Raw genomic sequence first — 57,671 nt, 5'->3', positions numbered from 1 at the left:
CGCTCCCTCGCGCTATTATTTTGGGGGCTCAGGAGCCTGCCTGAAGGGTGGATCAATATTGATGCACGTTGGCAATGGCTTGCATTTGTACCCGGACTCCTGCTCATCGCATATCGGCTGAACGCGTGGCGAACTATACCGGTAGTTTGCGTCACTGTGCTCCTTTTACTGAGCGCCCCGTTCTGGCGAACGCTACGTACTGATGTCTGGCAAGTGCATATGCTGGACGTCGGGCAGGGACTGGCGATGGTCATTTCGCGCAATGGGAAAGCGATTCTTTACGATACCGGTCTGGCATGGCCTGAAGGCGATAGCGCGCAACAGCTGATTATTCCCTGGCTACGTTGGCACAACCTGGAGCCAGAAGGCGTTATTTTAAGCCATGAGCATATGGATCACCGGGGCGGGTTGCGTTCGCTGCAGCAAGCCTGGCCGTCGCTATGGATAAGAAGCCCATTAGGTTGGGAAGGGCATCTCCCGTGTTTACGCGGGGAGCGCTGGCAATGGCAAGGGTTAACCTTTAGTGCGCATTGGCCCGTGCGTGGAAATAAAGATCTGGGGAATAACCACTCCTGCGTGGTTAAGGTCGATGACGGGCATCAGAGTATTCTGCTGACCGGAGATATTGAGTCTCCCGCTGAACAAAAAATGCTCAGTCACTACTGGCAGCATCTGCAGTCTACGGTGATACAGGTTCCACATCATGGTAGCAATACCTCATCATCGCAGGCGCTGATTCAGCGGGTCGGCGGGCAGGCCGCGTTAGCCTCCGCATCCCGTTACAATGCCTGGCGTCTCCCGTCCAGGAAAGTGAAGCAACGTTATCGGCAACAAAATTATCAATGGTTGGATACACCCCACCAGGGGCAGATTACGCTGGCTTTTTATCAAAAAAACTGGCGAATAAACAGCTTGCGGGATCAGATTTTACCTCGTTGGTATCATCAGTGGTTTGGCGTGTCGGAGGATAACGGGTAGAATATGCGGCTATTCTAACAAATGCTGGTTTTTTGAATGCATAACGATAAAGATCTCTCTACGTGGCAGACGTTTCGCCGACTATGGCCAACCATAGCGCCTTTTAAATCGGGTCTGATCGTGGCGGGTATAGCGTTAATCCTGAACGCGGCCAGCGATACCTTCATGCTATCGCTCCTTAAGCCATTACTGGATGATGGTTTTGGTAAAACGGATCGCTCGGTGCTGCAGTGGATGCCGCTGGTGGTCATTGGACTAATGGTTCTTCGCGGATTCACCAGCTATGTCTCCAGCTACTGCATCTCATGGGTATCAGGCAAAGTGGTCATGACCATGCGTCGCCGCCTGTTTGGCCATATGATGGGCATGCCGGTCTCCTATTTTGATAAGCAGTCTACAGGTACGCTGTTGTCACGTATTACCTATGATTCAGAGCAGGTCGCGTCATCGTCCTCCGGCGCGCTGATCACCGTGGTACGTGAAGGGGCTTCAATTATTGGCCTGTTTATCATGATGTTCTATTACAGCTGGCAGCTGTCATTGATCCTGATTGTACTGGCGCCAATTGTGTCAGTGGCGATTCGTATAGTTTCCAAGCGCTTTCGTAGCATCAGTAAAAATATGCAAAACACCATGGGTCAGGTTACGACCAGTGCCGAGCAGATGCTGAAAGGCCACAAAGAAGTTCTGATTTTTGGTGGTCAGGAAGTCGAAACTAAGCGCTTTGATAAAGTCAGCAATAAGATGCGTTTGCAGGGCATGAAGATGGTTTCCGCCTCTTCTATCTCCGATCCTATCATCCAACTGATTGCGTCTCTGGCTCTGGCCTTCGTGTTGTATGCAGCTAGCTTCCCAAGCGTAATGGAAAACCTGACTGCAGGGACAATTACGGTTGTCTTCTCGTCAATGATCGCGCTGATGCGTCCGTTGAAATCGCTGACCAACGTCAACGCACAGTTCCAGCGCGGTATGGCGGCCTGCCAGACCTTATTTACGATTCTGGATAGCGAGCAGGAAAAAGATGAAGGTACGCGCGAAATCGAACGTGCTACCGGCAATCTCGAGTTCCGCAACGTGACATTCACCTATCCAGGACGTGAAGTACCTGCGCTGCGCAACATCAACATGAATATTCCAGCGGGGAAAACCGTTGCCCTGGTTGGCCGTTCAGGTTCAGGGAAATCCACCATCGCCAGCTTGATCACGCGCTTCTATGATATTGATGAAGGGCAGATTCTGATGGACGGACACGATCTACGTGAATATACCCTGGCATCCCTGCGCGATCAGGTCGCGTTGGTTTCGCAGAATGTGCACCTGTTTAACGATACGGTTGCTAACAACATCGCCTACGCGCGTACCGATTTGTACAGCCGTGAGCAGATCGAAAAAGCGGCGAAAATGGCTTACGCCATGGATTTCATCAATAAGATGGACAATGGCCTGGATACGGTGATTGGCGAAAACGGCGTCCTGCTATCTGGTGGTCAGCGCCAGCGTATCGCTATTGCCCGCGCCTTGTTGCGTGACAGTCCGATTCTGATCCTTGATGAAGCAACGTCGGCACTCGATACCGAGTCTGAACGCGCAATTCAGGCTGCTCTGGATGAGCTTCAGAAAAACCGTACCTCCCTGGTGATTGCTCACCGCCTTTCTACCATTGAACAGGCGGATGAAATCATCGTGGTGGAAGACGGTATTATTGTTGAGCGTGGAACCCATAGCGAGCTGATTGAGCAGCGTGGGGTGTATGCACAATTACATAAAATGCAATTCGGTCAATGATCGCTCGAATCTGGTCTGGTGAGTCGCCGCTGTGGCGACTGTTACTCCCGCTCTCCTGGCTGTATGGCCTGGTGAGTGGGGGGATCCGCTTATGTTACAAGCTTGGGATTAAACGCGCGTGGCGTGCACCAGTCCCGGTTGTGGTGGTCGGAAACCTGACCGCGGGCGGCAATGGCAAAACACCAGTGGTGATTTGGCTGGTTGAACAACTGCGTCAACGTGGGATTCGCGTGGGCGTGGTGTCGCGTGGTTATGGCGGGAAAGCGGCTGCTTACCCGCTGTTACTGACCGCAGATACCACTACGGCAGAAGCGGGTGATGAACCTGTACTGATCGCCCAACGTACCGGTGTGCCCGTAGCGGTATCCCCGGTAAGATCGGATGCGGTCAAAGCCATTTTAGCCCAACACGATGTGCAGATGATTGTGACGGACGATGGGCTACAGCACTACCGTCTGGCGCGAGATGTTGAAATCGTGGTTATTGACGGAGAACGTCGGTTTGGCAATGGCTGGTGGCTTCCCGCGGGTCCCATGCGGGAACGCGCAGGCCGGCTTAAATCGGTGGATGCGACTATCGTTAACGGTGGCGTTGCGCAGCCAGGGGAAATCCCTATGCGACTTGAACCGGGGCTGGCCGTTAATTTACGTACGGGTGAACGCCGCGATGTGTCGCAGCTGTCCAATATTGTCGCCATGGCGGGCATTGGCCATCCACCGCGTTTTTTTGCCACGCTGGAAGCATGCGGTGCCAGCGTGCAAAAAAGTATTGCGCTGGCAGACCATCAGTCTCTGACCTACAGTGACGTCAGTGCGTTTGCAGACGCCGGGCAAACGCTGGTGATGACGGAAAAAGATGCGGTTAAGTGCCGTGCATTTGCCGATGAAAACTGGTGGTATTTACCTGTTGACGCTCATTTGTCAGGCGATCGGCCTGATATGTTGCTGGATAGCTTAATCTCGCTGACTCGCTAACTGATTCACGCTGCGGCAGCGAATCATTTATGAGGCCATAAATGTCGTTGCCGCGTCTTTCTTTGACGGATGCCCGTCATCTTCACCTTGCCGCTCAAGGGCTGCTGAAAAAAACACGCCGTCGGGCAACCCCAGCAGATATTCTTGCTACCATTTCGCGCATGTCGTTATTGCAAATCGATACCATCAATATTGTGTCGCGCAGCCCTTACCTGGTGCTGTTTAGTCGGTTGGGTGATTATTCGCCCCAGTGGCTGGATGACGCATTGCAGCGGGGCGAACTGATGGAATACTGGGCGCACGAGGCCTGCTTTTTGCCGCGTAGCGACTTTATGCTGATACGTCACCGCATGCTGGCCCCGGAGAAAATGGGCTGGAAATATAAAGCGGAGTGGATGAAAGAACATGCGCATGAGATTGAGCAACTGCTCCAGCACATCCAGCATAACGGACCAGTCCGCTCTGCCGATTTTGAGCATCTGCGCAAGGGGGCCAGCGGCTGGTGGGCATGGAAACCGCATAAGCGTCATCTTGAAGGCCTGTTCACCGCCGGGAAAGTGATGGTGGTGGAACGGCGTAATTTCCAGCGAGTGTATGATTTAACCCATCGCGTCATGCCGCACTGGGATGATGAACGCGACCGGCTTTCACAGGAAGAAGCTGAAAACCTCATGCTGGATAACAGTGCCCGCAGTTTGGGGATTTTTCGCGAACAATGGCTGGCAGACTACTATCGCCTGAAGCGTCCGGCGCTAAAAAACTGGTGCAACGTACGTGCACAGCAGCAACAGATTATTCCTGTCGATGTCGAAGGGTTAGGAACCCTGTGGCTGCATAGCCACCTTCAGCCGCTGCTGGAGCAGGCATTGACGGGTAAATTAACGGCGACGCATAGCGCAGTATTATCACCCTTTGATCCGGTGGTCTGGGATCGTAAACGGGCAGAGCAGCTATTCGATTTTAGCTATCGGCTCGAATGTTACACGCCAGCACCGAAACGTCAGTATGGTTATTTCGTCCTGCCGCTGCTGCATCGCGGACAGTTAGTTGGGCGGATGGATGCCAAAATGCACCGCAAAACGGGCGTACTGGAAGTGATTTCGCTGTGGTTACAGGATGGCGTCAAACCTGGGGTTACTCTGCAAAAAGGATTGTTTCAGGCGATTGATGATTTTGCCCGCTGGCAGCAGGCAACACGTGTGACGCTTGGACGATATCCTGAAGGTTTATTTGCTGATGCGCGCCATGGTTGGGAAATAGACCCAGCACGGTAAGCGATTATGTTAATATTTACGGATTCACAATCCGGTCCATCTGGAGGAACTATGGATCATCGTCTGCTTGAAATCATTGCCTGCCCGGTATGCAATGGCAAACTCTGGTTTAACCAGGAAAAACAGGAACTGATTTGTAAACTGGATAACCTTGCTTTCCCACTGCGTGATGGCATTCCCGTGTTACTGGAAACCGAAGCTCGCGTTCTGACTGCTGATGAGAGTAAATCATGAGTTTTGTGGTCATTATTCCTGCGCGTTATGCGTCCACACGTTTGCCGGGCAAGCCGCTGCTGGATATCAATGGCAAGCCGATGATCGTGCATGTGCTGGAGCGTGCGCGTGAATCTGGCGCTGAACGTATTATTGTTGCGACCGATCACGAAGATGTCGCTCGCGCGGTAGAAGCGGTAGGGGGTGAAGTATGCATGACCCGAGCCGATCACCAGTCCGGTACGGAGCGTCTGGCGGAAGTCGTCGAGAAATGTGGCTTTAGCGATGATACCGTTATTGTGAACGTACAGGGTGATGAGCCGATGATCCCGGCGGTCATTATTCGCCAGGTCGCTGAGAATCTGGCACAGCGCCAGGTCGGTATGGCGACCCTTGCTGCCCCGATTCACAGTGCGGAAGAGGCATTTAATCCGAATGCGGTGAAAGTCGTTCTGGACGCCGAAGGTTATGCACTCTATTTTTCACGCGCGACCATTCCGTGGGATCGCGACCGTTTCGCTAAAAGCCTGGAAACGGTGGGTGACACCTTCTTGCGACATCTGGGTATTTACGGCTATCGCGCCGGTTTTATCCGCCGTTATGTTAACTGGCAGCCCAGCCCGCTTGAGCATATTGAAATGCTGGAGCAACTACGTGTGCTGTGGTACGGCGAAAAAATTCATGTTGCCGTCGCAAAAGAAGTACCCGGTACCGGCGTAGACACTGCCGAAGATCTTGAGCGCGTTCGCGCCGAAATGCGTTAGTTTTTCTCACGACACTCCCCCTGATGACGCGAATTTTTGGGAGGAGTGTCGTATCGTTACGCTTTCCCGCCATTTTTCTTTTCATCAATTGATCTCATCCGGGTGACATCTGTCTGCACGACGCTCATTATGAAAGCAGTAGCATTTATGAGGGCAATCCGAAATGGAACAGTTGCGTGCCGAACTCAGTCATCTGTTGGGTGAAAAACTCAGTCGTATAGAATGCGTGAATGAAAAAGTGGATACGGCCCTGTGGTCACTGTACGACAGCCAGGGAAATCCGATGCCACTGATGGCGAGAAGTTTCACCACGCCGGGTATGGCGCAGCAGTTGGCATGGAAAACCTCCATGCTGGCGCGCAGTGGTACGGTGCGTATGCCCGTCATTTATGGGGTCTTAACCCACGAGGAACATCCCGGTCCTGATGTGCTACTGCTTGAGCGTTTACGTGGGGTGCCGGTGGAAGCGCCTGCCCGAACGCCCGAACGCTGGGAACATTTAAAAGATCAGATCGTAGAAGGTCTGCTGTCATGGCATCGGCAGGATAGTGCTGGTTGCGTGGGAATGGTGGATAACACGCAAGAGAATATCTGGCCATCCTGGTATCGTCAGCGGGTTGAGGTGCTGTGGACCACGTTAAATCAGTTCAACAATACCGGGCTAACGATGCAGGACAAGCGGATCCTGTTTCGCACGCGTGAGTGTTTGCCTGCCTTATTTGAAGGATTCAATGATAACTGCGTGCTGATCCACGGTAATTTCAGTTTACGTAGCATGCTCAAAGACGCCCGTAGCGATCAGCTTCTGGCTATGGTGGGACCGGGGTTGATGCTGTGGGCGCCAAGGGAATATGAACTGTTCCGCTTGATGGATAATGCGCTGGCGGAAAGCCTGCTTTGGCAATACCTACAGCGCGCGCCAGTGGCGGAGTCATTCATCTGGCGGCGCTGGTTGTACGTGTTATGGGATGAAGTGGCGCAACTGGTCAACACCGGACGCTTTAATCGTTCCAACTTTGACCTGGCAACGAAATCATTGCTGCCGTGGCTCGCATGATAAACATGTGAACACCTTATCAGGCAACATTCCTGTCAATGTTCCGATCCCTTCAGCCACTGCCAGATGCGTCCCAGGGTTTCGTAACCAACGCGATCGCTGTGCATCAACCAGACGGGTGAAGGTATAGCGCGCTCCCACGGATTAAGCGGTGAATCAATTGCTAACTGATTGGCTGGCGCTGGCAGCGGATGCAAGCCGGCCTGCTGGAAGAAGATCATCGCCCGCGGTAAGTGGGAGGCAGAGGTTACCAGCAGGAACGGCGCATTGCCGATGGCCTTCTTTACCGCTGCGGCTTCTTCTTCGGTATCTTTGGGGTGATCCAGGGTGATGATTTCATTGGCTGGCACCCCCAGCGACTGCGCTACTCGGGCGCCAGCTTCTGCGGTACTGACGTTATTCGTCTTTGCGGCAGCGCCGGTAAAGATGAGCTTCGATCCCGGGTTTGCGCGCCATAGGCGAATACCTTCATTCAGACGTGGAAGGCTGTTGCTGATCAGATTTGAACTCGGAGCCCACTGCGGATTCCAGGTATACCCTCCGCCCAGCACCACAATATATTCCACTTTTTGCGAACCTTGCCACGTTGGATAACTGTCCTCAATCGGTTTCAACAGGCTGTCGGCGACGGGCTGTAAACTAAGGAGTAACAGTGCCAGCCAACTCAGACTAATACACACTTTCCCTGTTTTTTGAAAGCGACTGAACCAGACCAGCGCCAGGCCAATACCCATCATAATTAGCATCAGTGGCAGCGGCAGCATCATACCGCCAATCACTTTCTTCAGCGTAAAAAGCATCCTTTTTGGTTCCTTTTTTAACCATACAGCAGGGGATCTGAAGGGATATTACACCAGGAAGGTTCATTCTCGGCGTGGGTGTGACAAAATAGCGGTTTTACTTAGTCACCCTAAAGCCAGTATGTGGAGAGCCCGATGCGGGACCGCAATTTTGATGACATTGCAGAGAAGTTTTCCCGTAACATTTACGGCACCACCAAAGGTCAATTAAGACAGGCTATCCTTTGGCAGGATCTGGATCGATTACTGGAAACATTCGATGAGCAAAAACTGCACATTCTGGATGCCGGTGGTGGTGAAGGGCAAACGGCCATCAAAATGGCGGAACGAGGACATTTCGTCACATTATGCGATCTGTCTGGCGAGATGATCGCCCGAGCGCAACAGGCGGCAGAGGCAAAAGGTGTGAGCGGGAACATGCATTTTATACAATGCGCCGCTCAGGATGTTGCTTCGCATTTGGAAAGCCCGGTTGATCTGATATTGTTTCATGCTGTGCTGGAGTGGGTGACAGATCCGGTCAGCGTGTTGCAGACTCTGTGGTCAGTATTGCGTTCAGGCGGCGCGCTGTCGTTAATGTTCTACAATGCTAACGGTCTGTTGATGCATAACATGGTCGCAGGGAACTTTGACTATGTGCAGGTGGGGATGCCGAAACGTAAAAAGCGCACGCTTTCACCGGACTACCCGCGCGATCCGGGGCAGGTCTACCAGTGGCTGGACGAGATCGGTTGGCAGATAACCGGTAAAACGGGCGTCCGCGTGTTTCATGATTATCTGCGAGATAAACATAAACAACATGACGACTTTGAAATGTTACTTGAGTTAGAAACGCGCTATTGCCGCCAGGAACCGTATATCAGCCTTGGGCGCTATATTCATGTCACCGCGATTAAAAGTTCGGCCCGAGCCGCAGATGCAAGGATAATTTATGAGTGAATTTTCCCAGACAGTCCCCGAACTGGTTGCCTGGGCCAGAAAAAATGACTTCTCCATCTCTCTGCCGGTAGACAGACTTTCGTTCCTGCTGGCGGTCGCGACCCTGAACGGTGAGCGACTTGACGGCGAGATGAGTGAAGGTGAGCTGGTGGATGCGTTCCGCCATGTGAGTGATGCGTTTGAGCAAACCAGCGAAACCATCGGCGTACGCGCCAACAACGCGATCAACGATATGGTGCGTCAACGTCTGCTGAACCGCTTTACCAGCGAGCAGGCGGAAGGCAACGCTATATATCGTTTAACGCCATTGGGAATTGGCATCACGGATTACTACATTCGTCAGCGCGAATTCTCTACGCTGCGTCTTTCAATGCAGCTGTCGATTGTTGCAGGTGAACTAAAGCGCGCGGCGGATGCGGCAGCGGAAGGTGGCGATGAGTTCCACTGGCATCGTAACGTCTACGCGCCATTGAAATACTCGGTGGCGGAGATTTTCGACAGTATCGATCTGACTCAGCGCATCATGGATGAGCAGCAACAGCAGGTAAAAGACGACATCGCACAGTTGCTTAATAAAGACTGGCGGGCGGCGATCTCCAGCTGTGAACTGCTGCTCTCTGAAACGTCTGGTACGCTGCGTGAACTGCAGGATACGCTGGAAGCGGCGGGGGATAAGCTACAGGCTCACCTGTTACACATCCAGGACGCCACGATGACGCATGACGATTTGCATTTCGTCGATCGGCTGGTGTTTGACTTACAAAGTAAGCTCGACCGCATTATCAGTTGGGGTCAGCAGTCCATTGATTTATGGATCGGCTACGATCGTCACGTGCATAAGTTTATCCGTACCGCGATCGATATGGATAAAAACCGCGTCTTTGCCCAGCGTTTGCGCCAGTCCGTGCAGACATACTTTGACGATCCGTGGGCGCTAACCTATGCCAACGCCGATCGTCTGCTGGATATGCGTGACGAAGAGATGGTGCTGCGTGACGAAGAGGTCACCGGCGAGCTTCCGGAAGATCTGGAATATGAAGAATTTAACGAGATCCGTGAACAGTTGGCGGCGATCATCGAAGAACAGCTAGCTATCTACAAATCCAGACAAACACCACTGGATCTCGGTTTGGTCGTGCGCGAGTATCTGGCGCAATACCCACGTGCGCGTCATTTCGACGTCGCGCGCATAGTTATCGATCAGGCGGTACGCCTTGGCGTAGCGCAAGCAGACTTCACCGGACTGCCAGCCAAATGGCAGCCGATTAATGATTACGGAGCCAAGGTACAGGCGCATGTCATTGACAAATATTGAACAAGTGATGCCGGTAAAGCTGGCGCAGGCGCTGGCGAATCCGTTATTTCCGGCGCTGGACAGCGCCTTACGTTCGGGCCGCCATATCGGTCTGGATGAACTGGATAATCATGCCTTTCTGATGGATTTTCAGGAATATTTTGAAGAGTTTTACAGCCGCTATAACGTGGAATTGATCCGTGCGCCGGAAGGGTTCTTCTACCTTCGCCCGCGTTCAACGACGCTCATTCCCCGTTCGGTCCTGTCTGAACTGGACATGATGGTCGGTAAAATTCTTTGCTATCTCTATCTCAGCCCGGAACGCCTGGCGAACGAAGGGATTTTTACCCAGCAAGAGTTGTACGACGAGCTGCTAACGCTGGCTGATGAAGCGAAGCTGCTGAAACTGGTGAACAACCGTTCAACCGGTTCGGATGTTGATCGCCAGAAGCTACAGGAAAAAGTTCGTTCTTCGCTAAACCGTCTGCGCCGTTTAGGCATGGTGTGGTTTATGGGTCACGACAGCAGCAAATTCCGTATTACGGAATCAGTCTTCCGCTTTGGCGCGGATGTGCGCAGCGGTGACGATCCGCGCGAAGCGCAGCGTCGCTTAATTCGTGATGGCGAAGCGATGCCGGTCGAGAACCGCCTGCAGCTCAACGATGAGCCCGAAGAGAATCAGCCGGACAGTGGAGAAGAAGAATAATGATTGAACGCGGTAAATTTCGCTCACTTACGCTGATTAACTGGAATGGTTTTTTTGCCCGTACATTCGACCTTGATGAACTGGTTACCACGCTGTCCGGCGGTAACGGTGCGGGTAAGTCCACCACCATGGCGGCATTTGTTACAGCGCTCATCCCGGACTTAACCCTGCTGCATTTCCGTAACACCACCGAAGCCGGTGCAACCAGTGGTTCACGTGATAAGGGCCTGCACGGTAAGTTGAAAGCGGGCGTCTGTTACTCAATGCTCGACGTCCTCAACTCGCGCCATCAGCGCGTGGTCGTGGGGGTGCGTCTGCAACAGGTTGCCGGTCGCGATCGTAAAGTGGATATCAAACCGTTTGCCATTCAGGGACTGCCGATGTCGGTGCAGCCAACCCAACTGGTGACGGAAACGCTGAATGAACGCCAGGCGCGCGTGCTGTCCCTCTCTGAGCTGAAAGAGAAGCTTGATGAGATGGAAGGCGTGCAGTTTAAACAGTTCAACTCAATCACCGATTATCACTCACTGATGTTCGATCTGGGCATTATCGCCCGTCGTCTGCGTTCCGCGTCTGACCGTAGTAAATTCTATCGTCTGATTGAAGCCTCGCTGTACGGCGGGATCTCCAGTGCCATTACGCGTTCACTGCGTGACTACCTGCTGCCGGAAAACAGCGGCGTACGTAAAGCCTTCCAGGATATGGAAGCTGCGCTGCGTGAAAACCGCATGACGCTGGAAGCGATTCGCGTAACTCAGTCTGACCGCGATCTGTTTAAGCATTTGATCAGCGAAGCGACCAACTATGTGGCCGCGGATTATATGCGTCACGCCAACGAACGTCGTATCCATCTTGATAAAGCGCTGGAATATCGTCGTGAGCTGCATACTTCACGTAAGCAGCTGGCCGCGGAGCAGTATAAGCACGTGGATATGGCGCGCGAACTGGGCGAGCATAACGGCGCGGAAGGCGATCTGGAAGCTGATTACCAGGCCGCGAGCGATCACCTGAATCTGGTGCAAACCGCGCTGCGTCAGCAGGAAAAAATTGAACGCTACGAAGCGGATCTCGAAGAACTGCAGGTCCGTCTCGAAGAACAAAATGAGGTGGTCGCGGAAGCCGTTGACCGCCAGGATGAAAACGAAGCCCGCGCAGAAGCCGCGGAACTGGAAGTGGATGAGCTGAAAAGCCAGCTTGCCGATTATCAGCAAGCGCTGGACGTCCAGCAAACGCGAGCCATCCAGTATACCCAGGCGATCCAGGCGCTGAATCGGGCGAAAGAGCTCTGCCACTTACCGGATCTGACCGCCGACAGCGCTGCTGAATGGCTGGAAACCTTCCAGGCTAAAGAGCAGGAAGCCACTGAAAAACTGCTGACGCTGGAACAAAAAATGAGCGTGGCGCAAACCGCGCACAGCCAGTTCGAACAGGCTTATCAACTGGTGGCGGCTATCAATGGCCCGCTGGCGCGTGGTGAAGCCTGGAGCGTGGCGCGTGAACTGCTGCGGGAAGGCGTTGAACAGCGCCACCTGGCGGAACAGGTTCAGCCGTTGCGTATGCGACTCAGCGAACTGGAGCAGCGTCTGCGCGAACAGCAAGATGCCGAGCGTCTGCTGGCTGAATTCTGCAAGCGTCAGGGTAAACAGTTCGATATCGATGAGCTGGAAGCGCTGCACCAGGAACTGGAAGCACGCATCGCCGCCTTGTCGGACAGCGTCTCTTCTGCCAGCGAACAGCGTATGACGTTGCGTCAGGAGCAGGAACAGCTGCAGTCTCGTATCCAGCATCTGATGAAACGTGCGCCTGTCTGGCTGGCCGCGCAGAATAGCCTGAATCAGCTTAGCGAGCAGTGTGGCGAAGAGTTTACCTCAAGCCAGGACGTGACCGAGTATCTGCAACAACTGCTGGAGCGCGAGCGTGAAGCCATTGTTGAGCGTGATGAAGTCGGCGCGCGCAAAAATGCAGTTGATGAAGAAATTGAACGTTTAAGTCAGCCGGGCGGGGCGGAAGATCAGCGTCTGAACGCGCTGGCGGAGCGCTTCGGTGGCGTTCTACTGTCAGAAATCTATGACGACGTTAGCCTTGAAGATGCGCCGTACTTCTCTGCGCTGTACGGTCCTTCGCGTCATGCCATCGTGGTGCCGGATCTGTCGCTGATTACCGAGCAGCTTGAAGGGCTGACGGATTGTCCGGAAGATCTCTATTTCATCGAAGGGGATCCGCAGTCGTTTGATGACAGCGTTTTCAGCGTTGATGAGCTGGAAAAAGCAGTAGTGGTGAAAACCGCCGAGCGTCAGTGGCGTTATTCCCGCTTCCCGACGGTGCCGATTTTTGGCCGTGCAGCGCGCGAAAGCCGTATCGAAACCCTGCATGCTGAGCGTGAAGGGCTGTCTGAACGTTTCGCAACGCTCTCCTTTGACGTCCAGAAAACCCAGCGTCTGCATCAGGCGTTCAGTCGTTTCATTGGCAGTCATTTGTCGGTGGCGTTTGAAGCCGATCCGGAAGCGGAAATCCGCCAACTGAATGGCCGTCGCGTTGAACTGGAACGTGCGCTGACCAATCATGAAAATGATAATCAGCAAAGCCGTATGCAGTTTGAGCAGGCGAAAGAGGGGGGCTCTGCTCTTAACCGCCTTCTCCCGCGTTTGAATCTGCTGGCGGATGACACGCTGGCCGATCGCGTGGACGAAATTCGTGAGCGCCTGGATGAAGCCCAGGAAGCGGCGCGTTTTGTACAGCAACATGGCAACCAGTTAGCCAAACTGGAACCGATTGTTTCGGTCCTGCAAAATGACCCTGAGCAGTTTGAACAACTAAAGGAAGACTACGCGTATTCCCAACAGATGCAGCGCGATGCACGTCAGCAAGCTTTTGCTCTGACCGAAGTGGTGCAGCGCCGGGCGCACTTTAGCTATTCCGACTCTGCTGAAATGCTTAGCGGCAACAGCGATCTGAACGAGAAACTGCGTGAGCGCCTGGAACAGGCGGAAGCTGAACGTACCCGCGCCCGTGAAGCGTTACGCAGTCACGCCGCACAGTTAAGCCAGTACAACCAGGTCATGGCGTCGCTGAAAAGCTCCTATGACACCAAAAAAGAGCTGCTTAACGATTTACAACGTGAACTGCAGGATATTGGCGTTCGTGCGGACAGCGGTGCCGAAGAGCGCGCGCGTATTCGTCGTGATGAACTGCATGCGCAGCTCAGCAACAACCGTGCGCGCCGTAACCAACTGGAAAAAGCGTTGACCTTCTGCGAAGCGGAGATGGAAAACCTGACCCGCAGGCTGCGCAAGCTGGAACGTGATTATTTTGAAATGCGCGAGCAGGTGGTTACCGCGAAAGCCGGATGGTGTGCGGTGATGCGGATGGTGAAAGATAACGGCGTTGAACGCCGCCTGCACCGTCGTGAGCTGGCGTATCTTTCCGGTGATGAACTGCGCTCGATGTCGGATAAGGCGCTTGGTGCACTGCGCCTGGCGGTTGCGGATAACGAACACCTGCGTGATGTACTGCGCATGTCTGAAGATCCAAAACGTCCAGAGCGTAAAATTCAGTTCTTTGTCGCGGTTTATCAGCATCTGCGTGAACGTATTCGTCAGGATATCATCCGTACCGACGATCCGGTTGAAGCGATCGAACAGATGGAGATTGAGCTGAGCCGTCTGACGGAAGAATTAACGTCCCGCGAACAGAAACTGGCGATCAGCTCTCGCAGCGTGGCGAATATCATTCGTAAGACCATTCAGCGCGAACAGAACCGTATTCGCATGCTGAACCAGGGGCTGCAAAGCGTGTCGTTTGGCCAGGTAAACAGCGTTCGTCTGAACGTCAACGTACGCGAGACGCATGCTACCTTGCTGGACGTACTTTCCGAACAGCATGAGCAGCACCAGGATCTGTTTAACAGCAATCGTCTGACCTTCTCTGAAGCGCTGGCGAAGTTGTATCAGCGTCTGAATCCGCAGATTGATATGGGGCAACGTACGCCGCAAACCATTGGTGAAGAGCTGCTGGATTACCGTAACTATCTGGAAATGGAAGTTGAGGTTAACCGTGGCTCTGACGGCTGGCTGCGTGCTGAATCTGGTGCGCTGTCAACCGGTGAAGCGATCGGGACCGGGATGTCTATTCTGGTGATGGTTGTGCAAAGCTGGGAAGACGAAGGGCGTAGACTGCGCGGGAAAGATATTTCTCCTTGCCGTCTGCTGTTCCTGGATGAAGCTGCGCGACTTGATGCACGCTCTATCGCGACTCTGTTTGAACTGTGCGAGCGTCTGCAAATGCAACTGATTATCGCAGCCCCAGAAAACATTAGCCCGGAGAAAGGCACCACCTACAAACTGGTGCGTAAAGTATTCCAGAACACCGAACACGTTCACGTGGTAGGTCTGCGCGGGTTTGCGCCTCAGTTACCTGAGCCGCTGCCTGGCACCGAAGATGCCTCCTCGCAGGCAAGCTAAATAAAAGGCGGCTAAATGGCCGCCTTCTTTTTTTTCCGGAAACTCTCAATAACTGGTGTAATTTCTTTAAACTTCTTTACATTAGGTTAGGCAAAAATTTTTTCATGTTTATATACTAAAGGTAAGCCTAACGCGTCACAGGCTTGCTCGTCATACTTCAGCTTGTATTGGCGTTTTAAAGGTTCGGCCCCGCCAAAATAAGGGGAAGACATACGGCCTGGCTACTCAAAGTATGATAAAAAAACAGGGGGCAAGGGATGTTGCTTAATAAAATGTGTGGTCGTCGGCTGTCGGCAATTAGTTTGTGCCTGGCCGTAACATTCGCTCCACTGTTCAATGCGCAGGCCGATGAGCCTGAAATGATCCCTGGCGATAGCTCAGCGACCGTCAGTGAACAGCCAACAGCGTTATCACAGCCGCAGGCTCAATCTTCCGCGACGGCTATCATGGCAGGTATCCAACCGCTGCCCGAGGGCGTGTCAGTTGATAAAGCCCGCGCCGAATTACAATCTCAACTTCCAGCGGGCTTCACACCGGTTTATATGAGCCAACTGGAACTGCTGTATGCCGCACGCGAAATGAAACCGATGTGGGAAAATCGTGATGCGGTAAAAGCCTTTCAGCAACAGTTAGCTGAATTGGCGATTGCCGGCTTTCAGCCGCAGTTCACCACCTGGGTCGCTTTACTGACTGACCCGGCAGTAACCGGTCAGGCGCGAGATATCGTGCTCTCAGATGCGATGATGGGGTATCTGCACTTTATTGCCAACATCCCCGTCAAAGGTAATCGCTGGCTCTATAGCGATAAGCCCTATGCGCTGACGACGCCGCCGATTTCCGTGATCAACCAATGGCAAGTCGCGCTGGATAACGGTCAACTGACTTCGTTTGTCGCCAGCCTGGCACCGCAACATCCGCAGTACGCAGCCATGCATGAATCGCTGCTCAAGCTGGTGGGCGATACGCGGCCCTGGCCGCAACTGACCAGTACCGCGACGCTGCGTCCGGGGGAGTGGAGTAAGGATATTCCTGCGCTGCGTGAAATTTTGCGCCGCACCGGGATGCTGGAGTCTGTTGTCAGTACGGCTGCCAAAGAAGGCCGTAGCGCTTACGATCGTGAACTCGTTGACGCGGTTAAGCGTTTTCAGACGTGGCAGGGGCTTGGGGCCGATGGCGCGATTGGCCCTGCCACGCGTGACTGGCTGAACGTGACGCCCGCTCAACGTGCGGGCGTGCTGGCGTTAAATATTCAGCGCTTGCGCCTGCTGCCGGGTACGCTGTCTACCGGTATCATGGTGAATATTCCTGCCTACTCGCTGGTGTATTATCAAAACGGCAATCAGGTACTGGCCTCGCGCGTTATCGTCGGACGTCCCGATCGTAAAACGCCTATGATGAGCAGTGCGCTGAATAACGTGGTCGTTAACCCGCCGTGGAACGTGCCGCCGACGCTGGCCCGGAAGGATATTCTGCCTAAGGTTTGGAATGACCCAGGGTATCTTGAGCGTCACGGCTATACCGTAATGCGCGGCTGGAACAGCAAAGAGACGATAGATCCGTGGCAGGTTGACTGGGCCACCATCACCGCCTCCAATCTGCCGTTCCGCTTCCAGCAGGCTCCGGGAGCGCGTAACTCGCTCGGACGCTATAAATTCAATATGCCGAGTTCGGATGCTATTTATCTGCACGATACGCCGAACCACACTCTGTTTCAGAAGGATTCGCGGGCGTTAAGCTCCGGCTGCGTGCGCGTGAACAAGGCATCTGAGCTGGCGAATATGCTGCTACAGGATGCGGGGTGGAATGATACGCGCATCTCGGATGCCCTGAAGCAAGGGGATACAAGGTACGTGAATATTCGCCAGAATATCCCCGTCAACCTCTACTATCTGACCGCATTTGTTGGCCCGGATGGTCGCACGCAGTATCGTACAGATATTTACAATTACGATCAGACAGCGCGATCCAGTGCACAAATTGTGTCAAAAGCTGAACAATTAATCAGATAAATGAAGCAGTTCGAGGAAAATAATTGTCGTAAGTTATGCTGGAAACGGGGCGAAATGGCTGCAAGCCCCGTATTTCCTGGGGTTGGGAGCCTTGACGTGGACTACTTAGCCAGATAAGGTTTCCCGCGTGCGCTAGAGCATACATACGATAACATTGACCTTGTAGACCTTAAAACCATGGACAAATTTGACGCTAATCGCCGCAAACTGCTGGCGCTTGGTGGCATTGCCCTCGGCGCTGCCATCCTGCCTACGCCTGCGTTTGCTACACTCTCCACCCCACGTCCGCGCATTTTGACTCTGAATAACCTGCATACCGGTGAGTCAATAAAAGCAGAGTTTTTTGATGGCAGGGGCTATATTCAGGACGAATTAGCTAAACTTAATCACTTTTTCCGTGATTTTCGTGCGAATAAAGTGAAATCCATCGATCCGGGATTGTTCGATCAACTCTTCCGTCTGCAGGGCCTGCTGGGCACGCGTAAACCCGTACAGCTTATTTCTGGTTACCGCTCTATTGATACCAATAATGAATTACGTGCGCACAGCCGCGGTGTGGCAAAGAAAAGCTACCACACGAAAGGGCAGGCCATGGATTTCCATATTGAAGGCATCGCATTAAGTAATATTCGCAAAGCTGCGTTATCTATGCGCGCAGGTGGTGTAGGATACTACCCACGCAGTAACTTTGTGCATATTGACACCGGACCGGCGCGTCATTGGTGATCCATAAGCTTAATGAAACAGGAGCCGTATGAACTATCGTATTATTCCGGTCACTGCATTCGCCCAGAACTGCTCGTTAATCTGGTGTGAGCAAACCCGTCTGGCTGCGCTGGTCGATCCCGGCGGCGATGCTGAGAAAATCAAACAGGAAGTCGATGCCAGTGGCCTGACGCTAATGCAGATCCTGCTTACCCATGGTCATCTTGATCACGTAGGTGCGGCGGCTGAACTGGCACAGCATTATGGTGTACCGGTTATTGGTCCGGAAAAAGAAGATGAGTTCTGGTTACAAGGACTTCCTGCTCAGAGTCGCATGTTTGGCCTGGGCGATTGTGAGCCGCTGACGCCCGATCGCTGGTTGAATGAAGGCGACCGGGTAAGCGTGGGTAACGTGACGTTGCAGGTACTGCATTGCCCGGGTCACACGCCGGGACATGTGGTCTTCTTTGATGAACAATCAAAGCTACTGATTTCTGGTGACGTGATTTTCAAAGGCGGCGTAGGGCGCAGCGATTTTCCTCGCGGAGATCATAGTCAATTGATTGATTCGATTAAACGTAAACTGTTGCCGTTGGGCGATGACGTGACGTTTATTCCGGGTCACGGCCCACTTTCGACGTTGGGCAACGAACGGCTACATAATCCGTTCCTGCAGGATGAAATGCCAGTCTGGTAACACCGCAGATAAATGAAAAAGGCCGCTATTGCGGCCTTTTTAGTACGCGATAGATTACAGTACTGCGACAATCGCTTCGCACAGCGGCGCCATGTTATCTGGCGTCATTCCTGCTACGTTCACACGTCCGGAAGCGACGGCATAGACACCAAACTCTTCACGCAGACGCAGAACCTGCTCTTTGGTCAGGCCGCTGAATGAGAACATGCCGTTCTGTTTGATGATAAAGCTGAAGTCGCGGTTCGCACCTTTCTCCTGCAGCGTATTCACAAACAGCAAACGCATGCGTTGAATGCGTTGACGCATATCGGTCAGTTCCTGCTCCCAGATAGCGCGCAGGGCATCGTTACTCAGGATGGTTGCCACAACCGACGCGCCGTGTGCTGGTGGGTTGGAATAGTTGGCACGAATGACGGACTTCATCTGGCTAAACGCGCGGTCGACGGTTTCAGCATCGGCTGCAACCAGCGTACAGGCGCCTACGCGCTCATTGTACAGACCAAAGTTCTTGGAGTAGGAGCTGGCGACGATCAGCTCTTTGTGCAGCGCAGCGAATGCGCGCAGACCTTCTGCATCTTCTTCCAGACCGCGGGCAAAGCCCTGGTATGCGAAGTCAAACAGCGGCAACCAACCTTTTTCGACAGAAAGCTGAGCCAGCGTTTGCCACTGCTCCAGCGTAGGATCGATACCGGTTGGGTTATGGCAGCAGCCGTGGAATAACACCACGTCGCCAGCCTGCGCTTCGCTGAGGCTTGCCAGCAGCGCATCAAAGTCTAATGAGTGGTTCGCGGCATCGTAATAGTTGTATTCACGAACTTCCAGACCGGCAGAGTTAAAGACGCTCTTATGGTTTGGCCAGCTTGGATTGCTCACCCATACGCGTTTAGCTGAGGTGTTTTTTGCCAGGAAATCAGCGGCCACACGCAGTGCGCCAGTGCCGCCAGGGGTCTGTGCTGTACGCGCACGTTTGTCGTTGATAAGCGAACTTTCTTTACCAAACAGTAATTCCTGAGTGCAGCGACCAAACTCTGGAATACCGTCGATGCCAAGGTAATTTTTGGTGGTTTCATTTTCCAGAATATATTGCTCGGCTTTTTTAACGCTGGTCAGTACCGGCGTTTTGCCTGTCTCATCTTTATATACACCGATCCCAAGGTTTATTTTTCCTGGGCGGTCATCGGCACGAAACAAATCAGCCAGACCCAAAATGGGGTCGGCAGGAGCGGCAGTAATGTTCTCAAACATGACGAGGTTCCATAGTGATTACAGAAGGGAAGTCCGCTATCAGGTTAACGGTAGATTTACAAAATGCCAACCGTTACTGACGAAAAGCCGAGGTGTTTTTTTAAGACGCAAGAATCCGCTAGCAGAGATAAAAAAACAGGACCGAAGTCCTGTTTTTTAGGCATTTAACAAAGAGGTCTGCTATTAGAACTGGTAAACGATACCCACTGCAACGGTGTCGTCAGAGCCTACGCCCAGTTTGTTGTCAGAATCGATCTGGTTGATGATGTAATCAACATAGGTGGACATGTTTTTGTTGAAGTAGTAAGTCGCACCCACTTCGAAGTAGTTCACCAGATCTACGTCGCCGATTCCTTCGATGTCCTTACCTTTAGATTTGGTATAGGCGAGGGACGGACGCAGGCCGAAGTCGAACTGGTACTGAGCAACCAACAGGACGTCTTCAGTTTTGTTAGCATAACCGTTAGCGATACGGGTTGCGTTACGGGTTTCGCTGTAGTTCGCCGCCAGGTAGATGTTGTTAGCATCGTATTTCAAGCCGGTCGCCCACTGCTCAGCTTTGTCGCCGTGGCCACGCAGAAGTGGGTTTTGCTGGGCATCGGTACGATCAGCCGCGCCATACGCACCTACGATACCAAAGCCTTCGAATTCGTAGCTAACAGAACCGCCAACGCCATCACCGTTAGAGCGACGAACGTCATCACGCTCGTTTTTGCCCAGGTACTGAACAGCGAAGTTCAGGCCTTCAACCAAACCGAAGAAGTTAGAGTTACGGTAAGTTGCGAGACCGCCGTTACGCTGGGAGAAGAACTGGTCGGAAGCAGCAGTGTCACCACCGAATTCTGGCAGCATATCGGTGTAACCCAGTGCATCGTAAACGACGCCGTAGTTACGACCGTAATCGAAGGAGCCTGCATCACCGAATTTCAGACCGGCAAACGCCAGACGAGTTTTGTTGCCATTCTGAGCATCATCACCGCCTTCAGAGTTATTGCCACTGAACTGGTATTCCCACTGGCCGTAACCGGTCAGTTGGTCGTTAATCTGAGTTTCCCCTTTGAAACCAAGACGGGCGTAAGTCTGATCGCCATTAGGTGCGTAGGCATTGTCACCGTTGTGCTTGGAAAAATAGTGCAGACCTACTGCTTTACCGTACAGGTCTACTTTGTTGCCATCTTTGTTATAGATTTCTGCAGCGTTAGCTGCCCCGGCTACCAGCAGAGCAGGGATAACCACTGCCAGAATATTGCGCTTCATCATTATTTATTACCCTCATCGGTTTTTATATGACACCTGCCACTGCCGCCAATAATTTCCGTCAATAAAAATTTACGGAACTATTGATGAGAGTTTGGTGTCTTTATGTGTCTGACAGGCATCTTTCCATTCAAACTATCGTTTCGCTACCGTCAAAGTGCTACAAATATAAAGATTTGGTTTCAAAAAGAAAAAGTGTGTAACAAAATGTTATTTTTGTGCAACTTTGTGAACAACTTCAAATTTCAGATGTCCGTGCGCTAAAAATCACCACTTCTATTTCTATTTATATGATTTTCTTATATTTAATTTAGATAAACTCCTTTTTTCTCTGTTCTGCCATAAAGTTCATGGTTTACAGATAGCTATTTCTGGACGTCTGGAATGCCGTGTAAATGGTCAGAAAATGTACTATTTAATCAGAAAATGCTAATCCACAATAAAAGTGCTGATTTTTTTTTGTTCAAATATGTTGCGGTGAAATATTACGTAACAGGAAGGGGGAAGGCGAAGGGTTGTGTTAAACGCGGGAGGGGGATCCCAAAACGTGAAGCGGTGACAAAAAAGCCAGCAATGCTGGCTTTTGTATCAAAAATGCAGGGTTAGAACGTGGCGTTACGCGGGGTACGCGGGAACGGAATAACGTCACGGACGTTCTGCACGCCGGTAACGTAAGCGATCAAACGCTCAAAGCCCAAACCGAAGCCGGAATGTGGAACGGTACCGTAGCGACGCAGGTCGCGATACCACCAGTAATCTTCTTTGTTCAGACCCATTTCCAGCATACGGGCATCCAGGACGTCCAGACGCTCTTCACGCTGAGAACCACCGATGATTTCACCGATTCCTGGAGCCAGGACGTCCATTGCTGCAACGGTTTTACCGTCTTCGTTAAGGCGCATATAAAACGCTTTGATATCTTTCGGGTAGTTTTTAACGACGACCGGCGCTTTAAAGTGCTCTTCAGCAAGGTAACGTTCGTGCTCAGAAGACAGATCCACACCCCAGTAAACCGGGTTTTCGAACTGTTTGCCGCATTTTTCCAGAATGCTTACCGCGTCGGTGTAATCCACCTGCGCGAAGTCAGCCTCAATGAAACGTTCCAGGCGTGAAATCGCGTCTTTGTCGACACGTTCGGCGAAGAATTTCATATCATCCGCACGCTCAGCCAGTACGGCTTTGAACGCGTACTTCAGCATCGCTTCAGCCAGGCCTGCAACATCGTTCAGGTCGGCGAAAGCCACTTCCGGTTCCAGCATCCAGAACTCTGCCAGGTGACGACTGGTATTAGAGTTTTCTGCACGGAACGTCGGGCCAAAGGTATAAATTTTGGACAGAGCACAGGCGTAGGTTTCGCCGTTCAGCTGACCGGAAACGGTCAGGAAGGCTTCTTTACCAAAGAAGTCTTTGTCGAAATCGACTTTGCCCTGATCGTTACGCGGCAGGTTTTCCAGATCCAGCGTAGACACGCGGAACATTTCACCAGCACCCTCGGTGTCGGAGGCAGTGATCAGCGGCGTGGAGACCCAAAAGAAACCCTGCTCGTGGAAGAAACGATGCAGCGCTTGCGCCAGCGTATGACGTACACGCGCGACGGCACCAATCATGTTGGTACGTGGGCGCATGTGCGCCACTTCACGCAGATACTCAATGCTGTGACGCTTAGCCGCCATTGGATAGGTATCAGGATCTTCAACCCAGCCGACTACTTCAACCTCAGTGGCCTGAATTTCAAAGCTCTGTCCTTGTCCAGGAGATGCAACGACTTTACCCGTTACGATAACTGAACAACCCGTCGTCAGGCGCAGTACGTCCTGATTGTAATTGGGCAGAGAATTATTGATGACGGCCTGTACAGGATCAAAGCAGGAACCGTCATAAACGGCGAGGAAGGAGATGCCAGCTTTTGAATCTCGGCGGGTACGCACCCATCCGCGCACGGTGACTTCGCTGTCAACGGCTACGCGGCCCTGGAATACGTCGGCTACAGGCACAACGCTCATAATATTCTCTCTGTTAATAGTCGGATATATAAACACATGTCCACCCGTAATGGGGGGATACCTATGTTACCTGGCATCTGCAATCAGACAAGCAGAATTCGTAGCTGGAGTGAAAGATTTCGGAAATTAGCGTGAAAAGGGAGCCAAACTGGCTCCCTGGAAGGTTTAACTGGCTTTTTTAATATGCGGCAAATCGAAGGCTTTGCGTAGCGCGCGCACGAACGCTTTATCGTGGCAGATGGTTTTACCCGGGCTATCAGATAACTTCGCCACAGGTTTGCCGTTACATTCCACCAGCTTGATTACAATATTGAGCGGCTTAACCTGGGGAATATTACAGGTTAAACGTGTGCCAATACCAAAACTCAACTGCACACGAGAAGAGAAGTGGCGGTAGAGCTCAATCGCTTTTTTCAAATCGAGGTTATCTGAAAACACCAGCGTTTTGCTCAGCGGATCAATGCCCAGTTTTTCATAATGGGCGATGGCTTTTTCACCCCATTCCACCGGGTCGCCTGAGTCATGGCGTAAACCCTGATAGCGGGTTGCAAACTCGACGCCAAAGTCGCGTAAAAACGCATCCATGGTGATGCAATCGGTCAGCGCAATGCCGAGTTGGTCAGGATATTCATTTAACCAGGCGGCCAGGGCAACGCGCTGGCTGGTGGCAAGCTCAGGGCTGATTTGCTGATGAGCCTGGAACCACTCATGCGCCTGCGTGCCCATTGGGGTTAATGACAGGCGGCGGGCCAGATCGTAGTTACTGGTGCCGACAAACCAGGGCTCTCGCTGCAGGCGTTTAACAATAGCCTGCTGTACTTCACGTGAAAAACGACGACGCGTACCGAAATCCATCAGATGGAAGCGGGACATATCGACATCTTTCGTTAAAGCAGAGAATTCTACTAGTTTGCTTTCCAGCTCATCGAGTGCCTGCGGGACGCCTGATTCGGGCGAACGGTAACGGTGTACCATCTCGCTGATAACCGCTAGCAGCGGGACTTCCCACATGATCACTTCACGCCACGGCCCGGTTAAGCGGATGTTCAGCTTACCGTTATCATTGGTGATGCAAACCTGTTCCGGGTTATAGCGGAAATCACGTAACCAGGTGAGGTAATCAGCTTTAAAGAAAGGCAGGCCGGAGAGCCACTGGTACTCGTCCTCCTGCAGTCGCAGGTGTTGCATAGCATTCACCTGCTCACGAATAGAATCGGCATAAATACCGAGCAGGTCATCGCCACGGCAACGAAATTCAGCCGCTACTTGTACATCATAGTAGTGGTGAAAAACGGCTTGCTGCATATGCAACTTATAAGCGTCTGTATCCAGCAGCGAGTGCAGAACAGGAGAAGCGAATTGTGTCATAGGTGCGCAGTAGCATCCTCTCACGGGAGCGTTTAGTACAATAAACAACTAAGAAAACCGCTGGAGTATACCTTGTTTAGCGATTTATTGAACCCCGATCACACCATAAGCTGTCTTTCTGGTCGAGGGCAATTCGTGCCGCGTGTTATAAAAATGTAGCAAAAAGGGTGTTTGTGCCTGAAAAGATGAACATTCTGCGTAGCGCGATTTACGCAACAGGAATAGACTGAAGCCGAGACTCTACCAAAGATGCTAAAGGTTTTTTATGACACAACAGCCACAAGCCAAATACCGTCACGACTATCGTGCGCCGGATTACCAGATTACTGATATTGACTTGACCTTTGACCTGGATGCTGAAAAAACCGTGGTCACCGCCGTGAGCCAGGCTGTCCGTCATGGCGCGTCCGATGCGCCCCTGCGCCTGAATGGCGAAGATCTGACCCTGGTGTCGATCCACGTGAACGACGAGCCGTGGGCAGAGTATAAAGAAGAAGAGGGCGCTCTGGTCATCAGTCAACTGCCAGAACGTTTCACGTTGCGTATCGTGAATGAAATTAGCCCGGCGGCCAATACCGCGCTGGAAGGACTGTACAAGTCCGGCGACGCGCTGTGCACCCAGTGTGAAGCGGAAGGGTTTCGCCATATTACCTGGTATCTCGACAGGCCGGATGTCCTGGCGCGTTTTACCACCAAAATTATCGCCGATAAAACCCAATATCCGTTCCTGCTCTCCAACGGTAACCGCGTGGCGCAGGGGGAACTGGAAAATGGTCGTCACTGGGTACAGTGGCAGGATCCGTTCCCGAAACCGTGTTATCTGTTTGCGCTGGTAGCCGGTGATTTCGACGTCCTGCGCGACACCTTTACCACTCGTTCCGGGCGTGAAGTGGCGCTGGAACTGTACGTCGATCGCGGCAACCTGGACCGCGCGCCGTGGGCGATGACCTCGCTGAAAAACTCCATGAAATGGGATGAAGAGCGCTTTGGCCTCGAATATGACCTCGACATTTATATGATTGTCGCGGTCGATTTCTTCAACATGGGGGCGATGGAGAATAAAGGTCTGAACATCTTTAACTCCAAATATGTGCTGGCACGTACCGATACCGCCACCGACAAAGATTACCTCGATATTGAGCGCGTCATCGGTCACGAATATTTCCACAACTGGACCGGCAACCGCGTGACCTGTCGCGACTGGTTCCAGTTGAGCCTGAAAGAGGGGCTAACCGTGTTCCGCGATCAGGAGTTCAGTTCCGATCTCGGCTCACGCGCGGTAAACAGGATCAGCAATGTACGCACCATGCGCGGCCTGCAGTTTGCCGAAGATGCCAGCCCAATGGCGCATCCTATCCGTCCGGATATGGTCATTGAAATGAACAACTTCTATACTCTGACCGTGTACGAAAAGGGCGCTGAAGTTATTCGTATGATCCACACCCTGCTCGGTGAGGCTAACTTCCAGAAAGGGATGCAGTTGTACTTTGAGCGTCATGACGGCAGCGCTGCAACCTGTGATGATTTCGTGCAGGCGATGGAAGATGCGTCCAACGTCGATCTTTCGCATTTCCGCCGCTGGTACAGTCAGTCCGGTACGCCGATTCTGACCGTGCGTGATGACTACAATCCATCCACTGAGCAGTACACGCTGACTATCAGCCAGCGCACGCCGGCCACGCCGGATCAGGCCGAAAAACAGCCGCTGCATATTCCTTTCGCCCTCGAGTTGTATGACAACGAAGGGAAAGTGATCCCGCTGCAAAAAGGCGGGCACCCGGTGAATTCTGTACTCAATGTCACCCAGGCTGAGCAGACGTTTGTCTTTGATAATGTCTACTTCCAGCCGGTTCCGGCACTGCTGTGCGAATTCTCCGCACCGGTAAAACTGGAATACAAATGGAGCGATCAGCAACTGACCTTCCTGATGCGTCATGCGCGTAACGATTTCTCTCGTTGGGACGCGGCGCAAAGCTTGCTGGCGACCTATATTAAGCTCAACGTAGCCCGCCATCAGCAGGGACAGCCGCTGTCGCTGCCGGTACACGTAGCCGATGCATTCCGGGCGATTTTGCTGGATGAGAAAATCGATCCGGCACTGGCGGCAGAGATTCTGACGCTGCCTTCGGTGAATGAAATTGCTGAACTGTTCGACATCATCGATCCGGTGGCAATAACGGAAGTACGTGAAGCGTTAACTCGCACGCTGGCGGCCGAACTGGCGGATGAATTCCTCGCCATCTATAACGCTAACCATCTTGATGAGTACCGTGTTGAGCATGCCGATATTGGCAAGCGTACGCTACGTAATGCCTGCCTGCGTTTCCTGGCCTTTGGCGAAACCCATCTGGCCGACACGCTGGTCAGCAAGCAGTACCGTGAAGCAAACAATATGACCGATGCGCTGGCGGCGCTGTCCGCGGCAGTCGCGGCGCAACTGCCTTGCCGCGACACGCTAATGCAGGAGTATGACGATAAGTGGCATCATGACGGTCTGGTGATGGACAAATGGTTTATCCTGCAATCCACCAGCCCGGCGAGAAACGTGCTGGAAACGGTACGTGGCTTACTGAAGCACCGTTCCTTCAGTATGAGTAACCCGAACCGAATCCGATCTCTGATTGGCGCCTTTGCGGGCAGCAACCCGGCGGCATTCCATGCGGAAGATGGCAGCGGCTATCAGTTCCTGGTCGACATGCTGACTGAACTCAATAGCCGTAACCCGCAGGTGGCGTCACGTCTGATTGAGCCGCTGATTCGCTTAAAACGTTATGATGCTAAACGTCAGACGCAGATGCGCGCGGCGCTGGAGCAGCTGAAAGGTCTGGAGAATCTCTCCGGCGATCTGTTCGAGAAGGTAACCAAAGCGTTAGCCTGAAACGTTGACCTGTCGTTTTGTAAGCCGGATTAGGCGGTAACGCCGCTATCCGGCAAAAGGCCCGGTGGCGCTTGCGCTTACTGGGCCTGATTTTTCTGAATGCTTATCCATGCCGGCGGATCGGCTGTTCCGTTTCGCTACGCTGCATTACCCGGTTCAACACTTCTGCTTCCAGCTCTGCCAGACGCACCGAACCAATCCGGCGTGGTCGCGCAATATCCACCGTTAAATCCAGTCCGATTTTTCCATCTTCAATAAGCAACACGCGATCGGCCATTGCCACCGCTTCACTGACGTCATGGGTGACCAGCAGTACGGTAAAACCGTGCTCTTGCCATAAAGAGACAATCAGTTCCTGCATTTCAAGGCGGGTTAAGGCATCCAGCGCACCGAGAGGTTCATCCAGCAGCAGCAGACCGGGACGATGAATTAATGCCCGCGCCAGGGCCACGCGCTGTTTTTGTCCACCGGACAGGGCGGCAGGCCATTCCTGAGCACGATTCTCCAGCCCAACTGCGGCCAGCGCGTCCCGGGCCGCATCGCGCCAGTGACCTTTCAGACCCAGACCCACATTATCGATAACCGTCTTCCAGGGCAGCAGACGCGCATCCTGAAACATCATTCGCGTATCCTCCTGAATTTCTGCCAGCGGGGTGGTTCCGGCAAGTAATGCACCTGAGGTGGGAGACTCCAGCCCAGCCAGCAGACGCAGTAGCGTGCTTTTTCCTCCTCCGCTGCGGCCAACCACGGCAACAAACTGTCCGGCCTGAATGTGCAAATCTAACTGATTGAGCACCGTATTGGCGGCGTATTGTTTCGTCACGGCACTCAGTAAAAGCGGCGTGCCTTGGTTTAGGCGAGCGGTATTCATACGGTAGCCTCCTTCACATGGTAAGCCGGGTTCCAGCGCAGCCAGATCCGCTCCAGCCATTGGGCGCTGACGTCGGCAAGTTTGCCGAGCAGGGCGTAGAGAATAATGGCCACCACGACCACATCGGTTTGCAGAAATTCGCGGGCGTTCATTGCCAGGTAACCAATGCCGGCATTGGCTGAAATGGTTTCCGCGACAATAAGCGTCAACCACATCAGTCCGAGAGCAAAACGCACGCCAACCATAATCGAGGGCAGGGCGCCGGGGAGGATCACATGAATAAATAGTGAAAAACCAGACAGCCCATAGCTGCGAGCCATCTCTACCAGGCCGCGATCGATATTGCGGATCCCATGCCAGGTGTTGATGTAAATCGGAAAAAGCGTGCCCAGCGCGACGAGAAAGATCTTGGCGGATTCATCAATGCCGAACCACAAAATCACCAGTGGGATCAGCGCCAGATGCGGCACGTTACGCAGCATCTGCACCGAAGTATCCAGCAGGCGTTCTCCCCACCGCGAAAGACCGCTAATCAGTCCCAGCGTCAGGCCAATCGATCCGCCGATGGAGAAGCCTACCAGCGCGCGCCAGGAGCTGATCGCCAGATGCTGCCAAAGCTCGCCGCTGGCGGAAAGCGTCCAGAAGGCTTCGACAACGCCCTCCGGAGAGGGCAGGATGCGGGTGGACAACCAGCCCATTGATGATGCGAGCTGCCAGAGCGCGACCAACCCAACCGGTAAAAACCAGGGCGCGAGGCGCAGTAACCACCTGTTTTTCGGCGTTGCCATCAGCAGGCTCCTTAGCTTTGCGCGATTTTGCGTGGGATAAATTCGTTTGCCACCGCTTCACCTTGTTGATGCTGGCGCTGCGGCTGTGGAATTTCTGGTATAGCGACATCCAGATGTGGGAACAGCAGCTCGCCAACCTTGTATGCCTCTTCCAGATGTGGATACCCGGACAACACAAAACTGTCGATTCCCAGTGCGGCATACTCGTTGATACGCGCCGCGACCGTCGGACCATCTCCGACCAGCGCGGTACCCGCGCCACCGCGCACCAGTCCTACTCCTGCCCACAGGTTCGGGCTGATTTCCAGTTTGTCGCGTTTACCGTTGTGCAGTGCAGCCATTCGCTGCTGACCAACCGAATCCGTTCTTGAGAAGGCGGCCTGGGCTTTGGCAATGGTGTCGTCATCCAGATGGGCTATCAGACGATCCGCTGCCTGCCACGCCTCTTGCGTTGTCTCCCGGACGATCACATGCAGACGAATACCAAAGCGGATCTTGCGCCCGAGCGCCGCCGCTTTGGCCCGCACCTGTTCAATCTTCTCTTTCACCTGTTCAGGCGGCTCGCCCCAGGTCAGATAGAGATCAACCTGCTCGGCAGCAAGATCTTGGGCGACATCAGACGAACCGCCGAAATAAAGCGGTGGCCGGGGTTGTTGTACAGGAGGGAAAAACAGTTTCGCCCCGCGGACATGAATGTGTTTGCCATTGAAATCCACGGTTTCACCTTGCAGCAAACGCCGCCAGACCTGAGTGAATTCAGCAGAGGCTTCATAGCGCTCGGTGTGATCAAGGAACACGCCGTCACCCGCCAGCTCTTGTGGATCGCTGCCGGTTACCAGGTTGAACAACGCCCGGCCGTTAGAGAGTCTGTCGAGCGTCGCGGCCTGGCGGGCGGCGACCGTCGGCGAGGTGACGCTTGGACGTAGCGCGACCAGAAACTTTAATCGCTGGGTGACCGGGATCATCGACGCGGCGACCAGCCAGGCATCTTCACAGGAGCGACCGGTTGGGATCAGAACGCCGGTAAATCCCAGGCGATCGGCTGTTTGCGCAATTTGTTGCAAATAACCGTGATCGACCGGGCGCGAACCTTCTTCCGTCCCCAGATAATGACCGTCACCGTGGGTGGGTAAAAACCAGAACATGTTCAGACTCATAATTTTTCTCCTGCCTGCTGAGTGGGTTGCCAGATACGCTGGCGAATATCGATTTTTTTCGGCACCAGACGGTTGTCATAAAACAGATCGGCGGTTTGTTGTTGTAGGGCGGCAACCGAGGCGCTGACGGGCGTAATGGTGGTTGGCGGACGGTGATCCAGATAAGACGCAATTACCGGCTCGGGCAGGCCCATGGTTTTAGCCAGTAGAGTAATGCTTTGCTGGCGTTGGCTGAGAGTTAACGCATCCGCCTGGCTAAAGGTATCCAGCACGCCAAGAACAAAAGCGCTATTTTTTTCGGCATAAGGACGTGCAGCGAGATAAAACGAACCGGTCTGCTTGAGGTCTGAGCCGTCTTTCAGCACGCGCACATCACCTTGCAGTAATGCGGCCGAATAGTAAGGATCCCAGATAGCCCACGCATCCACGTTTCCTTGCTGGAAGGCCGCTCGCGCATCGGCGGGGGTCAGGTAAGTCGGTTGAATATCGGTAAATTTCAACCCTGCCTGTTGCAGCGCCCGGAGCAGTAAATTGTGGGCGCTGGAACCTTTCTGGAAGGCGACTTTATGCCCTTTGAGCTGCGCAACGCTCTGGATCGGGCTATTTTTCGGCACCAGAATCACTTCGGCTTTCGGTTTGGGTGGTTCGACGCCCACATAAACCAGATCGGCTCCGGCGGCCTGGGCGAAAATTGGCGGAATGTCACCGGTACTGCCGAGATCGATACTGCCGATATTGAGTGCTTCCAGCATTTGCGGTCCAGCCGGGAACTCAATCCACGAGATTTTGGTCTGTGGGTAACGTTTCTCCAGTAGCTGATGACTTTTTGCCAGCACCATGCTGACGCTTCCTTTCTGGTAGCCAATGCGCAGGGCATCCGGAGCCGATTCTGCGGCATGCGCCAAGGATGACAGGGACAGCAGCCCGGTTAATGCCAGCCATGGGGTGTGACGCTTGAGCAGATTAAGCATGGGCGGCACCTCGCAGGGCGTTCAGTTGCGGGAGTTGGAGATCGCGACGATGCAACGCCAGCCAGAAAGTGTCGAGCGCACTGTCCAGGCGCTGCTGCAGGTTGGGCGTAAACTGCGGTTTATGCTGATAATCGATGACCTGCGAATCATCGGCAAACACGCCGTGCAGGATCTCCTGAGCCTTTAACGCGCTCAGCACCGGTTTCAGCGCGTAATCGACGGCCAGTAAATGCGCCACACTGCCGCCAGTCGCCAGCGGCAAAACCACTTTTCCTTCCAGCGCCCGCTCGGGGAGTAGATCGAGCAGCGTTTTCAGTGCGCCAGAGTAAGCGGCTTTGTAGACCGGCGTTGCGACAATCAGCCCGTCTGCATCCTGTAGTTGTTCGATAAATGTCTTCAGCGCCGGACTGTCAAAACGGGCATAGATCAGGTCTTCCGGGGCAAAGTTGTGCAGGTTCCAGTGAAAGACTTCGACATCCTGGCCGTTCAATTTTTCTCGGGCATATTCCAGCAACGCGCTGGAGCGAGAGGGAAAGCGTGGGCTTCCCGCCAGAGTGATGACGCGCATAATTTTATTCTCCCCTTATAACCAATTGTTTGCTTTTGATTAACATTGATAACAATTTGTGCAGTCTGGCAGAGAGACTTTGTTTATCGAAATGATTTATACGGGATAGAAAAGTTGAAAAATGAATAAAAAGGAGGAAGCAGGAAAACGATTGCTATTTATTGCCGCAGGTCAATTCCCTTTTTGCTCGCGATCGCACATAATACGCCCCCGGTTTGCACACCGGGAATCCAGGAGAGTTCATGTACTACCCCTTCGTTCGTAAAGCCCTTTTCCAGCTCGATCCAGAGCGCGCTCATGAATTGACATTCCAGCAATTACGTCGCATTACCGGCACGCCGCTCGAAGCGCTTGTCCGCCAGAAAGTACCCGCAAAACCGGTTACCTGTATGGGGCTGACGTTTAAAAATCCACTCGGGCTTGCTGCCGGACTGGATAAAGACGGGGAGTGCATTGATGCGCTCGGCGCGATGGGATTTGGTTCCATTGAGATTGGTACCGTGACGCCGCGTCCTCAGCCGGGTAATGATAAACCACGTCTGTTTCGTCTGGTCGATGCAGAAGGTTTGATCAACCGCATGGGGTTTAATAACCTGGGGGTTGATAACCTGGTTGAGAACGTCAAAAAATCGCATTTTGACGGTATTCTGGGGATTAATATTGGTAAGAATAAAGATACTCCGGTAGAGAACGGCAAAGATGACTATCTGATTTGTATGGAAAAAGTCTATGCTTATGCTGGTTATATCGCGATTAATATCTCTTCACCGAATACGCCGGGATTACGTACGCTGCAATATGGTGAGGCGCTGGATGATCTTCTGACGGCAATTAAAAATAAGCAAAATGATCTGCAAGCGATCCACCATAAATATGTTCCAGTGGCGGTTAAGATCGCCCCGGATCTTTCTGTGGATGAACTGATCCAGGTTGCTGATAGTTTAGTTCGTCATAATATTGATGGCGTAATTGCGACTAACACCACTCTCGATCGTTCTCTCGTTCAGGGAATGAAAAATTGCGATCAAATGGGTGGCCTGAGCGGTCGACCGTTACAATTAAAAAGTACAGAAATTATTCGCCAGTTGTCTCAGGAATTAAAAGGTCAGCTGCCGATTATTGGGGTTGGTGGTATCGACTCAGTAATCGCGGCGCGTGAGAAAATAGCTGCCGGTGCTTCTCTGGTACAGATTTATTCGGGCTTTATTTTTAAAGGCCCACCGTTGATTAAAGAAATCGTCACCAATATCTGAATGCTACCTTAATCACAATCCAGGGCTTTATTTCTGGCCCTGGTTGTTTTATATTCCTTTACTGTTGCTTATTTAAACATTCTGAGCTTTTATTATTAAGGCAATAAACGAAGCGGCAAAAGGATACTGTCGTAATGGTGTGATTAAGGAAAGGAGAGAAACTGATGCGAATTAAACCCGACGATAACTGGCGCTGGTATTATGATGAAGAGCACGATCGTATGATGCTCGATTTGGCCAATGGCATGTTATTCCGTTCGCGTTTTGCTCGTAAAATGCTCACTCCAGATGCATTTTCTCCGTCGGGTTTTTGTGTTGATGACGCCGCGCTTTATTTTTCGTTTGAAGAAAAATGTCGCTACCTGGATTTAGCCAAAGAGCAAAAGGCGGAACTGGTGCTTAATGCGCTGGTGGCGATTCGTTACCTTAAACCGCAAATGCCAAAAAGCTGGCACTTTGTCGCACACGGTATTAACTGGTCGCCAGTCGTGGGGGATGCTGCTTGTGTGGATTTAAGCGATACGGATGAACAGGTAAACCTGTTAGTGGTTGAACCGGGTGAAAATGCCGCGCTTTGTCTGCTTGCACAACCTGGTGTGGTTATTGCCGGGCGCACAATGCAACTTGGCGACGCGATTAAAATAATGAATGACCGACTGAAACCGCAGGTTATTGCCGACAGTTTCAGCCTTGAACAGGCGGTTTAACTCTCCAGCCTGATTGTCGTTTTGGGAACGCAACTGCAGCACAGAATCGTCCCGTCATCCCCAATCGCTGATTTTTTCAGCGGACTAACTTCGCCTTCCAACAGTCGAATTCGACAGCATCCGCAAATTCCTGCCCGGCATGAATAGGGCACTCTGATACCCTGGTTTTCCAGCTGTTCAAGCAATACCTGCTGATTATTTCCGCGAAAGGTCTGTCCCTGCCAGTCAATAAGTACCGTGGCATCGGGTTGTTGTTCCAGTGCGGTATCATCTGGCTCCGCCGCACCGTAAGCTCTGGCGGGACCGGTTGCCAAAATTTCTACCTCATCGCCGACGCGAATAACGCCGCTGTTGCGTGCGATAAGATTCTGGCCGAAATCGACGTCGCCGTTATCCACCGCTGTCCGGAAGGTTTGCAGCGTGGCGAGCGGCTCGCCAGACGGATGTTTCTGGCCTTTTTCTGGGCTAACGGTAGTGAAAATGCAGCGGCTACAGGGTTTTGCCACATCAAAAATGACGTCGCCAATGCGAATCACTTTCCAGGTGTCTTCTGCCCATGCGTCAGCCCCCGCAACCACCAGATTGGGGCGAAACTGTTCCATTTTGACGCTTGCCGGACAGCGCTGTTGCACATCGCGCAGAGATGCTTCGTTGGCCAGCAGGTAGGGATAACCATCGGCGAAGGACAAAGGAACATCAGCGTGGCGCTTCACCCGGCGTGTCAGTTGCGGACCCACCCAGCGCAACTGCACGTCACGGGAGAAAAAGCCGCTCAGCCACAGGTTGATAGCCGCTGGTGCAATACGCGCGGTAAAATGGTTTCCCCACACTTCAGTCGGCGCATCCTGGGTGGCGAAGTCTGCGAATCGCACGAGCGCGCTGCTGCCGTCTGGAGCCGTGAGATGAAGTCCATCGTGGAAAGGGGAAGGGGTAAAGCGGACCATTTGCGGGAACTGTCGGGCGGTAATGAACGTCCCGTCGGGTTCGGTAATCATAAATATACGATCCAGGGCGAGACCGCTCACGTCTGCCAGGGCGTGCGTGAGTCCAATTCCACGCATTGATTTAACCGGATGAATAAAAAGTCGGGTCAACGTTACCACTGCACAGCCCCTTGAACGAAAATAAGCCTTCAACTTTATGACATACAGCCCATATTAGCTATAATGCGCAGCAATTTTCTAGGAGTAAAAGTGACATTATGAATTCTCTGTTTGCCAGTACGGCCCGTGGGCTGGAAGAGCTGTTAAAAACTGAACTGGAAAACCTCGGCGCGCTGGAGTGTCAGGTCGTTCAGGGTGGGGTCCATTTTAAGGGCGACACGCGGCTTGTTTACCAGAGCCTGATGTGGAGCCGCCTGGCCTCGCGCATTATCCTGCCGATGGGAGAGTGCAAGGTCTACAGCGATCTTGATCTGTACCTCGGCGTTCAGGCAATCGACTGGACAGAGATATTTAATCCTGGTGCTACGTTTGCCGTCCATTTTAGCGGCCTGAACGAGACCATTCGTAACAGCCAGTACGGCGCGCTGAAGGTCAAGGATGCGATTGTCGATGCCTTTACCCGCAAAAATCTGCCGCGTCCGAATGTGGATCGTGAATCTCCGGATCTGCGAATCAATGTCTGGTTGAACAAAGATACCGCCAGCATTGCGCTCGATCTGAGCGGTGACGGTTTGCATCAGCGCGGTTATCGCGATCGCGCGGGTCAGGCGCCGATTAAAGAGACGCTGGCCGCCGCTATTGTTATGCGTTCTGGCTGGCAGCCGGGCACACCGTTACTCGATCCGATGTGCGGCTCCGGCACGCTGCTGATTGAAGCGGCGATGTGGGCAACCGATCGCGCGCCGGGCCTGCATCGCGGGTACTGGGGCTTTAGCGGTTGGGCACAGCACGATGAAGCCGTCTGGCAAGAGGTTAAAGCCGAAGCTCAGGTGCGTGCGCGTAAGGGGCTTGCTGACTATACTTCGCACTTCTATGGCTCCGACAGCGATGCGCGCGTGATTGAAAAAGCGCGTAGTAACGCCCGCCGCGCAGGTATTGCCGATCTGATGACATTTGACGTTAAAGATGTCGCCAAACTGAGTAATCCACTGCCGAAGGGACCGTATGGTACGGTGATCAGTAACCCGCCCTACGGCGAACGTCTGGATAGCGAACCGGCGCTGATTGCCCTGCATAGCTTGCTGGGCCGTACGATGAAAAACCAGTTTGGCGGCTGGAATTTGTCGCTGTTCAGCGCCTCTCCGGATTTGCTCAGCAGCCTGCAATTACGTGCTGATAAGCAGTTCAAAGCGAAAAACGGTCCGCTGGATTGCGTACAGAAAAACTATCACGTTGCAGAGACCACTGCGGACAGCAAGCCAGCCACGGTCGCGGAAGATTATGCCAACCGCCTGCGCAAGAATATCAAGAAGCTGGAAAAATGGGCGCGTCAGGAAGGAATTGAATGCTATCGCCTGTATGATGCTGACCTGCCGGAATACAACGTTGCAGTGGACCGTTACGGTGAGTGGGTCGTGGTTCAGGAATACGCTCCGCCGAAGACGGTCGATGCGCAAAAAGCACGTCAACGTCTGTTCGATATCATTGCCGCAACGCTGTCGGTCCTGGAAATCGCGCCAAATAAACTGGTGCTGAAAACCCGTGAGCGCCAGAAAGGGAAGAACCAGTATCAGAAGATGAATGAGAAGGGTGAATTCATTGAGGTAAGCGAGTACAACGCGCGCCTGTGGGTCAACCTGACAGACTATCTTGATACCGGTTTGTTCCTCGATCACCGTATTGCGCGCCGCATGCTGGGCCAGATGAGTAAAGGTAAGGATTTTCTTAACCTGTTCTCCTACACCGGCAGTGCCAGCGTTCATGCCGGACTGGGCGGTGCGCGTAGCACCACGACGGTTGATATGTCGCGTACCTACCTGGAGTGGGCTGAGCGTAACCTGCGCCTGAACGGCCTGAGTGGTCGCGCTCACCGTTTAATTCAGGCCGATTGCCTGGGCTGGCTGCGCGATGCCAATGAACAGTTTGATCTGATTTTCATCGATCCGCCGACGTTCTCTAACTCAAAACGTATGGAAGACTCGTTTGATGTACAGCGCGATCATCTGGCGCTGATGAAAGATCTGAAACGTCTGCTGCGTAAAGACGGCACGATCATGTTCTCCAACAACAAGCGTGGGTTCCGTATGGATCTCGACGGTCTGGCTGAACTGGGATTAAAAGCACAAGAAATCACCCAAAAAACGCTTTCCCAGGATTTTGCCCGTAACCGTCAGATCCACAATTGCTGGCTGATTACCGCAGCCTGAAAGGATAAATAAATGTCATTGATCAGTATGCATGGTGCATGGCTGTCGTTCAGCGATGCGCCGCTTCTTGATAATGCAGAACTGCATATCGAAGATAACGAACGCGTCTGTCTGGTTGGCCGCAATGGCGCAGGTAAGTCGACGCTGATGAAGATCCTCAACCGTGAACAGGGTCTTGACGACGGGCGTATTATTTATGAGCAGGACCTGGTTGTGGCGCGTCTGCAGCAGGATCCGCCGCGTAATGTTGAGGGCAGCGTCTATGACTTCGTTGCCGAAGGTATTGAGGAACAGGCTGAATATCTGAAGCGTTATCACGATATTTCGCGCCTGGTGATGACCGATCCCAGCGACAGAAACCTGAATGAAATGGCGCGGGTTCAGGAAATGCTCGATCACCATAATCTGTGGCAGCTCGAAAGCCGCATTAATGAAGTGCTGGCACAACTGGGACTGGATCCTAACGCCGCGCTTTCTTCGCTTTCGGGCGGCTGGCTGCGTAAGGCGGCGCTCGGCCGCGCGTTAGTGAGCAACCCGCGCGTACTGCTGCTGGATGAACCAACTAACCACCTGGATATTGAAACTATCGACTGGCTGGAAGGGTTCCTGAAATCCTTCAATGGGACAATTATTTTCATTTCCCACGACCGTTCATTTATTCGCAATATGGCGACGCGTATTATCGATCTCGACCGCGGCAAGCTGGTGACCTATCCGGGGAACTACGATCAGTATCTGCTGGATAAAGAAGAAGCGCTGCGGGTGGAAGATCTCCAAAATGCGGAATTTGATCGCAAGCTGGCGCAGGAAGAAGTCTGGATCCGTCAGGGCATCAAAGCGCGTCGTACCCGTAATGAAGGCCGCGTGCGGGCGCTGAAAGCCATGCGTCGCGAGCGTGGCGAACGTCGCGAAGTGATGGGCACGGCGAAGATGCAGGTCGAAGAGGCGAGCCGTTCTGGCAAGATTGTCTTCGAAATGGAGAATGTTGATTACCAGGTTGATGGAAAGCAACTGGTAAAAGATTTCTCCGCGCAGGTGCAACGTAGCGACAAGATTGCGCTAATTGGACCTAACGGCTGCGGTAAAACAACGCTGCTGAAGCTGATGTTAGGTCAGCTTCAGGCTGATAGCGGACGCATTCACGTCGGCACGAAGCTGGAAGTGGCGTATTTCGATCAGCACCGCGCCGAACTGGATCCGGATAAAACCGTGATGGACAACCTTGCTGAGGGTAAGCAAGAGGTGCTGGTTAACGGTAAACCTCGCCATGTGCTGGGCTACCTCCAGGATTTCCTGTTCCATCCGAAACGGGCGATGACGCCAGTACGTGCGCTCTCTGGTGGGGAACGCAATCGCCTACTGCTGGCGCGTCTTTTTCTCAAACCCAGTAATCTTTTGATTCTCGATGAACCAACGAACGATCTGGACGTCGAAACGCTGGAACTGCTTGAAGAGCTGATTGATAGCTACCAGGGCACCGTGCTGCTGGTGAGCCACGACCGTCAGTTTGTGGATAATACCGTAACCGAATGCTGGATCTTCGAAGGCGGCGGTAAAATTGGTCGTTATGTCGGCGGTTATCATGATGCCCGCAGCCAGCAATCGCAGTATGTGGCGTTTAAACAGCCAGTTGCGAAAAAAACAGAGGAAACCGTTGCTCCTAAAGCAGAAATTGTCAAACGCAGCACGAGCAAACTAAGCTATAAACTGCAGCGCGAACTGGAGCTGCTCCCCGCACTGCTTGAAGAACTGGAAGCTAAACTGGAAGCATTACAAGCTCAGGTAGCTGACGCCGCTTTTTTCAGTCAGCCGCATGAGCAAACGCAACAGGTATTAGCTAATCTGAACGAAGCTGAACAAGAACTTGAGCAAGCCTTTGAGCGCTGGGAGTATCTTGAGTCTTTGAAGAACGGCGCATAATTTAAAGGAGCACATATGTGCGAACATCACCATGCCGCGAAGCATATTCTGTGCTCGCAGTGTGACATGCTGGTGGCGTTACCTCGCCTTGAGCATGGTCAGAAAGCGGCATGTCCACGATGTGGCACTACGTTAACGGTTGAGTGGGACGCGCCACGGCAGCGTCCTACCGCCTATGTGTTAGCAGCATTATTTATGCTGCTTTTGTCAAACCTCTTTCCCTTTGTGAATATGAATGTTGCGGGGGTGAGCAGCGAAGTGACGCTGCTGCAAATCCCCAGCGTTCTCTTTTCGGAAGATTACGCCAGCCTCGGTACCTTCTTTATCTTATTCGTTCAGTTGGTTCCCGCTTTTTGCTTGTTGACCATTTTGCTGTTGGTGAATCGGGTTCATATGCCTGAGCGGCTTAAAACATGGCTGGCGCGTATTTTGTTTCAGTTAAAAAGCTGGGGAATGGCAGAAATTTTCCTCGCGGGCGTGCTGGTGAGCTTTGTTAAGCTGATGGCCTACGGCGATATCGGTGTGGGCAGCAGCTTCATCCCGTGGTGCATGTTTTGTATGCTCCAGTTGCGGGCTTTTCAGTGTGTGGATCGCCGTTGGCTGTGGGATGATATTGCCCCTATGCCAGCCATTAAGCAGGAATTAAAGCCTGGTGTGCCCGGCATCCGACAAGGATTGCGTTCCTGTTCCTGCTGCACCGCTATTCTTCCGGCAGACGAGCTGGTATGCCCACGCTGTCAGACGAAAGGTTATGTGCGGCGTAAAAACAGTCTGCAATGGACATTGGCATTACTGTTTACGTCGATCATGCTTTATCTTCCTGCCAATATTCTGCCGATCATGATCACCGATCTGCTCGGGTCAAAGCTGCCTTCAACGATACTCGAGGGCGTGGTTTTAATCTGGAGCGAAGGCTCTTACCCGGTGGCTGCGGTTATCTTTATCGCCAGTATTATGGTGCCGACGTTGAAAATGATCGCCATTGCCTGGCTGTGTTGGGATGCCAAAGGGCACGGCAAACGCGACAGTGAACGAATGCATTTAATTTACGAGGTTGTAGAATTTGTCGGTCGCTGGTCAATGATCGACGTTTTTGTAATTGCCGTACTCTCTGCGCTGGTGCGCATGGGAGGGTTAATGAACATTTATCCTGCAATGGGTGCTTTGATGTTTGCTTTAGTCGTCATTATGACAATGTTTTCTGCGATGACATTTGATCCCCGTCTGTCGTGGGACCGTGAACCAGATCATGAGGAGTCCTGACAGCATGGAATCTAAAAGTGGGGAAGCCAAAGTGCAAAAGGTAAAAAACTGGTCGCCCGTGTGGATATTCCCTATAGTCACTGCCCTCATTGGCGCGTGGGTCCTGTTTTATCACTACAGTCATCAGGGGCCACAAGTCACGCTGATTACCACCAATGCCGAAGGTATTGAAGGGGGCAAAACGACGATTAAGAGCCGCAGCGTGGATGTCGGCATCGTCGAGAGCGCAACCCTGACTGATGATTTGACCCATGTGGAAATTAAAGCTCGTCTTAACTCCGGAATGGAAAAGCTGCTGCATAAAGATTCTGTCTTTTGGGTGGTGAAGCCGCAGGTTGGGCGTGAAGGTATCAGTGGGCTCGGCACGCTATTGTCCGGGGCTTATATTGAACTGCAGCCTGGCAATAAAGGCAGCAAGCTGGAAAATTACCAACTGCTGGATTCACCGCCGCTGGCGCCGCCAGATGCGAAAGGGATCCGTGTGATTCTGGACAGCAAAAAAGCCGGTCAGTTGAGCCCGGGCGACCCGGTTCTGTTCCGTGGTTATCGTGTAGGTTCGGTTGAAACCAGCACATTTGATGCGCAAAAGCGTACGATTAGCTACCAGCTATTTATCAATGCGCCTAACGATCGTCTGGTGACCAGCAATGTGCGTTTCTGGAAGGACAGTGGGATCGCCGTGGATCTTACTTCGGCAGGTATGCGCGTGGAAATGGGATCTCTCTCCACGCTGTTTGGCGGTGGCGTAAGTTTTGATGTGCCAGAAGGGCTGGAACAAGGCGAACCGGTCGCACAACAGTCTGCGTTTAATCTCTATGACGACCAAAAAAGTATTCAGGATTCACTGTATACCGATCATATTGATTACCTGATGTTCTTTAAAGATTCAATTCGTGGCCTGCAGCCCGGTGCGCCACTGGAATTCCGTGGCATCCGTTTGGGTACGGTAAGCAAAGTACCTTTCTTCTCGCCGAATATGCGTCAGGTCTTCAACAATGATTACCGCATTCCGGTGCTGGTACGTATCGAACCAGAACGTCTGAAGGCACAACTGGGAGAAGATACTGATGTTGGCGCTCATCTGGCAGAATTGCTTAAACGAGGATTACGGGCATCGCTGAAAACCGGGAACCTGGTGACTGGCGCTCTGTATGTCGATCTCGACTTCTACCCGAAAGAACCGCCGATTACCGGTGTGCGCGAATTTAACGGTTATCAAATTATTCCGACCGTGAGCGGTGGTCTGGCGCAGATCCAGCAGCGACTGATGGAAGCGCTGGATAAGATTAACAATCTGCCGTTGAACCCGATGATTGAGCAGGCGACCAATACGTTGTCGGAAAGCCAGCGTACGATGAAGCATCTGCAAACCACGCTGGACAACATGAATAAGATCACGTCCAGTCAGTCGATGCAGGATCTTCCGGCGGATATGCAGAACACGCTGCGCGAACTGAACCGTAGTATGCAGGGCTTCCAGCCGGGGTCCGCCGCCTACAACAAGATGGTGGCGGATATGCAGCGTCTTGATCAGGTACTGCGAGAACTGCAACCGGTACTGAAAACGTTGAACGATAAGAGCAATGCGCTGGTATTTGAAGCGAAGGACAAAAAAGATCCAGAGCCGAAGAGGGCGAAACAATGAAAAAGTGGCTAGTGGCGATGATGGCGGTCTGGCTGACGTCATGCAGCTCCAGCGGAGAAAATAAAAGCTATTACCAGCTCCCTATCGCGCAAGGGGGCGTACAGAGCTCAGCTAACCAGGGTAACCGTCTGCTGTGGGTTGAACAGATTGCGGTCCCGGACTATCTGGCGGGTAATGGGGTGGTTTACCAGACCAGCGATGTGCAATATGTGATAGCGAATAATAATCTCTGGGCCAGCCCATTAGATCAGCAATTGCGCAATACCCTGGTTACGAACCTCAGTATGCAGTTGCCTGGCTGGGTTGTCGCTTCGCAGCCGCTGGGAAGCACTCAGGACACGTTGAACGTTACCGTGACCGGCTTCCACGGTCGGTACGATGGTAAGGTCATCGTGAGCGGTGAATGGCTGCTGAATCACCAGGGGCAGTTGATCAAGCGTCCATTCCACATCGAAGCTGTACAGACTAAAGACGGCTACGATGAGATGGTGAAGGTTCTGGCCAACGCCTGGAGCCAGGAAGCGACGGCAATGGCTCAGGAGCTGAAACGCATCCCTTAAGCTTAAATAATTGTAAATTATGCCGCCCCTGGTTCATTGCCCGGGGCGGTTTTTTTTATTTTTTTAGCCGTGGAGATAGCTGTTCTGACAGACTATTTTTGTACAAATGATTTTGCGGGTAGCTCACAAATATGACACTGGCGTGAATTTTGCGCATTGACGAGCCTGATGTTTAGGGGTATTCGTTTTAGTGTGATTGCACACTTAGTAATCACTGTTTTCTTTTCCACCAGACCCAAAAGATGAGGGAAACGAGGCATGAAGAGACAAAAACGAGATCGCCTGGAACGGGCACATCAACGTGGATATCAGGCCGGCATTGCCGGACGCTCAAAAGAAATGTGTCCCTATCAGACGCTGAATCAGAGGTCATACTGGCTGGGAGGCTGGCGAGAAGCCATGGGGGATAGGGTTTTAATGGCCTGATTCTGTCTCTTTAGATAAAAGAAACCTCCGCAGAGCGGAGGTTTCGCCTTTTTGCCCTCCAGACAAGACGAATAAACGTTAATGTCTGGCTGCTAAGCTGACCTTGATTAGAACGCGGAAGTGTCCTGGAACAGACCCACTTTCAGATCGTTTGCGGTATAGATCAGACGACCATCAACCAGCACTTCACCATCAGCCAGGCCCATGATCAGGCGACGATTAACGATGCGTTTGAAGTGAATGCGGTAAGTCACTTTCTTCGCAGTCGGCAGAACCTGGCCGGTGAATTTAACTTCGCCTACGCCCAGCGCGCGGCCTTTACCTTCGCCGCCCAGCCAGCCGAGATAGAATCCAACCAGCTGCCACATGGCATCCAGACCCAGGCAGCCCGGCATCACCGGATCGCCGATAAAGTGGCATCCGAAGAACCACAGGTCCGGGTTGATATCCAGTTCAGCTTCAACATAACCTTTGTCAAAGTTGCCGCCGGTTTCGGTCATCTTGATGACACGGTCCATCATCAGCATGCTTGGTGCAGGCAGTTGTGGCCCTTTTGCGCCAAACAGCTCACCGCGACCAGAGGCAAGAAGGTCTTCTTTTGTATAGGATTCGCGTTTATCTACCATGTTCTCTGTAAGCCTTATTTTATTGAAGCACGCAGGATAGCTAACACGTGTACGCTGAACAAGTCCGATCAGTTCGGAATAATCCAGTTCAGCCAACGTAGCGGCCAGGGAAAACGGTGACGACCTTCCTGCTGCGTTGCCGTAGCAATACGCTCCTGGATAGTTTGCATCAGCGTTGTCTGGCCTTCACCATCCCACACCAGATTTAATAACAGTGGCAGCGCATCGGTCACGTCGTCCACCGCCCAGATAGTGAATTTTTCTTCTTCTACGGCCTGTAGCAGAGCGGGCTGCAGGCTCAGGTGTCTGACATTCGCTGAAGGAATGATAACGCCCTGTGTGCCTGTCAGCTCACGCTGCTGACAGATGGCGAAGAAGCCTTCAATTTTCTCGTTCAGACCACCAACAGGTTGTGCCCGACCAAACTGATCGACAGAACCGGTAATGGCGATGCTTTGATTAACAGGAACGTCGGCGAGGGCGCTAATCAATGCGCAAAGCTCTGCCATGGACGCGCTGTCGCCGTCCACTTCGCTGTAGGATTGCTCAAAGGTCAGCGAGGCAGAGAAGGGGATTTGCTGTTCAAGCTGGAGTTCCGACATCAGGAACGCCTGCATAATCATCATACCCTTCGCATGAATATTTCCGCCAAGCTCGGCTTTGCGCTCAATATCCGTAAATTCGCCGTCGCCAATATGAACCACACAGCTGATACGAGAAGGCTCACCAAACGCGCGGGGGTGACCAGGAAATTCAATCACCGACAGGGCGTTGATTTGGCCAATACGCTCGCCTTCCGTCTCGATCAGGATCTGTTCCTGCAGGATCTCATCCTGCATTCGTTCGGCGAGGAAACCTTCCCGCCATTCACGCTGGGTCAGCATCAGGCTGAACTGCTCAGCGTTGCAGGTTTCGCCCTCGCATAACGGGGCCACTTCTTTGAACTGTCGGGTGATCCACAGCGGGTTAAGCGGCAATGTATCCTGTTCGCCGGTATAACGAACGGCTTCACGGATCAGCACTTGCCAGGCATCAGGGGCCGGGTAGGGCAAATTGTTGCGCGTAGCGGTATGTGTTACCCACTGACACCACTGCGTCATGGTTTCGGCATCCACTATCTGCAGATTATCTTCAAACTCGCTATAAATAGCCTGCTCAGCCAGCTCCGGCTCCATGTCCTGGAAGTCTGCCAGTGATTCACGTTCACCGACTAATACCACTTTGAGTTTAAGCGGCATAGGTGGAACGGAGACGGGCAGCGGGCGAGACTCATCAAAAGCTACCCAGTCAAAACGCTCGTGGCTGACAATGGCTTTCAGGCGCATCCACAGCAGCGGTTGGGCCAGTAGCGTGCGCAACGAAATAACCAGCACACCACCGTTGGCCTGATGCACAAGGCCTGGCTGTAGGGTAATTTCGCCGTTGAACTGACGCAGACAGCCAAACAGTTGTTCGGCTTCAACCCAGTCAGCGCAGACTACCTGGGTTAATGTCGCAAAATTGTCTTCTGCTTTCTCAGCTGTACGATAGCGGATAGTGTGACCGGAGATATCATAATGACCTCCGGTGAGACTTCCGGCATCCGAGTGCAGAGGCCGCGCGGCCTGTGCAATAAGGTTGATGTACTCAAGCTCTTCCGGCGCTTTTACCAGCATGAACGAAGACGTCGTCCAGTGCTGAAGAAGCTGCTCTAGCGCAAATTGTAAACGTGGCTGAGTATCACTAAGTAAGGTATCGGTGTCGTCAGTGACGTGCGGCTGTGCAAATACTTCCTGATAACTATCGGTGTCAGGAACCAGATCACGCCATGCAAGTTTCGTAATGGTCAAAGTTGATGTTTTTTAGTCTGTTGTAAAAAACGAGATTATACCGTAACCATCATCACTGCACACGTGGAAAGCGCTGTGAAACGAATGCGATGACGCGCGACAGTTCACAGGCTGGATATTCTTTTCTTCAGATGCCGAAAAAGCTGATATTCTGATAAGAGTTACACGGTAACATTGAGATCGCAATGAAATATCAACAACTTGAAAACCTTGAAAGCGGCTGGAAATGGAAGTATCTGGTGAAGAAGCATCGTGAGGGGGAATTAATCACCCGTTACGTAGAGGCCAGCGCTGCCGAAGAAGCCGTTGATTTGTTGCTAACCCTCGAAAATGAACCGGTTCGGGTCAATACCTGGATTGAAGAACACATGAACTCTGCGCTGCTAAATCGTATGAAACAAACCATACGGGCGAGGCGTAAGCGGCACTTTAACGCGGAGCATCAGCATACGCGAAAGAAATCTATCGATCTGGAATTTATGGTCTGGCAGCGCTTAGCGGGGCTTGCGCAGCGGCGCGGCAAAACGCTTTCTGAAACCATTGTGCAACTGATTGAAGACGCAGAGCATAAAGAGAAGTACGCGAATAAAATGTCGACATTGAAGCAGGATTTACAGGCGCTGCTGGGAAAAGAATAACCACAGAATGGCTAAATGTGTTGTGTACAGGCGTGCTTTGATTGATAAAAAGTGAAAAAAAAACCCCGCAAAGCGGGGTTTTTTCATAAGACGATAACTTAAGCCTGAGGCTGAGTTACAACGTCTTTGATACCTTTAACTTCGATCTCAACACGACGATCCGGAGCCAGGCAGTCGATCAGTGCAGCGCGAGCTTTCACGTTGTCACAGGTGTTGCCAGTAACCGGGTTGGATTCGCCCATGCCACGTGCAGAGATTTTGTCAGAAGGAATACCTTTAGAGATCAGGTAATCAACAACGGACTGAGCACGTTTCTCGGACAGACCCTGGTTGTAAGCGTCAGAACCGATGCGGTCAGTGAAGCCCAGAACCACTACGGAACCGTCTTTCGGATCCAGGTTGCTCAGCTGGCTGTACATCTGATCCAGAGCCTGCTGGCCTTCTGGTTTCAGAGTTGCTTTGTTGAAGTTGAACAGAACGTCAGACTTCAGAGTGAAGTGTTTGGTCTGTACTTCCGGAGCCGGAGCCGGTGCAACAACTACTGGAGCTGCTTCTTCCTGCTGACCGAAACGGTAGGAAACACCAACGCTCAACAGACCGTTATCCGGACGACCGCCAACGGTGTTCGCGTCACCGATGTTGTTGGTCCACTGGTATTCCAGACGGGTAGCGATTTCAGGAGTAATTGCATACTCTACGCCACCTGCGAATACTGGGGAAACACCAGTGTCGTGGTCTTTGAAGCCTTCGTTGTTTTTAGCGTCTGCACGCCAAACCATACCACCCAGACGGGTATAAACGTCCAGATCGTCAGTGATTGGGTAACCCAGTTTAGCGGTCAGCTGAACGCCCTGAGCTTTGAAAGCGCCATTATTGTGGGTAGCATCGGTGGCGCCTTTGTACGGCATACGACCTAACCAGTCGTAACCCATTTCGAAACCAACGTACGGGTTAACCTGGTAACCACCGAATGCACCAGCACCCAGTTGGCTTTCGTGGGTAGGACCGGAGTTGTTGATCTGGTTGTTGCCAATATCATGGTACTGAGACCAGCCCAGTTTAGCACCAGTGTACCAGGTGTTATCTTTCGGAGCGGCCTGCGCCACGGTAGCGAAACCAGCCAGTGCCACTGCAATTGCGATAGCTGTCTTTTTCATTTTTTGCGCCTCGTTATCATCCAAAATTCGCCATGAATATCTCCGAAGAGAGATAACACGGTTAAATCCTTCACCCGGGGACCAGTTCAATAGTTACTCTACCGATATCTGCGGCTTATGCCGAGCACCCCTGGCGATGTAAAGTCTACAACGTAGTTGAAAACTTACAAGTGTGAAGTCCGTCAGGCATATGAAAAAAAAAGGCTTGTGTACACAATATTTAACATTTATAGATGAATAAATGTACTGAAGATTTCCTGAAAACCGCTTCAGACAGGCCTTCAGCCGGAAAACGCGTTACAGCTCAATGGCAAATTAAAACATGAAAAAAAATTCCAGGATAAATCCTAATTTTACTCAATGATACAAATTCGAGTGAATTTTTAGCCCGGAATGCTGTCTCCCCGCAAGTGACTGAGCGCGAACAGGACGCATGATAAACCCCATCGCATTACCTTCATCTGCCGCTTTTACCAGTTCGGCATGTTCATCTTCGGTTAATTCTTCCGTCAACCAGCCGATGACGACGCTGTAATTACCTGTGCGCAGCGCACGAACCATCGATTCCAGCGTATTGCAGGGGGAGAGCTGGCTGATTTGCATGACTTTGGTCAATGGAAGCCCGGCCGACTGCACCCACTCACGGCTTAATTTTTGCTGAGGCGTCAGCCACAACTGCCAGCGTGATTGTTGCCCTAATTGTTGCAGCAGGGGAAGCAGCAGGAGCTGCGTCATCATGGGCTGGTCCTCGCGATAGACCACTTCACTGATAAGCCCAGCGGTAGCGTTCTCTGCTGAAACGCGCGCAATGCTGCTCGATGCGGAAGAGAACGACGAAGAACGATTTGCATAACCTGAAGTGTACATAATCAATCCAGCCCTGTGAGTTACTGTATGGATATACAGTAACCCTGCCATCAATAAAGATCAACCTTATTTTCGGAAACAGGTTCGCAATTTTTAGTCATCATCACGGGAAAAATAAAATTCATCTTGCCCCATACGCATAAGTTGCCTATTTTCGTCATTAACGGATCTGCTACTGCAAATTATTTGCTTACGTTATGATTTAAAAGGATTTTTATGAAAGAAAAGTCTTATGCAAGAATCTATAAATCACAAGAATATCTGGCTTCTCTGGGAACAATTCACTACCGCTCACTGTTTGGCGGCTATAGTCTGACGGTTGGTGATACGGTCTTTGCCATGGTAGCCAGCGGTGAGTTATATCTTCGCGCCTGTGAGCAGAGCGCCCAGTACTGTGTAAAAAATTCTCCTGTCTGGCTAACATTTATCAAGCGCGGGCGACCGGTTGTACTCAATTATTACCAGGTGAACGATACCCTGTGGCAGAACCAGCAGCAGTTAGTATCGCTATCACAATTTTCACTCGATGCAGCCGTTAAGGAAAAACAGAGTCGCTTTGCACAACATCGCCTGCGGGAATTACCGAATATGACGTTTCATTTGGAGACCTTGCTAAATGAAGCAGGAATTAAGGATGAGGGGACATTGCGATCGCTGGGAGCTCAGATGTGCTGGTTGAAACTTCGGCAAAATAACCCTGCCTTAACGGTAAAAATACTCTATGCCCTTGAAGGAGCGGTTGACGGGGTGCATGAAGCCGCGCTCCCGGCGACGCGTCGCCAGGAGCTGGTGGAGTGGGTGAGTTCTCTTACGCCGGAACCGGGGTATTAGATGGCAGCACAGCAATTTGTTGCTGTAATCGCCGAATCTCCGGGAGCAGGGCAATAAGTAACCCAACTTGCTGTACGACCAGCGGCTCTTTACTGTCCGGACGTGGCTCGAGATGCTGAATTCGCTGCTTCAGATCTTCCAGCGCCTGGTATACGCGCTGCTCATCAGCAGGTTGATGGTGAAGCGCATCATCTACATAGCAGACGGCATCATCCAGCAATGCCAGGACGTCAGGATTGGTTAACTGCTCGCGATGTGCGCCGAGGGCGGAAATATAGCTGGTAAACGTATGGTTAAGACACAGCAAGCGGAACGCCGTTTCGCGTGTTTGGGCCGTGACATCCGGTTCACTCGACATGTTCGACACCACCGAAGCAAGTTCCGCATCACGATTGTGCGCGTCACGGCGGGCGATACGGTATGCCAGACGATTATCACGCCCCTGATGATATTGTTCGAGAATAGCATCAAGATAACGACAGTTAGCGTCAGTGGCCCGTTCAATCACTCGCGGCAGATTCCGAAAACGCCAGTCTGGCCAGACAAAACTGACAGCAGCCCAGGCGATGGCACAGCCGATCAACGTATCGATGACGCGCGGAAGTGCAACTTCAAAACCTTCACCGAGCAGGTTAAAGCACAGCAGCACCAGCAGCGTGATAAACATGGTGGCATGCGCGTACTGGACGTTACGAAAGGCAAAAAACAACACGCCGGTAATCACCAGAAGTATCAATTGCCCTTCGAGAGAAGGTACAAACCACAGGATCGGTAACCCAATGGCGATCCCGACTAATGTGCCGATAATCCTTAGTGCCAGACGATGTCGGGTGGCGTTGTAGTTTGGCTGGCAGACAAACAGACTGGTCAACAGGATCCAGTACCCGTGGTTCATTCCGGTTATCTGGATAATGGCATAGCCGAGGCAGAGCACCAGCGACATGCGAACAGCATGACGAAACAGGGCGGACTCAGGCGTGAAATTACGGCTCAGACGCAACCAGATATCACTGAACCCATGCGGGCTGTCATCGGCAAGCTGATTTTCAGACTCATTGCGCGAAAGTACCTGAGCCTGTTCGGATTCAATGGTAGCCAACTGGGCATCAATGGCCCGCAGGTTTGACAGCAAAAATCCTAACGTGTTGAGCAGGTCTGCAGGCTCACCACTCGCGCGCATGCGCTCAAGTGCAGCATCAATATGGGTGAAGACGCGCTCAAAGTGCGGATCGTGCTGATAAGGCGTGCGTAATAAAATACAGCGAGACAGTTGCGAACACGCTTGCCCCTGCATCGACATCAGGCGCTGGAAGCGAAACATCACGTCGCTGTGGCGGAAATGGTCGCGCAGCGTTTGGTACTGAATATGCGAGGAGCTTGCGCGTTCATGAATATCCTGCGCCACAAAATAGTAATGTAGCGTGCGACGTGTTCCTCGCTGTCCGCGGTCGCCGCGCAGGCGGGTCAGCAGTGACACCTTTGTCTGGTTTAGGGTCGCCATCAGTTGCCCATTCGCAAGAGCCAAATCATACAGCGGCGCCTGGCTTTCATCTTCTATGTCGGGATCAAAAAGACGCGATTTCAGTTCCAGATAGTGCGCTAACTGTTCATAGCTACGCGCCAGATTGTCCTGCAACGGGCGAATAGGGAACAGAAGATGTCCGGTCAGGGTTAACAGGTTGTACCAAATGGCGCCCGCGAGCAGCAGGATTGGTTGCTGATACCACTGATCGTAAAGCGAGGTGCCGAGCATCGTGTAAATGGCGATCAGCAACGCGCCAAAGGCGATGGTTGCATAGCGCTGCCCTAATCCCCCCAGCAGTATAAAGCCGCTGGTGGAGAGCGTTAACCCAAGGGCAAACAGCCATGGCCATGGGAAGAGCAGTTCGACCGAGGCCGAGGCAATGAAAAAGCACACCAGCGTGATGATCAAATTGCGCAGGCGGCCTGCAAGACGATCGTCCAGGTCAGTAAGCGCGGCAGCGACCATACCCAGCGTGAGCGGGATGGTCAGCTTAACGTCACCCAGCCACCAGGGCAGCGCTGTTGTGCCGCAAAGCGCGATAAAAATCCGCACGTAGTACAGCCAGGTGCTGTTCCAGGTATAGCGTTTGAGCAGAGGACTTAACATAAAGGCCATCGGTCCTGATTATTCGAAGCGACGACGCGCGTTGGCTTCACGCGCTGCGCGTGCAACTTCAACTGACACTACCCGGCGACCCACCGGCCACAGTGCAATCGCCGCGATTTTGAAATTCGCAATGCCAACCGGGATACCAATAATCGTAATGCACTGGGCAATACCGGAGACAATGTGCATCAGGCACAACCACCAGCCGAAGAAAATCAGCCAGAAAATATTGAGCACGGTGCCTCCGGTATTCAACAGGACGTTTTTGCCCGCTGGATTAAGCTCATCGACATGAATCGCTTCGTTACCGTAGGGAAACAGCGAGAGTCGGGTAATTTCCCAGCATGAGCGGGTCAGGGGGAGAGTAAAAATCAGCACAATACTGACCAGCGTAGCCAGTAACCAGGCTAAGGTGGTGGCGAATCCCCCGAGCACAAAATTTAAAATATTCAGAACAGTACGCATAAACCCTCGGTTAACTCTGGTTTTCTGTGAATTCGGCAATTGTAACGTTTTTTTGGGCTGGAGCACGTTTTCTCTGGCGGTTACACTGATAAGTAAACCTCTTCGTGTGGATCCGCTTGAGTCTTATGGAACTGAAAGCAACTTCTCTTGGAAAACGTCTGGCACAACACCCTTACGATCGGGCCGTTATTCTCAATGCCGGGATTAAGGTTTCCGGCGATCGTCACGAGTATCTTATTCCCTTCAATCAGTTACTGGCTATCCATTGTAAACGCGGCCTGGTATGGGGTGAGCTGGAGTTTGTGCTCCCGGATGATAAGGTAGTACGTCTTCACGGTACTGAATGGGCAGAAACCCAGCGCTTCCATCACCATTTGAATTCGCTCTGGCAGCAGTGGAGTCAGGAAATGAGCGACGTCGCTGCGGGAGTTTTACAGCAGCAGTTGGAGGCGATCGCCACCCGCACTAGTGAGAATAAATGGCTGACGCGCGAACAGACGTCAGGGCTACAGCAGCAGATCCGCCGCGCCTTTGCCGCACTGCCGCTCCCGATCAACCGGCTGGAAGAATTTGAAAATTGCCGTGAGGCGTTACGTCAATGCCAGGCATGGTTGAAGGACATTGAAGCTTGTCGCTTGCAGCACAACCAGGCGTATACCGATGCCATGCTGGAAGAACATGCCGAATTTTTCCAGCAAATTGAGTCCTCGCCGCTGAATCCGGCCCAGGCGCGGGCGGTGGTGAACGGCGAACAATCATTACTGGTTCTTGCGGGGGCCGGAAGCGGCAAAACATCCGTATTGGTCGCCCGTGCGGGCTGGCTACTTGCGCGAGGGGAAGCGGCGGCCGAACAAATCCTGCTGCTGGCGTTTGGACGCAAAGCGGCCCAGGAGATGGACGATCGCATCCGTGAACGTCTGCATACGGAAGAGATCACCGCGAGGACGTTTCATTCACTGGCGTTGCACATTATTTCGCAGGGGAGCAAAAAAGTCCCGACGGTTAGCAAGCTGGAAAATGATGTTGCTGCGCGTAGCAAACTTTTTATCACGACCTGGCGTCAACAGTGCAGTGAGAAAAAGGCACAGGCCAAAGGCTGGCGGCAATGGTTAGAAGAAGAGATGCAGTGGTCTGTACCCGAAGGTAACTTCTGGGATGACGAAAAATTACAGCGTCGGCTGGCTTCCCGGCTGGATCGTTGGGTTAGCCTGATGCGTATGCATGGCGGAGCGCAGGCGGAGATGATCGCCAATGCTCCGGAGGAGATTCGCGATCTGTTCAGTAAACGCATTAAGCTAATGTCTCCCCTGCTCAAAGCCTGGAAGGGCGCCCTGAAGGATGAGAATGCCGTCGATTTTTCCGGGTTGATTCATCAGGCCATTGTCATTCTGGAAAAAGGCCGGTATATCAGTCCGTGGAAACACATTCTGGTCGACGAATTTCAGGACATTTCTCCTCAGCGAGCCGCCCTGTTAGCCGCACTGCGCAAGCAAAACTCACACACTACGCTGTTCGCCGTAGGGGATGACTGGCAGGCAATTTACCGGTTCAGCGGAGCACAGCTTTCGTTGACCACCGCATTCCAGCAAAACTTCGGCGAGGGCGACCGTTGTAATCTGGATACGACTTACCGTTTTAATAGCCGCATTGGTGAAGTCGCAAACCAGTTTATCCAGCAAAACCCTCATCAGCTTACGAAACCGCTCAACAGTTTGATGGCAGGCGATAAAAAAGCCGTCACGTTGCTCGATGAAAGCCAACTGGATCTGCTACTGGATAAGCTGTCGGGATTTGTGAAGGCAGAAGAGAGAATTCTGGTGCTGGCGCGATACCATCACCTGAAACCTGCCAGTCTGGAGAAAGCTGCCACCCGTTGGCCTAAGCTACAGCTGGATTTCATGACTATCCATGCCAGTAAGGGACAGCAGGCAGATTACGTTATTGTTGTGGGGCTTCATGATGGGAATGACGGTTTTCCCGCCCCGGCCCGCGAGTCGATTATGGAAGAGGCGTTGCTTCCGGCGGTGGAGGATTTCCCGGATGCTGAAGAGAGACGCTTGCTGTATGTGGCGCTAACGCGGGCACGGCATCGGGTATGGCTGCTGTTTAATAAAGAAACACCGTCGTGCTTTGTTGATGAGCTTAAACAACTGGATGTTCCGGTAGCAAGAAAACCCTGAATAGCAGGCGGCAATTGCCGCCTGCCCGGCGTTTATTTGAGGCGCTCTGCCAGATAGCGGGCGTAATCTGGGATCAAAATGTCCGTTGCATCGTTGAAGTTTGGCGACTGGATAATAAAATCGGCGGTCGACACGTTGGTGGCAACCGGAATGTTCCATACCGTCGCCAGACGCAGTAGCGCTTTGACATCAGGATCGTGAGGTACGGCGTTCAGCGGATCCCAGAAGAAAATCAGCACATCAATTTTCCCTTCTGAAATCAGCGCGCCCACCTGCTGGTCGCCCCCCATCGGACCGCTCAGCATGGCGTTGACGTCCATTCCCGTTGCGCGTTGGATTAAGTTTCCCGTCGTTCCTGTGGCGTACAGAACGTGCTTTTCCAGCAACGGCTGGTGGCGTTCCACCCAGCTCATCAACATCTTTTTACAGTGATCGTGTGCAACCAGCGCAATATGTTTACGCGCTGGCAATGTGCGAGTTGTTAATTCCATAGTACAGCTCCCAAGTTAACCTGGTTACAGAGTACTGGAAGCTCTTGACGCTGCAAGAGAAAGACAAAAAAAATGCGTATGCGAACATAAATGTCATGAAGGAGGCTGTTTCTGAGCCCATTGCAAAAAGTTACTTCGCGTTTGTGCGTCGGCCTGCTGGTACCAATATTTTAAGCGCTGTTCGGTCAGCGTTTGCGACTGAGGCGGCACGCGATCCAGTTCAGATACCCCGGAAAGCAGCGAGCTGTCATCGGCCATCATCGTAGCAAACTGCGGTAATGACGCATGTTTAGCCGCTTTGTTATAGCGTTCAGTTTCCATTTCATAATTCACGATTTTCGCTGTGGATGTGATTGACAGAATATCCAGCTTGACGGGGATAGGCATGGAGTCCCCATCCAGCAATTCCACGCGTGGAGCGTCATCAAAATGCGCTGTGTCCCGCTCATTGTTCAGACGCGGGAGGTGAAAATTAACCTGGCTGACGAGTTGGGTATCAAAGCTGATGACCAGCGGAGGCGAAATATACAGACGTTCTTCGTGGCTGGACAAGCGAATGGTTTTTTCTACGCGAAATACGAGCTGGTGGCGACCATTTTCCAGCTCGATACTGTCGGCGCCACGCAGTAATGAGCTGGAGACTTTTTTTCCGTCCAGCACCAAAAGGTCAATATCATTAGACAGGCGTAATGAGGTAGCAAAAACGGTTACCGGCAAACACAGGGCAATTAAGGCTGTCACAATGCCGGCTTTCATAGGTTTCTCCTGTCCAGAAAATAGCTGCAAACATGTATCTAAATTTTTCGATAATCACGTTTACTAACATATAGACATATTTTTGAGTTTAGCTCTCATACGCCAGTATGGGATGAATGGTTGCGGGGGCAGGTTTGTCGTACACTTTGTTAAACAGCCTGGAGGAAAACGATGAAAGAGACCGATATTGCTGGCATTTTGACATCTACCCGCACGATTGCACTGGTTGGCGCAAGCGATAAACCCGATCGCCCAAGCTATCGCGTGATGAAGTATTTACTCGACCAGGGCTATCACGTTATTCCCGTTTCACCGAAGGTTGCCGGGAAAATGCTGCTGGGGCAGCAGGGCTATGCAACGCTGGCGGATGTGCCAGAGAAAGTGGATATGGTCGATGTCTTCCGTAATTCTGAAGCGGCGTGGGGTGTCGCTCAGGAAGCTATCGCCATCGGCGCGAAGACGCTATGGATGCAGCTTGGCGTAATTAACGAGCAGGCGGCCGTGCTGGCGCGTGATGCGGGGCTGACGGTGGTGATGGATCGTTGCCCGGCCATTGAGATCCCGCGACTGGGACTGGCGAAGTAAAGTTTGACTGTCGCCGGATGAAACGCACAGGCCCGATAAGCGAAGCGCCATCGGGCCTGTGTTAGTATCAATTACGCAGGCGTGGAGCCTGAAGCTGTTTACGGATTGTGCGCGCCAGTTCATCCATTGACGGTTGCTCCGGATGTTCTTCCTGTAGCTCGCTACTCAGTTGCGCTTCGGCCAGATACGTATGCACTGGCAGACCATTATCGTCTTCCATCACCACGTGATACCAGGGAGCGGTGCGAAGTTCGCTGTTAACCGCCAACTCATCGGCTGACGGCTCATCAAGCGAATATTCCGGGTCGATATCCACGACCACTCCGAGGTAACCTAACAGGGAATGGCGGACCTGCTGGCCGATACCGAATTTGCTGGCAATCATAGTCACCTCCCGGGAAATAGATACCCTCTATGTAAGGGTAATATTCCACTTTTCAAGTTACATGATGCGACAGGCAAACCCTTTCAGATACAGCCCTTCCGGGTAGGTAGCGATCACCGGATGATCGGCGGCCTGACGGAACTGCTCTATAAATTGTACATCACGACCAGCATCTATTGCGGCATCAGCGATGATTTTCTGAAATAAATCGGTTGTCATCAGCCCGGAGCAGGAAAATGTCAGCAGTACGCCGCCTGGGTTCAGCAACTGAATAGCCAGCATATTGATGTCCTTATAACCGCGGCAGGCGCCCATCAACTGGCTTTTGTTTTCGACAAATTTCGGCGGATCCATCACGATGACATCAAATTTCTCACCGCGATCGCGATAGGCGCGCAGCAGTTTGAACACATCATCTCGCACGAACTCGGCTTTACTCAGATCCAGCTTGTTCAGTTCCACGTTCTGGCGGGCAATATCGAGTGCTTCCTGAGAGGTGTCGACGCTGACCACCTGACGGCATCCGCCCATTAATGCTGAGACCGCAAAGCCGCCGGTATAGGAGAAGCAGTTCAGGACACGCTGGTTTTCCACATAACGACGCGTCGCCAGGCGGCTATCGCGTTGATCGAGGTAATAGCCGGTTTTGTGACCGTGCTGAATATCAACCAGCAGCTTCATCCCGTGCTCTTCGATAGGCAGCAGAGCAGGCGGCAGTTCGCCCGTGACGGGCCCTTGGGTCAGCGCCATACCTTCTTTTTTACGCACGGCCACATCGCTACGGTCATAAATAGCGCAGTCCGGGAAAACAATTTGCAGAGCACTAATCAGCGCGGCGCGTTGGTATTCAGCACCCGCGCTGAGCAACTGCAATACCAGGAAGTTGCCGAAGCGGTCAATAGTGACACCCGGCAGGCCGTCGGATTCTCCGGCGATCAGACGGTAGCTGTCCAGACCGTCCTTTTTCGCCAGCCAGTCACGCCATGTCAGCGCCTTCTGCAGACGACGGGTAAAGAAATCAATGTCGATGGATTCAGACTTATCGAAGGTCCAGACGCGCGCACGGATCTGCGACGCCGGAGAGAACGCACCGCGCGCTATCCATTTCCCCTGGTGGTCAACGATATCAACGGTTTCACCGAGGTTGGCTTTACCTTCCATACGTGCGACAGCACCGGAAAATACCCACGGATGGCGGCGAAGTAATGATTTTTCGCGCCCCTTGGCTAACACTAAACGAGGATAATGTGGAATTGTAGATTCAGTCATGCGGAGCAACCTCTCACAAACAGTGACGCGGGTTGGATGAAAGTACCAACCTGAAACCATTAAAATAAAATGGCGCGTAGAGTAGCACAGATGATGAGGTCAATCATCAGCGTCTGGCGCTACTGCATGATGGTATGGCGGGACCTCTGCTTATCGAGCGACGGTTTAATCTCACTGAACAGGTGCGACAACTTATTCAGTTATCCCCTGCTAATCTATGGACAGCTCAGGAGATTGCCGGTCATCTGTCCATCGGTACCTGTTCTTTCATTTATGTTGATAAGGAGAACCGCAATGTCGAAAGTCTGCATCATTGCCTGGGTCTATGGCCGGGTTCAGGGGGTAGGATTTCGCTACACCACCCAGCATGAAGCGCAACGGCTGGGGTTGACCGGCTATGCGAAGAATATGGATGACGGCAGCGTAGAAGTTGTCGCCTGTGGTGAAAGCGAGCGGGTGGAACAACTGATGAAGTGGTTGAAAGCCGGGGGACCGCGCAGCGCCAGGGTTGATCGGGTTCTCAGCGAACCGCACCGCCCTGGCGACGAGCTAAAGGGATTTAGTATCCGCTATTAAATACATTTCACCGGTTTCGGCAGGCCGGCAATTTTAGTTG

Annotated in this window: 50 protein-coding genes and 1 pseudogene (2 of these 51 only partly in view); 29 read left to right on the top strand and 22 right to left on the bottom strand. The window is 52.5% G+C overall.

All coding sequences use genetic code 11. The annotated features are described in order from the left end of the window. From HVZ52_RS14650 to HVZ52_RS14620, 7 genes are all read left to right on the top strand, one after another. Positions 1 to 978 carry the end of a ComEC family protein gene (locus HVZ52_RS14650; protein ID WP_181598384.1) on the top strand. It extends 1,287 nt beyond the left edge of the window, so only the last 978 of its 2,265 coding nucleotides appear in the window; the start codon falls outside the window, past its left edge; the stop codon is at positions 976 to 978. A 36-nt stretch (positions 979 to 1,014) separates the two neighbouring features. Continuing rightward, complete coding sequence (msbA, locus tag HVZ52_RS14645; RefSeq protein ID WP_049042995.1) at positions 1,015 to 2,763, top strand: lipid A ABC transporter ATP-binding protein/permease MsbA; 1,749 nt, start codon at positions 1,015 to 1,017, stop codon at positions 2,761 to 2,763. Continuing rightward, complete coding sequence (gene lpxK / locus HVZ52_RS14640) at positions 2,760 to 3,737, top strand: tetraacyldisaccharide 4'-kinase (protein WP_016152450.1); 978 nt, start codon at positions 2,760 to 2,762, stop codon at positions 3,735 to 3,737. Before msbA ends, lpxK begins: the two co-directional genes overlap by 4 nt. A gap of 41 nt (positions 3,738 to 3,778) precedes the next feature. Next, entirely contained in the window at positions 3,779 to 5,011 is a 1,233-nt protein-coding gene (locus HVZ52_RS14635) for a winged helix-turn-helix domain-containing protein (RefSeq protein WP_049259787.1), read from the top strand. Between the two features lie 51 nt (positions 5,012 to 5,062). After that, positions 5,063 to 5,245 (top strand): protein YcaR, encoded by a 183-nt coding sequence (gene ycaR / locus HVZ52_RS14630; RefSeq protein WP_003035793.1) that lies wholly within the window; start codon positions 5,063 to 5,065, stop codon positions 5,243 to 5,245. Further along, a complete protein-coding gene (kdsB, locus tag HVZ52_RS14625) occupies positions 5,242 to 5,988 on the top strand; it encodes a 3-deoxy-manno-octulosonate cytidylyltransferase (protein ID WP_016152452.1) in 747 nt (248 codons plus the stop codon). The genes ycaR and kdsB overlap by 4 nt, the downstream gene beginning before the upstream one ends. 163 nt (positions 5,989 to 6,151) lie before the next feature. After that, a complete protein-coding gene (locus tag HVZ52_RS14620) occupies positions 6,152 to 7,045 on the top strand; it encodes a YcbJ family phosphotransferase (RefSeq protein ID WP_049042123.1) in 894 nt (297 codons plus the stop codon). Between the two features lie 35 nt (positions 7,046 to 7,080). Here the strand turns inward: HVZ52_RS14620 and elyC are convergent, their stop codons facing one another. Continuing rightward, positions 7,081 to 7,845 carry an envelope biogenesis factor ElyC gene (gene elyC / locus HVZ52_RS14615; RefSeq protein ID WP_019076401.1) on the bottom strand — a complete coding sequence of 255 codons (765 nt, stop codon included), beginning with the start codon at positions 7,843 to 7,845 and terminating at the stop codon, positions 7,081 to 7,083. 135 nt (positions 7,846 to 7,980) lie between these two features. Here elyC and cmoM point away from each other — a divergent pair, with 135 nt between their 5' ends. The 7 genes from cmoM to HVZ52_RS14580 all read left to right on the top strand — a co-directional run bounded on the left by cmoM (position 7,981) and on the right by HVZ52_RS14580 (position 18,655). Beyond that, positions 7,981 to 8,784, top strand: a complete 804-nt coding sequence (gene cmoM / locus HVZ52_RS14610; RefSeq protein ID WP_049042122.1) for a tRNA uridine 5-oxyacetic acid(34) methyltransferase CmoM — start codon at positions 7,981 to 7,983, stop codon at positions 8,782 to 8,784. Further along, positions 8,777 to 10,099 (top strand): chromosome partition protein MukF, encoded by a 1,323-nt coding sequence (mukF, locus tag HVZ52_RS14605; protein WP_016156123.1) that lies wholly within the window; start codon positions 8,777 to 8,779, stop codon positions 10,097 to 10,099. Before cmoM ends, mukF begins: the two co-directional genes overlap by 8 nt. Next, the gene (gene mukE, locus HVZ52_RS14600; protein ID WP_016152457.1) at positions 10,080 to 10,784 is read left to right on the top strand and encodes a chromosome partition protein MukE; all 705 of its coding nucleotides are present in this window, start codon (positions 10,080 to 10,082) and stop codon (positions 10,782 to 10,784) included. The genes mukF and mukE overlap by 20 nt, the downstream gene beginning before the upstream one ends. Continuing rightward, positions 10,784 to 15,244 (top strand): chromosome partition protein MukB, encoded by a 4,461-nt coding sequence (gene mukB, locus HVZ52_RS14595; RefSeq protein ID WP_181598383.1) that lies wholly within the window; start codon positions 10,784 to 10,786, stop codon positions 15,242 to 15,244. The genes mukE and mukB overlap by 1 nt, the downstream gene beginning before the upstream one ends. A 257-nt stretch (positions 15,245 to 15,501) precedes the next feature. After that, the gene (gene ldtD, locus HVZ52_RS14590) at positions 15,502 to 17,253 is read left to right on the top strand and encodes a L,D-transpeptidase (RefSeq protein ID WP_181598382.1); all 1,752 of its coding nucleotides are present in this window, start codon (positions 15,502 to 15,504) and stop codon (positions 17,251 to 17,253) included. Positions 17,254 to 17,430: 177 nt separating this feature from the next. Further along, positions 17,431 to 17,979, top strand: a complete 549-nt coding sequence (locus HVZ52_RS14585) for a YcbK family protein (protein WP_016152461.1) — start codon at positions 17,431 to 17,433, stop codon at positions 17,977 to 17,979. Positions 17,980 to 18,007: 28 nt separating this feature from the next. Beyond that, the gene (locus tag HVZ52_RS14580) at positions 18,008 to 18,655 is read left to right on the top strand and encodes an MBL fold metallo-hydrolase (protein WP_003035823.1); all 648 of its coding nucleotides are present in this window, start codon (positions 18,008 to 18,010) and stop codon (positions 18,653 to 18,655) included. A 54-nt stretch (positions 18,656 to 18,709) separates the two neighbouring features. Here the strand turns inward: HVZ52_RS14580 and aspC are convergent, their stop codons facing one another. From aspC to pncB, 4 genes are all read right to left on the bottom strand, one after another. Next, on the bottom strand, positions 18,710 to 19,900 hold the full coding sequence (gene aspC, locus HVZ52_RS14575) for an aspartate transaminase (protein ID WP_016152462.1): 1,191 nt from the start codon (positions 19,898 to 19,900) through the stop codon (positions 18,710 to 18,712). A 183-nt stretch (positions 19,901 to 20,083) separates the two neighbouring features. After that, positions 20,084 to 21,160, bottom strand: coding sequence for a porin OmpF (gene ompF, locus HVZ52_RS14570; RefSeq protein WP_016156126.1), 1,077 nt, complete (start codon positions 21,158 to 21,160; stop codon positions 20,084 to 20,086). A gap of 599 nt (positions 21,161 to 21,759) precedes the next feature. Further along, entirely contained in the window at positions 21,760 to 23,160 is a 1,401-nt protein-coding gene (gene asnS, locus HVZ52_RS14565; RefSeq protein ID WP_181598381.1) for an asparagine--tRNA ligase, read from the bottom strand. 165 nt (positions 23,161 to 23,325) lie between these two features. After that, positions 23,326 to 24,528 (bottom strand): nicotinate phosphoribosyltransferase, encoded by a 1,203-nt coding sequence (gene pncB, locus HVZ52_RS14560; RefSeq protein ID WP_181598380.1) that lies wholly within the window; start codon positions 24,526 to 24,528, stop codon positions 23,326 to 23,328. A gap of 265 nt (positions 24,529 to 24,793) precedes the next feature. On the opposite strand from pncB, the gene pepN reads away from it, so the two are divergent. Continuing rightward, positions 24,794 to 27,406: an aminopeptidase N gene (gene pepN / locus HVZ52_RS14555; protein ID WP_016152466.1), complete on the top strand. Its 2,613-nt coding sequence runs from the start codon at positions 24,794 to 24,796 to the stop codon at positions 27,404 to 27,406. A 103-nt stretch (positions 27,407 to 27,509) separates the two neighbouring features. Here pepN and ssuB read toward each other — a convergent pair whose 3' ends face one another. The 5 genes from ssuB to ssuE are packed head-to-tail and all read right to left on the bottom strand — an operon-like array spanning position 27,510 to position 31,761. Beyond that, complete coding sequence (gene ssuB, locus HVZ52_RS14550; RefSeq protein WP_016152467.1) at positions 27,510 to 28,277, bottom strand: aliphatic sulfonates ABC transporter ATP-binding protein; 768 nt, start codon at positions 28,275 to 28,277, stop codon at positions 27,510 to 27,512. Then, positions 28,274 to 29,065, bottom strand: coding sequence for an aliphatic sulfonate ABC transporter permease SsuC (gene ssuC, locus HVZ52_RS14545; protein WP_016156130.1), 792 nt, complete (start codon positions 29,063 to 29,065; stop codon positions 28,274 to 28,276). Before ssuC ends, ssuB begins: the two co-directional genes overlap by 4 nt. A gap of 11 nt (positions 29,066 to 29,076) precedes the next feature. Next, positions 29,077 to 30,222: an FMNH2-dependent alkanesulfonate monooxygenase gene (ssuD, locus tag HVZ52_RS14540; protein WP_016156131.1), complete on the bottom strand. Its 1,146-nt coding sequence runs from the start codon at positions 30,220 to 30,222 to the stop codon at positions 29,077 to 29,079. Continuing rightward, positions 30,219 to 31,193, bottom strand: coding sequence for a sulfonate ABC transporter substrate-binding protein (locus HVZ52_RS14535; protein WP_016156132.1), 975 nt, complete (start codon positions 31,191 to 31,193; stop codon positions 30,219 to 30,221). Before HVZ52_RS14535 ends, ssuD begins: the two co-directional genes overlap by 4 nt. Continuing rightward, complete coding sequence (gene ssuE, locus HVZ52_RS14530; protein ID WP_016152471.1) at positions 31,186 to 31,761, bottom strand: NADPH-dependent FMN reductase; 576 nt, start codon at positions 31,759 to 31,761, stop codon at positions 31,186 to 31,188. Before ssuE ends, HVZ52_RS14535 begins: the two co-directional genes overlap by 8 nt. A 242-nt stretch (positions 31,762 to 32,003) precedes the next feature. Here ssuE and pyrD point away from each other — a divergent pair, with 242 nt between their 5' ends. After that, positions 32,004 to 33,014, top strand: coding sequence for a quinone-dependent dihydroorotate dehydrogenase (gene pyrD, locus HVZ52_RS14525; protein WP_181598379.1), 1,011 nt, complete (start codon positions 32,004 to 32,006; stop codon positions 33,012 to 33,014). 164 nt (positions 33,015 to 33,178) lie between these two features. Continuing rightward, positions 33,179 to 33,721, top strand: coding sequence for a cell division protein ZapC (gene zapC / locus HVZ52_RS14520; RefSeq protein ID WP_016152473.1), 543 nt, complete (start codon positions 33,179 to 33,181; stop codon positions 33,719 to 33,721). On the opposite strand, the gene HVZ52_RS14515 is transcribed toward zapC, so the two are convergent. After that, positions 33,718 to 34,824, bottom strand: coding sequence for a YcbX family protein (locus tag HVZ52_RS14515; protein WP_047359371.1), 1,107 nt, complete (start codon positions 34,822 to 34,824; stop codon positions 33,718 to 33,720). The genes zapC and HVZ52_RS14515 overlap by 4 nt on opposite strands. 98 nt (positions 34,825 to 34,922) lie before the next feature. On the opposite strand from HVZ52_RS14515, the gene rlmKL reads away from it, so the two are divergent. From rlmKL to rmf, 6 genes are all read left to right on the top strand, one after another. Further along, on the top strand, positions 34,923 to 37,031 hold the full coding sequence (rlmKL, locus tag HVZ52_RS14510) for a bifunctional 23S rRNA (guanine(2069)-N(7))-methyltransferase RlmK/23S rRNA (guanine(2445)-N(2))-methyltransferase RlmL (RefSeq protein ID WP_016152475.1): 2,109 nt from the start codon (positions 34,923 to 34,925) through the stop codon (positions 37,029 to 37,031). Between the two features lie 12 nt (positions 37,032 to 37,043). After that, a complete protein-coding gene (locus tag HVZ52_RS14505; protein WP_181598378.1) occupies positions 37,044 to 38,951 on the top strand; it encodes an ABC transporter ATP-binding protein in 1,908 nt (635 codons plus the stop codon). 15 nt (positions 38,952 to 38,966) lie between these two features. Beyond that, complete coding sequence (pqiA, locus tag HVZ52_RS14500; protein WP_016152477.1) at positions 38,967 to 40,214, top strand: membrane integrity-associated transporter subunit PqiA; 1,248 nt, start codon at positions 38,967 to 38,969, stop codon at positions 40,212 to 40,214. Positions 40,215 to 40,218: 4 nt separating this feature from the next. Continuing rightward, positions 40,219 to 41,859, top strand: coding sequence for an intermembrane transport protein PqiB (pqiB, locus tag HVZ52_RS14495; protein WP_003836843.1), 1,641 nt, complete (start codon positions 40,219 to 40,221; stop codon positions 41,857 to 41,859). Further along, positions 41,856 to 42,419, top strand: coding sequence for a membrane integrity-associated transporter subunit PqiC (pqiC, locus tag HVZ52_RS14490; protein WP_016152478.1), 564 nt, complete (start codon positions 41,856 to 41,858; stop codon positions 42,417 to 42,419). Before pqiB ends, pqiC begins: the two co-directional genes overlap by 4 nt. A gap of 258 nt (positions 42,420 to 42,677) precedes the next feature. Beyond that, a complete protein-coding gene (gene rmf / locus HVZ52_RS14485) occupies positions 42,678 to 42,845 on the top strand; it encodes a ribosome modulation factor (RefSeq protein WP_003035871.1) in 168 nt (55 codons plus the stop codon). Between the two features lie 107 nt (positions 42,846 to 42,952). Here rmf and fabA read toward each other — a convergent pair whose 3' ends face one another. Together fabA and HVZ52_RS14475 are read right to left on the bottom strand one after the other, a co-directional pair. After that, positions 42,953 to 43,471 carry a bifunctional 3-hydroxydecanoyl-ACP dehydratase/trans-2-decenoyl-ACP isomerase gene (fabA, locus tag HVZ52_RS14480; RefSeq protein ID WP_003035875.1) on the bottom strand — a complete coding sequence of 173 codons (519 nt, stop codon included), beginning with the start codon at positions 43,469 to 43,471 and terminating at the stop codon, positions 42,953 to 42,955. 68 nt (positions 43,472 to 43,539) lie between these two features. Then, on the bottom strand, positions 43,540 to 45,300 hold the full coding sequence (locus tag HVZ52_RS14475; protein ID WP_049271474.1) for a Lon protease family protein: 1,761 nt from the start codon (positions 45,298 to 45,300) through the stop codon (positions 43,540 to 43,542). A 185-nt stretch (positions 45,301 to 45,485) separates the two neighbouring features. Between HVZ52_RS14475 and matP the strand changes: the two genes are divergently transcribed. Beyond that, the gene (gene matP / locus HVZ52_RS14470; RefSeq protein ID WP_016152480.1) at positions 45,486 to 45,938 is read left to right on the top strand and encodes a macrodomain Ter protein MatP; all 453 of its coding nucleotides are present in this window, start codon (positions 45,486 to 45,488) and stop codon (positions 45,936 to 45,938) included. 98 nt (positions 45,939 to 46,036) lie between these two features. Here matP and ompA read toward each other — a convergent pair whose 3' ends face one another. Both ompA and sulA read right to left on the bottom strand, forming a co-directional pair. Further along, a complete protein-coding gene (ompA, locus tag HVZ52_RS14465; RefSeq protein WP_016156137.1) occupies positions 46,037 to 47,095 on the bottom strand; it encodes a porin OmpA in 1,059 nt (352 codons plus the stop codon). Positions 47,096 to 47,452: 357 nt separating this feature from the next. Continuing rightward, positions 47,453 to 47,962 carry an SOS-induced cell division inhibitor SulA gene (gene sulA / locus HVZ52_RS14460; RefSeq protein WP_019076414.1) on the bottom strand — a complete coding sequence of 170 codons (510 nt, stop codon included), beginning with the start codon at positions 47,960 to 47,962 and terminating at the stop codon, positions 47,453 to 47,455. A 216-nt stretch (positions 47,963 to 48,178) separates the two neighbouring features. Between sulA and HVZ52_RS14455 the strand changes: the two genes are divergently transcribed. Continuing rightward, positions 48,179 to 48,793, top strand: coding sequence for a TfoX/Sxy family DNA transformation protein (locus HVZ52_RS14455; RefSeq protein ID WP_016152483.1), 615 nt, complete (start codon positions 48,179 to 48,181; stop codon positions 48,791 to 48,793). Here HVZ52_RS14455 and yccS read toward each other — a convergent pair. Together yccS and HVZ52_RS14445 are read right to left on the bottom strand one after the other, a co-directional pair. Then, entirely contained in the window at positions 48,771 to 50,924 is a 2,154-nt protein-coding gene (gene yccS, locus HVZ52_RS14450; RefSeq protein WP_181598377.1) for a YccS family putative transporter, read from the bottom strand. The two genes, HVZ52_RS14455 and yccS, sit on opposite strands and share 23 nt — an antisense overlap. Before the next feature lie 18 nt (positions 50,925 to 50,942). Continuing rightward, entirely contained in the window at positions 50,943 to 51,389 is a 447-nt protein-coding gene (locus HVZ52_RS14445; protein WP_016152485.1) for a YccF domain-containing protein, read from the bottom strand. Between the two features lie 125 nt (positions 51,390 to 51,514). On the opposite strand from HVZ52_RS14445, the gene helD reads away from it, so the two are divergent. After that, the gene (gene helD / locus HVZ52_RS14440; protein WP_181598376.1) at positions 51,515 to 53,569 is read left to right on the top strand and encodes a DNA helicase IV; all 2,055 of its coding nucleotides are present in this window, start codon (positions 51,515 to 51,517) and stop codon (positions 53,567 to 53,569) included. A 32-nt stretch (positions 53,570 to 53,601) separates the two neighbouring features. On the opposite strand, the gene mgsA is transcribed toward helD, so the two are convergent. Together mgsA and HVZ52_RS14430 are read right to left on the bottom strand one after the other, a co-directional pair. Then, positions 53,602 to 54,060, bottom strand: a complete 459-nt coding sequence (mgsA, locus tag HVZ52_RS14435) for a methylglyoxal synthase (protein ID WP_016152487.1) — start codon at positions 54,058 to 54,060, stop codon at positions 53,602 to 53,604. Positions 54,061 to 54,153: 93 nt separating this feature from the next. Further along, a complete protein-coding gene (locus tag HVZ52_RS14430) occupies positions 54,154 to 54,816 on the bottom strand; it encodes a DUF2057 family protein (RefSeq protein ID WP_016152488.1) in 663 nt (220 codons plus the stop codon). Positions 54,817 to 54,987: 171 nt separating this feature from the next. Between HVZ52_RS14430 and HVZ52_RS14425 the strand changes: the two genes are divergently transcribed. Continuing rightward, positions 54,988 to 55,401 (top strand): CoA-binding protein, encoded by a 414-nt coding sequence (locus HVZ52_RS14425; RefSeq protein ID WP_016152489.1) that lies wholly within the window; start codon positions 54,988 to 54,990, stop codon positions 55,399 to 55,401. Between the two features lie 67 nt (positions 55,402 to 55,468). Here the strand turns inward: HVZ52_RS14425 and hspQ are convergent, their stop codons facing one another. After that, positions 55,469 to 55,786 carry a heat shock protein HspQ gene (gene hspQ / locus HVZ52_RS14420; RefSeq protein WP_169330236.1) on the bottom strand — a complete coding sequence of 106 codons (318 nt, stop codon included), beginning with the start codon at positions 55,784 to 55,786 and terminating at the stop codon, positions 55,469 to 55,471. Between the two features lie 57 nt (positions 55,787 to 55,843). Next, entirely contained in the window at positions 55,844 to 57,055 is a 1,212-nt protein-coding gene (rlmI, locus tag HVZ52_RS14415; protein ID WP_049283229.1) for a 23S rRNA (cytosine(1962)-C(5))-methyltransferase RlmI, read from the bottom strand. Between the two features lie 113 nt (positions 57,056 to 57,168). Between rlmI and HVZ52_RS23060 the strand changes: the two are divergent. Together HVZ52_RS23060 and yccX are read left to right on the top strand one after the other, a co-directional pair. Then, positions 57,169 to 57,351, top strand: a pseudogene (locus HVZ52_RS23060) (hypothetical protein); the annotation flags it as partial. Continuing rightward, a complete protein-coding gene (yccX, locus tag HVZ52_RS14410; protein ID WP_016152492.1) occupies positions 57,350 to 57,631 on the top strand; it encodes an acylphosphatase in 282 nt (93 codons plus the stop codon). The pseudogene HVZ52_RS23060 and the gene yccX, both read left to right, overlap by 2 nt. Here the strand turns inward: yccX and tusE are convergent. Then, a protein-coding gene (gene tusE, locus HVZ52_RS14405) for a sulfurtransferase TusE (protein ID WP_016152493.1) crosses the window boundary here: on the bottom strand, positions 57,628 to 57,671 show its 3' portion. Its footprint extends 286 nt past the window's final position; only the last 44 of its 330 coding nucleotides appear in the window; the start codon falls outside the window, past its right edge; it ends in the stop codon at positions 57,628 to 57,630. The genes yccX and tusE overlap by 4 nt on opposite strands.

This window comes from Citrobacter sp. RHB36-C18, assembly GCF_013814485.1.
GTDB lineage: Bacteria > Pseudomonadota > Gammaproteobacteria > Enterobacterales > Enterobacteriaceae > Citrobacter > Citrobacter braakii.
This window is presented reverse-complemented; position numbering and strand designations above follow the sequence as displayed.

Coding starts and splice junctions, on each gene's coding strand:
- msbA (WP_049042995.1), top strand. CDS start 1,015: ATGCATAACGATAAAGATCTCTCTACGTGGCAGACGTTTCGCCGACTA.
- lpxK (WP_016152450.1), top strand. CDS start 2,760: ATGATCGCTCGAATCTGGTCTGGTGAGTCGCCGCTGTGGCGACTGTTA.
- HVZ52_RS14635 (WP_049259787.1), top strand. CDS start 3,779: ATGTCGTTGCCGCGTCTTTCTTTGACGGATGCCCGTCATCTTCACCTT.
- ycaR (WP_003035793.1), top strand. CDS start 5,063: ATGGATCATCGTCTGCTTGAAATCATTGCCTGCCCGGTATGCAATGGC.
- kdsB (WP_016152452.1), top strand. CDS start 5,242: ATGAGTTTTGTGGTCATTATTCCTGCGCGTTATGCGTCCACACGTTTG.
- HVZ52_RS14620 (WP_049042123.1), top strand. CDS start 6,152: ATGGAACAGTTGCGTGCCGAACTCAGTCATCTGTTGGGTGAAAAACTC.
- elyC (WP_019076401.1), bottom strand. CDS start 7,845: ATGCTTTTTACGCTGAAGAAAGTGATTGGCGGTATGATGCTGCCGCTG.
- cmoM (WP_049042122.1), top strand. CDS start 7,981: ATGCGGGACCGCAATTTTGATGACATTGCAGAGAAGTTTTCCCGTAAC.
- mukF (WP_016156123.1), top strand. CDS start 8,777: ATGAGTGAATTTTCCCAGACAGTCCCCGAACTGGTTGCCTGGGCCAGA.
- mukE (WP_016152457.1), top strand. CDS start 10,080: ATGTCATTGACAAATATTGAACAAGTGATGCCGGTAAAGCTGGCGCAG.
- mukB (WP_181598383.1), top strand. CDS start 10,784: ATGATTGAACGCGGTAAATTTCGCTCACTTACGCTGATTAACTGGAAT.
- ldtD (WP_181598382.1), top strand. CDS start 15,502: ATGTTGCTTAATAAAATGTGTGGTCGTCGGCTGTCGGCAATTAGTTTG.
- HVZ52_RS14585 (WP_016152461.1), top strand. CDS start 17,431: ATGGACAAATTTGACGCTAATCGCCGCAAACTGCTGGCGCTTGGTGGC.
- HVZ52_RS14580 (WP_003035823.1), top strand. CDS start 18,008: ATGAACTATCGTATTATTCCGGTCACTGCATTCGCCCAGAACTGCTCG.
- aspC (WP_016152462.1), bottom strand. CDS start 19,900: ATGTTTGAGAACATTACTGCCGCTCCTGCCGACCCCATTTTGGGTCTG.
- ompF (WP_016156126.1), bottom strand. CDS start 21,160: ATGATGAAGCGCAATATTCTGGCAGTGGTTATCCCTGCTCTGCTGGTA.
- asnS (WP_181598381.1), bottom strand. CDS start 23,160: ATGAGCGTTGTGCCTGTAGCCGACGTATTCCAGGGCCGCGTAGCCGTT.
- pncB (WP_181598380.1), bottom strand. CDS start 24,528: ATGACACAATTCGCTTCTCCTGTTCTGCACTCGCTGCTGGATACAGAC.
- pepN (WP_016152466.1), top strand. CDS start 24,794: ATGACACAACAGCCACAAGCCAAATACCGTCACGACTATCGTGCGCCG.
- ssuB (WP_016152467.1), bottom strand. CDS start 28,277: ATGAATACCGCTCGCCTAAACCAAGGCACGCCGCTTTTACTGAGTGCC.
- ssuC (WP_016156130.1), bottom strand. CDS start 29,065: ATGGCAACGCCGAAAAACAGGTGGTTACTGCGCCTCGCGCCCTGGTTT.
- ssuD (WP_016156131.1), bottom strand. CDS start 30,222: ATGAGTCTGAACATGTTCTGGTTTTTACCCACCCACGGTGACGGTCAT.
- HVZ52_RS14535 (WP_016156132.1), bottom strand. CDS start 31,193: ATGCTTAATCTGCTCAAGCGTCACACCCCATGGCTGGCATTAACCGGG.
- ssuE (WP_016152471.1), bottom strand. CDS start 31,761: ATGCGCGTCATCACTCTGGCGGGAAGCCCACGCTTTCCCTCTCGCTCC.
- pyrD (WP_181598379.1), top strand. CDS start 32,004: ATGTACTACCCCTTCGTTCGTAAAGCCCTTTTCCAGCTCGATCCAGAG.
- zapC (WP_016152473.1), top strand. CDS start 33,179: ATGCGAATTAAACCCGACGATAACTGGCGCTGGTATTATGATGAAGAG.
- rlmKL (WP_016152475.1), top strand. CDS start 34,923: ATGAATTCTCTGTTTGCCAGTACGGCCCGTGGGCTGGAAGAGCTGTTA.
- HVZ52_RS14505 (WP_181598378.1), top strand. CDS start 37,044: ATGTCATTGATCAGTATGCATGGTGCATGGCTGTCGTTCAGCGATGCG.
- pqiA (WP_016152477.1), top strand. CDS start 38,967: ATGTGCGAACATCACCATGCCGCGAAGCATATTCTGTGCTCGCAGTGT.
- pqiB (WP_003836843.1), top strand. CDS start 40,219: ATGGAATCTAAAAGTGGGGAAGCCAAAGTGCAAAAGGTAAAAAACTGG.
- pqiC (WP_016152478.1), top strand. CDS start 41,856: ATGAAAAAGTGGCTAGTGGCGATGATGGCGGTCTGGCTGACGTCATGC.
- rmf (WP_003035871.1), top strand. CDS start 42,678: ATGAAGAGACAAAAACGAGATCGCCTGGAACGGGCACATCAACGTGGA.
- fabA (WP_003035875.1), bottom strand. CDS start 43,471: ATGGTAGATAAACGCGAATCCTATACAAAAGAAGACCTTCTTGCCTCT.
- matP (WP_016152480.1), top strand. CDS start 45,486: ATGAAATATCAACAACTTGAAAACCTTGAAAGCGGCTGGAAATGGAAG.
- ompA (WP_016156137.1), bottom strand. CDS start 47,095: ATGAAAAAGACAGCTATCGCAATTGCAGTGGCACTGGCTGGTTTCGCT.
- sulA (WP_019076414.1), bottom strand. CDS start 47,962: ATGTACACTTCAGGTTATGCAAATCGTTCTTCGTCGTTCTCTTCCGCA.
- HVZ52_RS14455 (WP_016152483.1), top strand. CDS start 48,179: ATGAAAGAAAAGTCTTATGCAAGAATCTATAAATCACAAGAATATCTG.
- yccS (WP_181598377.1), bottom strand. CDS start 50,924: ATGTTAAGTCCTCTGCTCAAACGCTATACCTGGAACAGCACCTGGCTG.
- HVZ52_RS14445 (WP_016152485.1), bottom strand. CDS start 51,389: ATGCGTACTGTTCTGAATATTTTAAATTTTGTGCTCGGGGGATTCGCC.
- helD (WP_181598376.1), top strand. CDS start 51,515: ATGGAACTGAAAGCAACTTCTCTTGGAAAACGTCTGGCACAACACCCT.
- mgsA (WP_016152487.1), bottom strand. CDS start 54,060: ATGGAATTAACAACTCGCACATTGCCAGCGCGTAAACATATTGCGCTG.
- HVZ52_RS14430 (WP_016152488.1), bottom strand. CDS start 54,816: ATGAAAGCCGGCATTGTGACAGCCTTAATTGCCCTGTGTTTGCCGGTA.
- HVZ52_RS14425 (WP_016152489.1), top strand. CDS start 54,988: ATGAAAGAGACCGATATTGCTGGCATTTTGACATCTACCCGCACGATT.
- hspQ (WP_169330236.1), bottom strand. CDS start 55,786: ATGATTGCCAGCAAATTCGGTATCGGCCAGCAGGTCCGCCATTCCCTG.
- rlmI (WP_049283229.1), bottom strand. CDS start 57,055: ATGACTGAATCTACAATTCCACATTATCCTCGTTTAGTGTTAGCCAAG.
- yccX (WP_016152492.1), top strand. CDS start 57,350: ATGTCGAAAGTCTGCATCATTGCCTGGGTCTATGGCCGGGTTCAGGGG.